This window comes from Streptomyces sp. NPDC048275, from assembly GCF_040652275.1.
Classification (GTDB): domain Bacteria; phylum Actinomycetota; class Actinomycetes; order Streptomycetales; family Streptomycetaceae; genus Streptomyces.
This window is the reverse complement of record NZ_JBEZLR010000061.1, coordinates 1-57,671: the sequence shown is the minus strand read 5'-3', so window position 1 is coordinate 57,671 and position 57,671 is coordinate 1. Positions and strand designations below refer to the sequence as shown.

46 protein-coding genes, 1 tRNA gene and 5 pseudogenes (1 of these 52 running past the window's edge) are annotated in these 57,671 nt (G+C 70.0%); 23 read left to right on the top strand and 29 right to left on the bottom strand.

Annotated features, from left to right (window positions below):
- The 4 genes from hpt to dacB form a co-directional block, all read right to left on the bottom strand.
- Positions 1–505, bottom strand: the 5' portion of a protein-coding gene (hpt, locus tag AB0D57_RS30205; protein ID WP_362079867.1) for a hypoxanthine phosphoribosyltransferase. It extends 56 nt beyond the left edge of the window; the window shows 505 of its 561 coding nt (coding positions 1–505); the start codon lies at positions 503–505; the stop codon falls past the left edge of the window.
- A gap of 77 nt (positions 506–582) precedes the next feature.
- Complete coding sequence (gene tilS / locus AB0D57_RS30200) at positions 583–1,590, bottom strand: tRNA lysidine(34) synthetase TilS (protein ID WP_362079864.1); 1,008 nt, start codon at positions 1,588–1,590, stop codon at positions 583–585.
- Positions 1,591–1,781: 191 nt separating this feature from the next.
- Positions 1,782–2,924 carry a zinc-dependent metalloprotease gene (locus AB0D57_RS30195; protein WP_362079861.1) on the bottom strand — a complete coding sequence of 381 codons (1,143 nt, stop codon included), beginning with the start codon at positions 2,922–2,924 and terminating at the stop codon, positions 1,782–1,784.
- 104 nt (positions 2,925–3,028) lie between these two features.
- Positions 3,029–4,657 carry a D-alanyl-D-alanine carboxypeptidase/D-alanyl-D-alanine-endopeptidase gene (gene dacB / locus AB0D57_RS30190; RefSeq protein ID WP_362079858.1) on the bottom strand — a complete coding sequence of 543 codons (1,629 nt, stop codon included), beginning with the start codon at positions 4,655–4,657 and terminating at the stop codon, positions 3,029–3,031.
- Positions 4,658–4,736: 79 nt separating this feature from the next.
- Between dacB and AB0D57_RS30185 the strand changes: the two genes are divergently transcribed.
- Together AB0D57_RS30185 and AB0D57_RS30180 are read left to right on the top strand one after the other, a co-directional pair.
- A complete protein-coding gene (locus tag AB0D57_RS30185; protein WP_168529311.1) occupies positions 4,737–5,228 on the top strand; it encodes an inorganic diphosphatase in 492 nt (163 codons plus the stop codon).
- Between the two features lie 108 nt (positions 5,229–5,336).
- Entirely contained in the window at positions 5,337–6,977 is a 1,641-nt protein-coding gene (locus AB0D57_RS30180; protein ID WP_362079854.1) for a threonine/serine exporter family protein, read from the top strand.
- Between the two features lie 109 nt (positions 6,978–7,086).
- Here AB0D57_RS30180 and AB0D57_RS30175 read toward each other — a convergent pair whose 3' ends face one another.
- A complete protein-coding gene (locus tag AB0D57_RS30175; RefSeq protein ID WP_362079851.1) occupies positions 7,087–8,109 on the bottom strand; it encodes a VTT domain-containing protein in 1,023 nt (340 codons plus the stop codon).
- 142 nt (positions 8,110–8,251) lie between these two features.
- On the opposite strand from AB0D57_RS30175, the gene AB0D57_RS30170 reads away from it, so the two are divergent.
- Positions 8,252–8,617 carry a YbjQ family protein gene (locus AB0D57_RS30170; protein ID WP_362079848.1) on the top strand — a complete coding sequence of 122 codons (366 nt, stop codon included), beginning with the start codon at positions 8,252–8,254 and terminating at the stop codon, positions 8,615–8,617.
- A gap of 189 nt (positions 8,618–8,806) precedes the next feature.
- On the opposite strand, the gene AB0D57_RS30165 is transcribed toward AB0D57_RS30170, so the two are convergent.
- Positions 8,807–9,586, bottom strand: a complete 780-nt coding sequence (locus AB0D57_RS30165) for a MerR family transcriptional regulator (RefSeq protein ID WP_362079845.1) — start codon at positions 9,584–9,586, stop codon at positions 8,807–8,809.
- A gap of 108 nt (positions 9,587–9,694) precedes the next feature.
- Between AB0D57_RS30165 and AB0D57_RS30160 the strand changes: the two genes are divergently transcribed.
- The 3 genes from AB0D57_RS30160 to AB0D57_RS30150 all read left to right on the top strand — a co-directional run bounded on the left by AB0D57_RS30160 (position 9,695) and on the right by AB0D57_RS30150 (position 13,132).
- Positions 9,695–10,960, top strand: a complete 1,266-nt coding sequence (locus AB0D57_RS30160; protein WP_362079842.1) for an ion channel protein — start codon at positions 9,695–9,697, stop codon at positions 10,958–10,960.
- Between the two features lie 33 nt (positions 10,961–10,993).
- Entirely contained in the window at positions 10,994–12,400 is a 1,407-nt protein-coding gene (locus tag AB0D57_RS30155) for a glutamate decarboxylase (protein WP_362079839.1), read from the top strand.
- 114 nt (positions 12,401–12,514) lie between these two features.
- A complete protein-coding gene (locus AB0D57_RS30150) occupies positions 12,515–13,132 on the top strand; it encodes a Uma2 family endonuclease (protein WP_362079836.1) in 618 nt (205 codons plus the stop codon).
- 6 nt (positions 13,133–13,138) lie between these two features.
- Here the strand turns inward: AB0D57_RS30150 and AB0D57_RS30145 are convergent, their stop codons facing one another.
- The 6 genes from AB0D57_RS30145 to AB0D57_RS30120 form a co-directional block, all read right to left on the bottom strand.
- The gene (locus AB0D57_RS30145) at positions 13,139–13,924 is read right to left on the bottom strand and encodes an ABC transporter permease (protein WP_362079891.1); all 786 of its coding nucleotides are present in this window, start codon (positions 13,922–13,924) and stop codon (positions 13,139–13,141) included.
- A gap of 11 nt (positions 13,925–13,935) precedes the next feature.
- The gene (locus AB0D57_RS30140) at positions 13,936–14,889 is read right to left on the bottom strand and encodes an ATP-binding cassette domain-containing protein (RefSeq protein ID WP_362079833.1); all 954 of its coding nucleotides are present in this window, start codon (positions 14,887–14,889) and stop codon (positions 13,936–13,938) included.
- A 79-nt stretch (positions 14,890–14,968) separates the two neighbouring features.
- Positions 14,969–15,610, bottom strand: coding sequence for a PadR family transcriptional regulator (locus tag AB0D57_RS30135; protein ID WP_362079830.1), 642 nt, complete (start codon positions 15,608–15,610; stop codon positions 14,969–14,971).
- Between the two features lie 24 nt (positions 15,611–15,634).
- Positions 15,635–16,171 (bottom strand): DinB family protein, encoded by a 537-nt coding sequence (locus AB0D57_RS30130; RefSeq protein ID WP_362079827.1) that lies wholly within the window; start codon positions 16,169–16,171, stop codon positions 15,635–15,637.
- A 115-nt stretch (positions 16,172–16,286) separates the two neighbouring features.
- A complete protein-coding gene (locus AB0D57_RS30125; RefSeq protein WP_362079824.1) occupies positions 16,287–17,747 on the bottom strand; it encodes an aldehyde dehydrogenase family protein in 1,461 nt (486 codons plus the stop codon).
- A 174-nt stretch (positions 17,748–17,921) separates the two neighbouring features.
- Positions 17,922–18,746 (bottom strand): helix-turn-helix transcriptional regulator, encoded by an 825-nt coding sequence (locus tag AB0D57_RS30120; RefSeq protein ID WP_362079888.1) that lies wholly within the window; start codon positions 18,744–18,746, stop codon positions 17,922–17,924.
- Between the two features lie 338 nt (positions 18,747–19,084).
- Between AB0D57_RS30120 and AB0D57_RS30115 the strand changes: the two genes are divergently transcribed.
- Complete coding sequence (locus tag AB0D57_RS30115) at positions 19,085–19,615, top strand: ATP-binding protein (RefSeq protein ID WP_362079821.1); 531 nt, start codon at positions 19,085–19,087, stop codon at positions 19,613–19,615.
- A gap of 99 nt (positions 19,616–19,714) precedes the next feature.
- Here the strand turns inward: AB0D57_RS30115 and AB0D57_RS30110 are convergent, their stop codons facing one another.
- Positions 19,715–19,975 carry a DUF397 domain-containing protein gene (locus tag AB0D57_RS30110; protein WP_362079818.1) on the bottom strand — a complete coding sequence of 87 codons (261 nt, stop codon included), beginning with the start codon at positions 19,973–19,975 and terminating at the stop codon, positions 19,715–19,717.
- A gap of 349 nt (positions 19,976–20,324) precedes the next feature.
- Positions 20,325–20,537 (bottom strand): annotated as a pseudogene (locus tag AB0D57_RS30105) (SRPBCC domain-containing protein); the annotation flags it as partial.
- A 181-nt stretch (positions 20,538–20,718) separates the two neighbouring features.
- On the opposite strand from AB0D57_RS30105, the gene AB0D57_RS30100 reads away from it, so the two are divergent.
- On the top strand, positions 20,719–21,267 hold the full coding sequence (locus AB0D57_RS30100; protein ID WP_362079815.1) for a hypothetical protein: 549 nt from the start codon (positions 20,719–20,721) through the stop codon (positions 21,265–21,267).
- Positions 21,268–21,313: 46 nt separating this feature from the next.
- Here the strand turns inward: AB0D57_RS30100 and AB0D57_RS30095 are convergent, their stop codons facing one another.
- Positions 21,314–23,752, bottom strand: a complete 2,439-nt coding sequence (locus AB0D57_RS30095; protein ID WP_362079812.1) for an FUSC family protein — start codon at positions 23,750–23,752, stop codon at positions 21,314–21,316.
- A gap of 179 nt (positions 23,753–23,931) precedes the next feature.
- Here AB0D57_RS30095 and AB0D57_RS30090 point away from each other — a divergent pair, with 179 nt between their 5' ends.
- Positions 23,932–24,477, top strand: coding sequence for a DUF4232 domain-containing protein (locus AB0D57_RS30090; protein ID WP_362079809.1), 546 nt, complete (start codon positions 23,932–23,934; stop codon positions 24,475–24,477).
- Between the two features lie 19 nt (positions 24,478–24,496).
- Here the strand turns inward: AB0D57_RS30090 and AB0D57_RS30085 are convergent, their stop codons facing one another.
- Complete coding sequence (locus tag AB0D57_RS30085; protein WP_362079806.1) at positions 24,497–25,648, bottom strand: DUF2786 domain-containing protein; 1,152 nt, start codon at positions 25,646–25,648, stop codon at positions 24,497–24,499.
- Between the two features lie 95 nt (positions 25,649–25,743).
- Between AB0D57_RS30085 and AB0D57_RS30080 the strand changes: the two genes are divergently transcribed.
- From AB0D57_RS30080 to AB0D57_RS30070, 3 genes are all read left to right on the top strand, one after another.
- On the top strand, positions 25,744–26,277 hold the full coding sequence (locus tag AB0D57_RS30080) for an HAD domain-containing protein (protein ID WP_362079803.1): 534 nt from the start codon (positions 25,744–25,746) through the stop codon (positions 26,275–26,277).
- Between the two features lie 49 nt (positions 26,278–26,326).
- Positions 26,327–27,064 carry a Clp protease N-terminal domain-containing protein gene (locus tag AB0D57_RS30075; protein ID WP_362079800.1) on the top strand — a complete coding sequence of 246 codons (738 nt, stop codon included), beginning with the start codon at positions 26,327–26,329 and terminating at the stop codon, positions 27,062–27,064.
- A 75-nt stretch (positions 27,065–27,139) separates the two neighbouring features.
- Positions 27,140–28,846 carry a bifunctional 3'-5' exonuclease/DNA polymerase gene (locus tag AB0D57_RS30070; protein WP_362079797.1) on the top strand — a complete coding sequence of 569 codons (1,707 nt, stop codon included), beginning with the start codon at positions 27,140–27,142 and terminating at the stop codon, positions 28,844–28,846.
- A gap of 13 nt (positions 28,847–28,859) precedes the next feature.
- On the opposite strand, the gene AB0D57_RS30065 is transcribed toward AB0D57_RS30070, so the two are convergent.
- The 3 genes from AB0D57_RS30065 to AB0D57_RS30055 all read right to left on the bottom strand — a co-directional run bounded on the left by AB0D57_RS30065 (position 28,860) and on the right by AB0D57_RS30055 (position 34,057).
- The gene (locus tag AB0D57_RS30065) at positions 28,860–32,228 is read right to left on the bottom strand and encodes a BTAD domain-containing putative transcriptional regulator (RefSeq protein WP_362079794.1); all 3,369 of its coding nucleotides are present in this window, start codon (positions 32,226–32,228) and stop codon (positions 28,860–28,862) included.
- Positions 32,229–32,518: 290 nt separating this feature from the next.
- Positions 32,519–33,418 (bottom strand): glycosyltransferase, encoded by a 900-nt coding sequence (locus AB0D57_RS30060; protein WP_362079791.1) that lies wholly within the window; start codon positions 33,416–33,418, stop codon positions 32,519–32,521.
- Between the two features lie 213 nt (positions 33,419–33,631).
- The gene (locus AB0D57_RS30055; protein WP_362079885.1) at positions 33,632–34,057 is read right to left on the bottom strand and encodes a MarR family transcriptional regulator; all 426 of its coding nucleotides are present in this window, start codon (positions 34,055–34,057) and stop codon (positions 33,632–33,634) included.
- Positions 34,058–34,393: 336 nt separating this feature from the next.
- Between AB0D57_RS30055 and AB0D57_RS30050 the strand changes: the two genes are divergently transcribed.
- Positions 34,394–35,857 (top strand): MFS transporter, encoded by a 1,464-nt coding sequence (locus tag AB0D57_RS30050; protein ID WP_362079789.1) that lies wholly within the window; start codon positions 34,394–34,396, stop codon positions 35,855–35,857.
- 68 nt (positions 35,858–35,925) lie between these two features.
- Here the strand turns inward: AB0D57_RS30050 and AB0D57_RS30045 are convergent, their stop codons facing one another.
- The 6 genes and pseudogenes from AB0D57_RS30045 to AB0D57_RS30020 all read right to left on the bottom strand — a co-directional run.
- On the bottom strand, positions 35,926–38,934 hold the full coding sequence (locus AB0D57_RS30045) for a DUF3320 domain-containing protein (protein WP_362079786.1): 3,009 nt from the start codon (positions 38,932–38,934) through the stop codon (positions 35,926–35,928).
- Positions 38,934–39,920 (bottom strand): MoxR family ATPase, encoded by a 987-nt coding sequence (locus AB0D57_RS30040; protein WP_362079783.1) that lies wholly within the window; start codon positions 39,918–39,920, stop codon positions 38,934–38,936. The genes AB0D57_RS30045 and AB0D57_RS30040 overlap by 1 nt, the downstream gene beginning before the upstream one ends.
- Positions 39,921–39,982: 62 nt before the next feature.
- The gene (locus AB0D57_RS30035) at positions 39,983–41,890 is read right to left on the bottom strand and encodes a trypsin-like peptidase domain-containing protein (protein ID WP_362079780.1); all 1,908 of its coding nucleotides are present in this window, start codon (positions 41,888–41,890) and stop codon (positions 39,983–39,985) included.
- A 34-nt stretch (positions 41,891–41,924) separates the two neighbouring features.
- A complete protein-coding gene (locus AB0D57_RS30030; protein WP_362079777.1) occupies positions 41,925–42,254 on the bottom strand; it encodes a CU044_2847 family protein in 330 nt (109 codons plus the stop codon).
- A gap of 190 nt (positions 42,255–42,444) precedes the next feature.
- Positions 42,445–43,773, bottom strand: a complete 1,329-nt coding sequence (locus AB0D57_RS30025; RefSeq protein ID WP_362079882.1) for a phosphoribosyltransferase family protein — start codon at positions 43,771–43,773, stop codon at positions 42,445–42,447.
- A 213-nt stretch (positions 43,774–43,986) separates the two neighbouring features.
- Positions 43,987–45,087: pseudogene (locus AB0D57_RS30020) on the bottom strand (CapA family protein); the annotation flags it as partial.
- Positions 45,088–45,419: 332 nt separating this feature from the next.
- Here AB0D57_RS30020 and AB0D57_RS30015 point away from each other — a divergent pair.
- The 3 genes from AB0D57_RS30015 (at position 45,420) to AB0D57_RS30005 (ending at position 47,448) form a co-directional block, all read left to right on the top strand.
- Positions 45,420–45,731: an NIPSNAP family protein gene (locus AB0D57_RS30015; RefSeq protein WP_362079879.1), complete on the top strand. Its 312-nt coding sequence runs from the start codon at positions 45,420–45,422 to the stop codon at positions 45,729–45,731.
- 750 nt (positions 45,732–46,481) lie between these two features.
- A tRNA-OTHER gene (locus AB0D57_RS30010) sits at positions 46,482–46,554 on the top strand.
- 216 nt (positions 46,555–46,770) lie between these two features.
- Positions 46,771–47,448 carry a DUF4232 domain-containing protein gene (locus AB0D57_RS30005; protein WP_362079774.1) on the top strand — a complete coding sequence of 226 codons (678 nt, stop codon included), beginning with the start codon at positions 46,771–46,773 and terminating at the stop codon, positions 47,446–47,448.
- 216 nt (positions 47,449–47,664) lie between these two features.
- Here the strand turns inward: AB0D57_RS30005 and AB0D57_RS30000 are convergent.
- From AB0D57_RS30000 to AB0D57_RS29985, 4 genes and pseudogenes are all read right to left on the bottom strand, one after another.
- A pseudogene (locus tag AB0D57_RS30000) lies at positions 47,665–48,015 on the bottom strand (aldo/keto reductase); the annotation flags it as partial.
- Positions 48,016–48,400: 385 nt separating this feature from the next.
- Positions 48,401–49,825: a metallophosphoesterase gene (locus tag AB0D57_RS29995; protein WP_362079771.1), complete on the bottom strand. Its 1,425-nt coding sequence runs from the start codon at positions 49,823–49,825 to the stop codon at positions 48,401–48,403.
- Between the two features lie 293 nt (positions 49,826–50,118).
- Complete coding sequence (locus AB0D57_RS29990) at positions 50,119–50,964, bottom strand: aldo/keto reductase (RefSeq protein ID WP_362079876.1); 846 nt, start codon at positions 50,962–50,964, stop codon at positions 50,119–50,121.
- Between the two features lie 140 nt (positions 50,965–51,104).
- The gene (locus AB0D57_RS29985) at positions 51,105–51,992 is read right to left on the bottom strand and encodes a helix-turn-helix transcriptional regulator (RefSeq protein ID WP_362079768.1); all 888 of its coding nucleotides are present in this window, start codon (positions 51,990–51,992) and stop codon (positions 51,105–51,107) included.
- 295 nt (positions 51,993–52,287) lie between these two features.
- Between AB0D57_RS29985 and AB0D57_RS29980 the strand changes: the two genes are divergently transcribed.
- The 7 genes and pseudogenes from AB0D57_RS29980 to AB0D57_RS29950 form a co-directional block, all read left to right on the top strand.
- Positions 52,288–52,431 carry a hypothetical protein gene (locus AB0D57_RS29980; RefSeq protein ID WP_362079765.1) on the top strand — a complete coding sequence of 48 codons (144 nt, stop codon included), beginning with the start codon at positions 52,288–52,290 and terminating at the stop codon, positions 52,429–52,431.
- A gap of 3 nt (positions 52,432–52,434) precedes the next feature.
- A complete protein-coding gene (locus AB0D57_RS29975) occupies positions 52,435–53,316 on the top strand; it encodes an aldo/keto reductase (RefSeq protein ID WP_362079873.1) in 882 nt (293 codons plus the stop codon).
- A 230-nt stretch (positions 53,317–53,546) separates the two neighbouring features.
- Positions 53,547–53,639 (top strand): annotated as a pseudogene (locus AB0D57_RS29970) (IS5/IS1182 family transposase); the annotation flags it as partial.
- 30 nt (positions 53,640–53,669) lie between these two features.
- Positions 53,670–53,867, top strand: a pseudogene (locus AB0D57_RS29965) (aldo/keto reductase); the annotation flags it as partial.
- A 1,138-nt stretch (positions 53,868–55,005) separates the two neighbouring features.
- A complete protein-coding gene (locus tag AB0D57_RS29960) occupies positions 55,006–55,359 on the top strand; it encodes a hypothetical protein (protein ID WP_362079762.1) in 354 nt (117 codons plus the stop codon).
- A 285-nt stretch (positions 55,360–55,644) separates the two neighbouring features.
- Positions 55,645–55,863, top strand: coding sequence for a hypothetical protein (locus AB0D57_RS29955; RefSeq protein ID WP_354777646.1), 219 nt, complete (start codon positions 55,645–55,647; stop codon positions 55,861–55,863).
- A gap of 980 nt (positions 55,864–56,843) precedes the next feature.
- The coding region (locus AB0D57_RS29950; protein ID WP_362079757.1) for an IS110 family transposase at positions 56,844–57,671 on the top strand (828 nt) is incomplete at its 3' end.

The window sequence follows — 57,671 nt, the reverse complement described above, 5'->3', positions numbered from 1 at the left end:
TCTCCGCGTAGTCGAGGCCGTACCCGATGACGAACTCGTTCGGGATGTCGAAGCCGACCCACTCCACGTCGATCGCCACCTTCGCCGCATCCGGCTTGCGCAGCAGCGTGCACACCTTGAGGGATGCGGGCTCGCGGGAGCCGAGGTTGGAGATCAGCCAGGAGAGCGTCAGCCCGGAGTCGATGATGTCCTCGACGATGAGGACGTGCTTGCCCTTGATGTCGGTGTCGAGGTCCTTGAGGATCCGCACCACACCGGAGGACTGCGTGCCCGCGCCGTACGAGGACACGGCCATCCAGTCCATGGTGACGGGGGTGGACACCGCACGCGCCAGGTCCGCCATGACCATCACGGCGCCCTTGAGGACACCGACGATCAGCAGGTCCTTGCCCGCGTACTCCGCGTCGATCTTCGCGGCCAGCTCAGCCAGCTTGGCGTCGATCTCTTCCTTGGTGATGAGCACCGACTTGAGGTCGGTGCCCATGTCTTTCGCGTCCACCCGCATCACTTTCGGTAGTCCGTCACACCTGCCGCTCGGACCGCCCGCGCCCCGCGTGAGCGGTCCCGGTGGAGGGTCCGGTTTCAGCCTTGCCGAATCACCAGTCTGCCACCCTGCCGCTGCGCGACGACTTTGCCCGGGAGATTGATGGCCCCCTGGCCGCGCCAGCCGGTGATCAGCCGGTCGACTTCCTCGATGTGGCGGGCGAACAGCGAACCGGCCGGGGCGCCCGCCTCGATGGCGGCGCGGCGCAGGATGCGGCGGCGCACGGCGGGGGGCAGGGCGTAGAGCTTCGCGCACTCCAGGAGGCCCGCAGCGTCGCGTACGGAGGCCTCGGCCTGGCCGGCCCAGGCGTCGAGGGCGTCGGCGTCGTCGCGGGAGAGCTGGGCCGTACGGGCGAGCGCTTCGACGACGCCCTTGCCGAGCGCCTTCTCCAGGGCGGGCAGGCCCTCGTGACGCAGCCGCGAGCGGGTGTAGGCCGGGTCGGCGTTGTGCGGGTCGTCCCAGACGGGCAGTGACTGGACCATGCAGGCCTTGCGGGCGGTCTGCCGGTCCAGGTGCAGGAACGGGCGGCGGTAACGGCCGCCGGCCCCCGAGACCGCGGCCATCCCGGACAGGGAGCGGATGCCGGAGCCGCGGGCGAGGCCGAGCAGAACCGTCTCGGCCTGGTCGTCGCGGGTGTGGCCGAGCAGGATCGCGACGGCGCCGTGGCGCTCGGCGGCGGCGTCCAGGGCGGCGTAGCGGGCGTCGCGCGCGGCCGCCTCCGGTCCGCCGTCGCGGCCGACCGTGACGGCGAGGGACTCTACGGGGGCCATGCCCAGCTCGACGAGGCGTCCCACGACGTCGTCGGCGCGCAGATCGGAGCCGGACTGCAGACCGTGGTCCACGGTGATGCCGCCGGCGCGGATGCCGAGTTTGGGGGCTTCGAAGGCGAGCGCGGAGGCGAGCGCCATGGAGTCGGCGCCGCCGGAGCAGGCTACGAGGACGAGCGGGGAGGACTCGCCTGGAGGGGGTTTGTGGTCGATGAGGATGTCGTGGAGTACGCGGCGAACCGCCAGGCGTATCGCCGCGACCGCAGGATGGGGACCCATGTCCGGTTCCCTTCATGAAGTTTTCGGGGGGTGAGCCAGCTTCGGTCACTCAGAGTGTGTAGATGGTGACAGAAACCGGCCGTTCCCCGAGCATTGCACGCCCACGCATGGCTCACGGTCCCTCGGACGGGTGATTGGAGGGGCGTTCACCTGCCGTCGGCCGGATTCGTTTCACGACTCCCCCGTAGGGTTCACGACTCCGCCTTGCGATGCACCCGCGCGACCCAGTCCGCCGGTTTGGCGATCTCCGTCTTGGTCGGGAGGGTGTTCGGGGAAGTCCACACCCGGTTGAACCCGTCCATACCCACCTGCTCGACGACCGCGCGGACGAACCGCTCACCGTCGCGGTACTGCCTGAGTTTGGCGTCGAGACCCAGCAGTTTGCGCAGGGCGAGGTCCAGACGTGAGGCCCCCCGGGCCCGCCGTTGCTGGAATTTCTCGCGGATCTCGCTCACGGACGGGACCACGGCCGGCCCGACACCGTCCATGACGAAGTCCGCGTGGCCCTCCAGGAGGGACATCACGGCGGTCAGCCGGGCGAGGATCTCCCGCTGGGCCGGAGTCTGCACGATCTCGACCAGCGACCGGCCGCCGTCCTCCTCCTCCTCGCCCTCGGGCCGGCCGCCCGCGAGCGACTGGGCGGCTTCCCTGATCCGCTCCAGAACCGTCATGGGGTCGACCTCGGTCTCTTCCAAGAAAGACTGGATTTCGCCCTCGAGGTGGTCGCGCAGCCAGGGCACGGCCGTGAACTGGGTGCGGTGCGTCTCCTCGTGCAGACACACCCAGAGGCGGAAGTCGTGGGGCTCCACGTCGAGTTCGCGCTCCACATGGACGATGTTCGGCGCGACCAGCAGGAGCCGCCCGGCACCGCTCGCCGCGTCAGGGGGGCCGCCGGCGGGGAGCTCCCTCGTCGCCGGCGCGAAGGTCTCGTACTGCCCAAGGACCCGCGACGACAGGAACGACAGCAGCATGCCCAGCTCCACGCCGGTGACCTTGCCGCCGACGGCACCGAGGACGGCTCCCCCGGGGCTGCTCCCGCGCCGCTCCTGCATCTTGTCCAGCAGGGGCTTGAGGAGCTCACGGAACCCGGCGACGTTCGCCCGCACCCAGCCGGGGCGGTCGACGACGAGGACGGGGGTGTCGTGGGTGTCCTCCGTGCCCATACGAGTGAAGCCGCGGACGTGTTCCTCGGCGGCCTTCGCATGTCGGCGCAGCTCCGCGACGACGTCTCGGGCCTCGTCGCGGCTCACCTCGGGGCCAGGCCGCACGAGTCGTGTCGCGGTCGCCACCGCGAGTTTCCAGTCGACCATCTCGGCACCACCGATGCTCGTCATGCGTCAACCGTACGTGAGCGGGTCCGACTGCGGTTAGGGGTACGGGAGCCCCGGCGCCGCCCGGGGAGGGCCCGACGGGGCCCGCGGCAGCGGCCGTGGCCCGTCTACCTGCAGCCGCACGCCGCCAGCGCCGTCGCCGTGCGGTCCAGGGCCGACTGGGCCGCCGCCGGGTCCGGAGGACTGGTCTCGTCGGACGTGAGGAAGGCGAAGGCCAGGAGGCGGCCGTCGGTGTCCACCACGGTGCCCGCCAAGGTGTTCACGCCCGTCAGCGTGCCGGTCTTGGCGCGTACGACGCCGGTGCCCGAGGAGTAGGCCGTGTAGCGGTCACTGAGGGTCCCGGTGAAGCCCGCGACCGGCAGGCCCGTGAGGACCGTGCGCAGTTCGGGGTGGGCCGGGTCGCCGGCCTTCGCGAGCAGCGCGGTGAGCAGGTCGGCGGTGAGCCGGTCGGCACGGTTCAGGCCGCTGCCGTCCTCGAAGTGCGCGCCGGACAGCGGGAGTCCGAGCTTCTTCAGCTGTGCGCCGATCGCCTTCCCGGCGCCCGCGAAGTCGGCCCGCTCGCCCGTGGCGAGGGCGACCTGGCGGGCCATGGCCTCCGCGATGTCGTTGTCGCTGTTCGTCAGCATCCGCTCGACGAGGGCGGACAGGGGCGGCGAGGAGACCGAGGCGAGGGCCAGCGAGCGGTTCGTGGCCTTCGAAGGCCCGGGGACCGTCGTCCTGATGCCCTCGGCGTGGAGCAGGTCCGCGAACTTCCGGGCCGCTTCCCCCGCCGGGTCCGCGGTGCGGGTGACCGGGCCGCTGGTCGAGTCGTCGGTGCGGCCCTCGTCGACCATCAGAGCGCTGACCGGCGCGAGGTTGGGGTTGACGCCGATGGGGTGCAGTGCGGAAGGGGAACCCGGGTACAGCGAGGTGTCGTACGACAGCGTCACCTGGTCCAGGTGACGGGCCTTCAGGGAACTTGCCGTCTCGTCGGCGAGGGTGCGCAGGCTGGCGAGGCCGTCCGCCTCCTCGCGGGCGGTCAGGGTCGGATCGCCGCCGCCGACGAGCACGATCTCCTTGGTGCCGGGCTCCAGGACCGTACGGGTCTCGATGCGGTGGTCGGCGCCCGCGGTGGACAGCACGGCGACGGCGGTGGCGATCTTCGTGGTGGAGGCCGGGGTCTGCGCCTGGTCGGCGTCCTTGGCGTACAGCCGCTTGCCGGTCGCCACGTCGACGACCACGGCCGTGCGCCGCGCACCCAGGACGGGATCGTCGAGGAGCTTGTCGAGGGCGCTCGCGAGGGCCTGCTCGGTCGGCGGCGGCACCGAGCCCGTGGAACCGCCGAGGCCGGTCAGTACGGACGCGGCGCTGGGTGCGGGCTTCGGGGCCGTGGGGGACGTATCGGAACTACGTCCGTGATCTGCGCCACCCTCCGGGGCCCCCGATGCAGCCCAGTCGCGCTCGGCCGTACGCTGACCGGAGGAGTCCCAGGGACCGGCCACGGCCACCGCTCCGGCCGCGAGCGCCAGGCCCGCGGTGGTGGCGACGGCTGTGAACTGCGAAGTCGTGAACTTCACGGAACGCGGCCGGACGGCTTGAGCAACCCGCAGCACGCGCGGTTGCACGGACTGTGTGATCCGCACGACCTGCGGGCGAACGGACTGTGCGACCCGCACCATGTGCGGCCGAACGGTCCGCGCGACCCGCACCACATGCGGTCTCGCGGCCCGCCAAGCCCTCAGCTCTGGCACGACCACCAGCCCCTTTCGCGATCACACACCTGCGTGAGGGACACTTAACCACCAGAACTATGTGCTGATCATGGAGGAGCCACCGGTGGAGTTCGACGTCACGATCGAGATTCCGAAGGGTTCGCGGAACAAGTACGAGGTGGACCACGAGACCGGTCGGATCCGCTTGGACCGTCGACTCTTCACCTCGACCAGTTACCCGGCCGACTACGGCTTCGTCGAGAACACCCTCGGCGAGGACGGCGACCCGCTGGACGCGCTGGTCATCCTGGACGAGCCGACCTTCCCCGGTTGCCTCATCCAGTGCCGCACGATCGGCATGTTCCGTATGACGGACGAGGCCGGCGGCGACGACAAGCTGCTGTGCGTCCCGGCGCACGACCCGCGTGTGGAGCACCTGCGCGACATCCACCACGTGTCGGAGTTCGACCGCCTGGAGATCCAGCACTTCTTCGAGGTCTACAAGGACCTGGAGCCCGGCAAGTCCGTCGAGGGCGCCAACTGGGTGGGTCGTACGGAGGCCGAGGCCGAGATCGAGCGTTCCTACAAGCGCCTCAAGGAGCAGGGCGGTCACTGATCCTCCTGCGCCGTGCGGGCCGCGTGACCCCTGCCGGGGTGGCGCGGCCCGTTCGCGTATCGGTGCGCATACTGAGGCGTACTGGATGTACGTAGTCGGGAGCAGTTGGTGACCGAGGCGGAGGACCGCAAACCGCAGTCGGACGAGGCGAGGAGTGCCTTCGCCCAGCCGGACGGCGTGGCGCCGGCGGTCGAGGACGAGTCGGGGACCACCTCGGAATTCGCGATCCCGGAAGGGCTGGTGCCGCCGGAGGCGGCGGCCGAGGAGTCCGAGGGGTCGGCGTTCAGCACCCCGCGCACCTACCACGCCAAGCACGCCCCGCCCGCGTTCACACCGCCGGGAGGCATCCCCGCGGTCAACCTGACCAAGGACGCGCCCTGGCAGGACCGGATGCGCACGATGCTGCGCATGCCGGTGGCCGAGCGTCCCGCGCCCGAATCGGTGCACAAGGAGGACGAGACGGGGCCCGCCGTCCCGCGCGTGCTCGACCTGACGCTGCGCATCGGCGAGTTGCTCCTCGCCGGCGGTGAGGGCGCCGAGGACGTGGAGGCGGCCATGTTCGCCGTCTGCCGCTCCTACGGCCTGGACCGCTGCGAGCCGAACGTCACCTTCACCCTGCTGTCGATCTCGCACCAGCCGTCCCTGGTGGACGACCCGGTGACGGCTTCGCGGACCGTACGCCGCCGGGCCACGGACTACACGCGGCTCGCGGCCGTCTACCGGCTCGTCGCCGATCTGAGCGACCCGGAGACCGCGGTCTCCCTGGAGGACGCCTACCGGCGGCTCGCCGAGATGCGGCGCAATCGTCACCCGTATCCCGGCTGGGTGCTGACCGCGTCCGGCGGGCTGCTCGCCGGTGCGGCCTCGGTGCTCGTCGGCGGTGACGCGATCGTGTTCGTCGCCGCGGCGCTCGGCGCGATGCTGGGCGACCGGCTGGCGTGGCTGTGCGCGGGGCGCGGGCTGCCGGAGTTCTACCAGTTCACGGTGGCCGCCATGCCGCCCGCGGCGATCGGGGTCGCCCTCCAGCTCGCACACGTCGACGTGAAGGCGTCCGCGGTGATCACCGGTGGGCTGTTCGCGCTGCTGCCCGGGCGGGCACTGGTCGCGGGAGTGCAGGACGGGCTGACCGGCTTCTACATCACCGCGTCCGCACGCCTGTTGGAGGTCATGTACCTCTTCGTGGGCATCATCGTCGGCGTCCTCCTGGTCCTCTATTTCGGCGTGAAGTTCGGCGCCGAGCTCAATCCGGACCAGGCTCTGAGCATTTCCGAGCGGCCCTTGGTGCAGATTGCCGCGTCCATGCTGCTGTCGCTGACCTTCGCGATCCTGCTCCAGCAGGAACGCTCCACGGTGCTGGCGGTGACCCTCAACGGAGGCGTCGCCTGGTCGGTGTACGGCGCGATGCACTACCCGGGCGGCATCTCACCGGTCGCCTCGACGGCCGTCGCGGCGGGCCTGGTGGGCCTCTTCGGGCAGCTTCTGTCCCGCTACCGCTTCGCCTCCGCGCTGCCGTACACGACCGCGGCGATCGGACCCCTGTTGCCAGGATCGGCCACCTACTTCGGGCTGCTGTCGATCGCCCAGAACGACATCGACCAGGGGCTCGTGTCCCTCAGCAAGGCCGCGGCGCTGGCGATGGCCATCGCGATCGGTGTGAACCTGGGGTCGGAGATCTCGCGGCTGTTCCTACGCGTACCGGTCGGCGCCGCCGGGGGGCGGCGGGCCGCGAAGCGGACGCGAGGGTTCTGAGAACGGGTCAACCGCAGGCGGTCGTTCGACTGCCTACGGTTGTGGGTGGCTCGTCGCGCCCACGCGGCGGAGTCGCGTGATGTCACCGCCCCGCGCCCCTGTGGGGCACTCAGTTGCCGTAGGGGTACTGCTGCTGTTGGTAGTCCTGGTCCTGGTTGCCGTACGGCTGCTGCTGGGGCTGCTGTTGCGGATAACCCTGCGGGTACTGCTGGTCGTAGGTCTGCGGGTAGCCCTGCTGGTAGTAGCCCTGGTCCTGGTTGCCGTACGGCTGCTGGGGCTGCTGGGGCTGCTGGGGCTGCTGGGGCTGCTGGGGCTGCTGCTGCGGGTAGGCCTGGCCCTGCGCGTACTGGTCCTGGTGGTACTGGTCCTGGTGGTACTGATCGTGCTGGTACTGGTCCCGCTGAGCCGAGTGCATGCGCAACGGGCGGGTGGCGTCGTCCATGACGGGGGCCGGGGCCGACTGCTGGTACTGAGCCGGGCCCTCGGGGGTCTGCGGCTCCGGCGGGTTCTTCTTGGCCTGGGAGCGCGCCCGCAGGAACTCGATGATGATCGGGACCACCGAGATGAGGACGATCAGGATCAGGATCGCCTCGATGTTCTTGTGCACGAACTCGATGTTGCCGAGCCAGGAGCCGAGCAGCGTGACGCCCGCGCCCCACAGGACACCACCGATGATGTTGTACGTGAGGAAGGAGCGGTACTTCATGCCGCTGACGCCCGCGATGATCGGCGTGAACGTGCGCACGATGGGCACGAAGCGCGCCAGGACCAGGGACTTGGGCCCGTACTTCTCGAAGAACTCGTGGGCCTTGACCACGTTCTCCTGCTTGAAGAGGCGGGAGTTCGGGCGGGTGAAGAGCGCGGGTCCGACCTTCTTGCCGAAGATGTAGCCCGCCTGGTCACCGAGGATCGCGGCGACGCAGATCAGCGCGACCGCCGCCCACAACGGGAAGTCCAGCGTGCCCGCGGTGATCAGCAGACCGCAGGTGAACAGCAGCGAGTCGCCCGGCAGGAAGAAGCCGATGAGCAGGCCGGACTCGGCGAACACGATGAGGAGCAGGCCCCAGATGCCGAAGTTGTCCAGGAGCGTGTTCGGATCCAGCCAGCTTGGTCCAAGGGCAAGCGTCGTCACGGTTCCGGGCTCCTGAGGGGTGAAGGAAAAGTACGGCGGTCCTGGTACTCGCGACCAAAGCTATCAACGCAATGTGTCCGCCCCAGGTTCCACCAGTGCTTCCAGGATGCACTGTGTGCCGACTGGGACGAAGCTGTGAGCCATGAGCATCGAAGATTACGGCGGAGGTCAGGGCCCCCAGTCGGACGTCCTGGTCGTCACGACGAACGACGTACCCGGCTACCGCGTCGCTCAGGTCGTCGGCGAGGTCTTCGGCCTCACCGTCCGGTCCCGGCACCTCGGCAGCCAGATCGGCGCCGGTCTGAAGTCGATGATCGGCGGTGAGCTCAAGGGGCTCACCAAGACGCTCGTGGAGACCCGCAACCAGGCCATGGAGCGGCTCGTCGCACAGGCACGCGCGCGGGGTGCCAACGGCGTGCTGATGTTCCGCTTCGATGTGACGGAGGCGGCGGACGTGGGCACGGAGGTGTGCGCGTACGGGACCGCGGTGGTCCTGGTGAAGGAGTAATGCCGGGCGGTAAGGGGCACCCACCATTGCGGGTGCCCCTTACCGCCAGGCTCCTGGCGGTACGTCAGGGTCATGCGCAGTGCGCGTGCGTGTCACTGCGAGGCCGGTGGGAGCAGCAATCACGGTTCCGGTCTCCTTGAAAATCCGCCTTCCCGCGATCCAGGAAAACCCAGAATCGCCGAGGAGACCTCAGCTCATCCGCGACGCTCCTCGCGCGTGCCGCTCGGCGTTCGCCGTGATCGCGTCCCTCAGGTGCTCGGCGAGCCCGGGGCGCGTGGAGTCGTAGAACTCCTTGAACCGCTCGTCGGACACGTACATCTCGCCGAGGCCTTGGTGAATCTCGTACGAGCAGTCGTAGAACCACTTGGTGACGTGCTGCCGGTGTTCCTCGGCCATGTCCATGGCGCGCTCGCCGGTCGGCTGCTCACCGGCCTCCATGAGAGCGTCGTACCGCTCGCTCCAGGAGGAGACCTCGTCCTGCATGCGCTGCCAGTCGGCCTTGGTGTAGCCGGCGGCGCGGCGTTGCGACTCGGCGTACGCCTCCGTGCCGCCCCAGCGCTGCTCGGCCTCCTCGGCGTGCGCCTCCGGATCCTTGCCCCCGAAGACGTCGAACTTCTCCTCGGGTGTGAGGTTGATGCCCATCGTGCGTGCCTCCATGGCGTGCTCCACGGCCGCGGCCATCTTCTGCAGCTTCTCGATCCGGGCGGTCAGCAGCTCGTGCTGGCGGCGCAGATGCGCACGCGGGTCCGCCTCCGGATCGTCGAGCAGGGCGGCGACCTCGTCGAGCGGAAAGCCGAGCTCCCGGTAGAACAGGATCTGCTGCAGCCGGTCGAGGTCGGCGTCGCTGTAGCGCCGGTGCCCCGCTCGGCTGCGCTCGCTGGGTACGAGCAACCCGATCTCGTCGTAGTGATGCAGGGTGCGCACCGTGACCCCGGCGAAACCGGCGACCTGGCCCACTGAGTAGCTCACTTCCGCTCCTTCCTCGGTACGCGTCTCACCATGAACCCTCACGCAACGTGAGGTGCAAGCCGTAGATTCTCGGGTGTTATGCGGCGTATGCCCGCTTAGGGTGTGCCCGTGAGCACCCAAGCGCCCACCGTGACCCCTCTCCGGCGCCTGTTGCCGTTACTCGTGCCCGCCATGCTGGTCGGCGCGGCAGCGGCACTGGTCCTGCTGGTGGTCACCCTGCTGGCCGAGCAGCTCAAGGACGTCCTGTGGGAGATCCTTCCGGACGCACTGGGCGTGGGCCGCTACTCCGTGTTCTGGATGATCGTGATGCTCACCGCGACCGGCATCGCGGTGGGCCTGGTGGTGTGGAAGGTGCCCGGGCACGCCGGTGCGGACCCGGCGACCACGGGCCTGGTCGACCCGCCCCTGCCGACCCGCGTGCTGCCCGGGCTGCTCCTCGTCACCGTCCTGGCCCTGGCGGGCGGGGTGAGCCTGGGCCCCGAGAACCCGATCACGGCCACCAACATCGCCCTCGCGTACTGGGTGGGCTCCCGGGCATTACCGGGCTCCTCCGCGGCGCTGTGGACGACGCTGGCGGCCGCGGGCACGATCGGCGCGCTGTTCGGGACGCCGGTGGCCGCCGCCCTGATCTTCTCCGAGGTACTGGCCGAGCAGCCGGGCCCCGGCGCCCTCTGGGACCGGCTGCTGCCCCCGCTGCTCGCGGGCGGCACGGGCGCGCTGACCATGACGCTGCTCGAGCACCCGAGCTTCAACCTCCTGCTGCCCGCGTACACGGGCCCGCACTGGGGTGATCTCGTGGGCGCGCTGGTGGTCGCCTCGGTCGGCGCGGTGGTGGGGCTGGCCGCGGTGTACGCCCTCCCGCACGTCCACAGGGCCTTCTCGCGGCTCGGGCACCCCATGGTCGCGATTCCCCTGGGCGGGCTCGTCCTCGGCCTGCTGGGCGCCCTGGGTGGGCCTCTGACGCTCTTCAAGGGCCTGGAAGAGGTGAAGACACTGGCCGCGGACCCGGACGGCTGGACTGCGGGCCAGTTCGCGCTGATGTTCGTCGTCAAGCTGGCCGCACTCGTGGTCGCCGTCTCGTGCGGCTTCCGGGGCGGCCGGATCTTTCCCTCCGTCTTCGTCGGGGTGGCTCTGGGGCTGTGCGCGCACGCGCTGGTACCCGAGGTGAATCCCACACTCGCCGTGGTGTGCGGCGTCCTCGGCGTCCTCATGGCCGTCAGCCGGCAGGGCTGGATCAGCCTGTTCACGGCGTCCGCGCTGGGGGGCGACCCGGCCGTGCTGCCGCTGCTGGTGCTGGCCGCGGTGCCGGCCTGGCTGCTGGTGACCGGCAAACCCCAGATGCAGCTCCACGACAACGGAACCCCTATCCGCTAGGCAACAGAACCCCTATCCGCCGGGAGAGTTGAGATGCCGCTCCACCAAGGCCACGACACGCCCGACGAGCGCCCGATGTCCGTCAACCCCTTCATCGGGGAGGCGAATCCGGTCGGCGGTATGACCGAGGCCCCGCCCAAGCACCGGCTCCCGGCCGGGCCGCTGCCGCCCGCGACCGCGTACCAGCTCGTCCACGACGAGCTCATGCTGGACGGGAACTCACGCCTCAACCTCGCCACCTTCGTCACCACCTGGATGGAACCGGAGGCCGGGTTGCTGATGGCGGAGTGCCAGGACAAGAACATGATCGACAAGGACGAGTACCCGCGCACCGCGGAGCTGGAGCGGCGCTGCGTGGCGATGCTCGCGGATCTGTGGAACGCGCCCGATCCGGCGGCCGTCGTGGGCTGTTCGACGACCGGGTCGAGCGAGGCGTGCATGCTCGCCGGGATGGCCCTGAAGCGGCGCTGGGCGCAGCGGAACGCCGACCGCTACCCCGGCGCACGCCCCAACCTCGTCATGGGGGTGAACGTCCAGGTCTGCTGGGACAAGTTCTGCACGTTCTGGGAAGTCGAGGCGCGCCAAGTGCCCATGGAGGGCGACCGGTTCCACCTCGACCCACAGGCGGCGGCCGAGCTGTGCGACGAGAACACCATCGGGGTCGTCGGCGTCCTCGGCTCCACCTTCGACGGTTCGTACGAGCCGATCGCCGAGCTGTGCGCGGCCCTCGACCAGCTCCAGGAACGTACCGGCCTGGACATCCCCGTGCATGTCGACGGCGCGTCCGGCGCGATGATCGCGCCCTTCCTCGACGAGGACCTGGTCTGGGACTTCCGGCTGCCGAGGGTGTCGTCGATCAACACCTCGGGGCACAAGTACGGGCTCGTCTACCCGGGCGTCGGCTGGGCGCTGTGGCGGTCGCCTGCCGAGCTGCCGGAGGAACTCGTCTTCCGGGTCAACTACTTGGGCGGCGACATGCCGACCTTCGCCCTCAACTTCTCCCGGCCCGGCGCACAGGTCGTGGCGCAGTACTACTCCTTCCTGCGGCTGGGCCGCGACGGCTACCGGGCCGTGCAGCGGACGACCCGGGACGTGGCCCGATCGCTCGCCGACCGGATCGAGGAGCTGGGCGACTTCCGGCTCCTGACCCGGGGCGATCAGTTGCCCGTCTTCGCCTTCACCACGGCGCCCGACGTGAGCGCGTACGACGTCTTCGACTTGTCCCGGCGCATGCGCGAGAGCGGCTGGCTGGTGCCCGCGTACACCTTCCCGGCCAACCGGGAGGACCTGTCCGTCCTGCGGGTGGTGTGCCGCAACGGGTTCTCGGTGGACCTCGCCGAGCTCTTCGTGGAGGACCTGAGCCGGCTGCTGCCCCACCTGCGCCGGCAGCCGCATCCACTGACCCACGACAAGGACGCGGCAACCAGCTTCCACCACTGAGCTGCCCGGCACGGCCGCCGGAACGTTGCCCCCTCACTCGGGCGAGTGACGCTACCGTCGTACGGGGAACAGCTGGGAGCACCAGCACTCACGATCTACTCCATGGGAGCAGTCATGGCCGCAGAGGCACACCCCGGCGAGCAGGCGATGCAGGCCACTTCCGAGAACTGGATGTACCCGCCCGAGGAGGGCTGGACATGGGACCAGGTCAAGGAGCTGGACGTCCCGTTCGACTGGGAACTCGTGGATGGGAAGATCGTGGTACGTGGGGCGACGACGTGGTGGCACGACCGGGTGCGCAACCGCCTGGCATTCCAGCTGATGAAAGCCGAGCGACCGCCGTACAGCACCGAAGTCGAGCGCCCGACCGAGTTCGACGACCACAACATCCCCAGGCCGGACATCGTCGTGTTCGACAAGACGGGGATCGACATCCGCACGATGAGCTGCACGCCGGTCGGGTGCGTCGTCCTCGCCATTGAGGTGGTGTCCCCTGGCTCTCGCAAAATGGACCGCTTCCTCAAGCCCGCCATGTACGCCGAGGCCGGAATCGCCCACTACTGGCGGGTCGAGCGCGGCGAGAACGACATTCCGGTCGTGCACCAGCTCTGGATCGAGACAGACAGTGGAGTCATGGTCCCCCGACCGGACCGGCCCATCCACACCGGAAAGCTCACCACCGTGGTTCCCTTCCCGGTCGACATCGACCTGCCCAGCCTGATCGAGATGTAGCCCCGACTACGCGCTCAGCCGCCCGAACCGCCGCACAGCCAGCGGAAAGAACACCGCCAGCAGGGCCAAGGGCCAGATCACAGCCGCCCACACGTGCCCCGGCTCCCCGCCCGGACCGCCGAACAGGTCCCGTACCGCCGTCGCCGTCTGGGACATCGGGTTCCACTCGACCGCCGTGCCCAGCCAGCCCGGCATGGAGTCCGGGGTCGCGAAGGCGTTGGACAGGAAGCCGACCGGCCAGACCAGGATCTGGACGGCCTGCACCATCTCGGGTTTGCCGGCCACCATCGCCAGCTGGATGCCGATCCACAGCATGGCGAAACGGAAGAGGAGGAGCAGGCCGACGGCCCCCAGGAAGGCGCCGGGTGTGGCGTGGACGCGCCAGCCGATGGCGTATCCGACGCCGATCAGCACGGCCAGGCCCAGCGTCGATTGCAGCATGTCGGCGGCGGAACGGCCGACCAGGACCGCGCCGTTGGCCATCGGCATCGAGCGGAAGCGGTCGATGACACCCTTGTTGAGGTCCTGGGTGACGGCGAGCATCGTGCCCTCCAGTCCGAAGGCCATGGTCAGCGCGAGCATGCCGGGCACCAGGAAGTCCACGTAGTCGCCCTCGACGTCCCGGCCGCCGCCGACCAGATAGCCGAACATCAGCAGCAGCATCACCGGGAAGACCAGGCCGACGAGCACCTGGACGGGCTGCCGGGCCCAGTGGGCGAGTTCGCGGCGGGTCATGGTCCAGCAGTCGGTGAGGACGTACGTCCCCGGGCGAGTCGTCTCGGACGTACTCATCTCGTACGTACTCACACGGCCTCCTTCGTACGTTCCTCACGTCCGGTCAGGTGCAGGAACACCTCGTCCAGCGTCGGCCTCCGCAGGGCGACGTCCTCGGCCTCGATCCCAGCCGCCTCGAGAGCGTGTACGGCTCCGGCGAGCGCCGTCATGCGGTCGGCGACCGGGACGCTGAGGAGCCGGCGGTCCGTGTCGACTGAGGCCCGCGACGCGTCGAAGGGCAACAGGGCGACCGCGGCGCCCAGCTGGCCGGCGTCGCGCAGGACGATGTCGATGCGGTCGCCACCTGTGCGGGCTTTCAGCTCGTCGGCCGTGCCGTCCGCGACGACCCGCCCCCGGTCGACGACCGAGATGCGGTCGGCGAGCTGGTCCGCCTCCTCCAGGTACTGCGTGGTGAGCAGGACCGTGGTACCGCCGCCTACCAGGGAGCGGACGGCCGCCCAGACCTCGGCCCGGCCGCGCGGGTCGAGCCCGGTCGTCGGCTCGTCCAGGAACAGCACCTCCGGCTCGGTGATGAGGGACGCGGCGAGGTCGAGGCGGCGCCGCATACCGCCGCTGTAGCGTTTGACGGCCTTGCGGCCGGTGTCCACGAGGCCGAAGCGCTCCAGGAGCTCGTCGGCCCGCACGCGCGCGTGCCGTGCGCCCAGGTGGTGGAGCCGTCCGAACATCTCCAGGTTCTGCCGTCCGCCGAGTTCCTCGTCGAGCGCGGCGTGCTGGCCGAGCAGGCCGATGCGGTGCCGCACCCGGCGGGCCTCGCGCACCACGTCGTGCCCGGCGACCCGCACCCGGCCCTCGTCGGGCCGCAGCAGGGTGGTCAGCACGCGCACCATGGTGGTCTTGCCGGCGCCGTTCGGACCGAGCAGACCGTGGACGGTGCCGCGCCGCACCGCCAGATCCAGCCCGTCCAGGGCCGCCTTGTCCCCGTACCGCTTGCGTACGCCCTCGGCGGCGATCGCGTCGGTCATTCGACTCCCCTCATGACCTACTAATCAAACTTGACTACTCAGAGAAAGTAACTCATGGGGGGTCACTCGTCAAACTTGATTAGTCGCGATCCCCGGGGTGCGACATCCCCGTCGCGTACGGGTTCTCGTCGCCCTCCGCCAGGACGCCGACGAACGGTTCGCCCTCGCCCGCGAAGGTGTAGGCCCCGCGTTCGATCCGCCCGATCAGACCGCGGGTCCACTCGGCGTCGGAATCGGCCGTGTGGACCCAGAGGTTCATGATCTCGCCGATGTGGCCGAGTTGTTCGGGGCCGTCCTCGGGCACGTAGTGCTCGGTGACGGCGGACCGCCACTCCTCGATCTTCCGGATCCGCTCCTTCAGAAGGGCCACCGCCTCGCCCCTCGGCAGGTCGACGATGAAGCCGACGCCCGCCGACTGGACGTCCATCTTCTGGTCGTACGACGTCAGCGACTCGCGCAGGAGTGCCAGGAACTCCTCGGTGCCCTGGTCCGTGATCTCGTACTCGGTGCGCGGCGGACCGCCCGCCGTGGACGGCGCGGTCTCGTGGGCGTGCAGCAGTCCCTGCTTCGCCATCTGCTTGAGCGCGTGATAGATCGAGCCGGGCTTGGCATTGGACCACTCGTGCGCGCCCCAGTACTCGAGGTCGTTGCGCACCTGGTAGCCGTGGGCCCGCCCGTGCTGGCGGACCGCGCCGAGCACGAGGAGACGGATCGCTGACATGGGGTCCAGGTTATTGCCCCGGTCTCAGCCCGCCTGCGCCCGGGCCACCAGCTCGAACGCGGTCGCGCCGTCGAGGGACTCCCGGATGATGTCGGCGTGGCCGGCGTGCCGGGCGATCTCCTCGATGAGGTGGAGCAGCAGCCAGCGCATGGAGACGCCCCCCTTGGGGAACCAGGGCGCTTCGGGCAGCGGGAAGGTGTCGTCGAGCGATCCGACGGAGCGGATGAACTCGTCGGTCTCGTGCGCCACGCCGTCCCAGAAGGCGAGGATGCCCGCCACGGACTCGTTCTCGGTCAGCCGGAAGCCATCGGCCCAGTCCTTCTCGGTGCGGGCCCGCTCGTTGGGCTTCTGCTGGGCCAGCCGCAGCCAGTTCAGCTCGCACTCGGCGACGTGCTTGAGGAGCCCGGACACGGACAGCTCGCTGGCGCTGGGTGTGCGCGCCGCCTCCTCGTCGCTCAGCCCGAGCACCGCCCGCCGCAGGCCGCCACGCTGGGCCTCTACGAAGGCCAGGAGGGCCCCGCGCTCGTCGCCGTGCGCCTCTGCGGGAACGTGAGTGACCATGACGGTCCGCCTTTCATCGGTCTTCCTGCCCGGCACCTGCTGCCCGACACCGATGAAGCTACGAGCCCTTGCGGTCAGCTTCTGTCCGCAAGGGCCCGGTCGAGGCGGAGAATCCTCAGAACGGGAAGAAGCTGCGCCCGTGCTGTACCGAGATCCACTTCTGGCTGGTGAACGCCTCGATCGTCGCCTCGCCGTTCAGGCGGCCGATGCCCGAGTGCTTCTCGCCGCCGAAGGCGACCAGCGGCTCGTCGTGGACGGTGCCGTCGTTGACGTGGAACATGCCGGTGTCGATCTGCTTGGCGAAGGCGACACCACGCTCGACGTCGGCCGTGTGCACGGCGCCGCTGAGCCCGTACGGGGTGTCGTTGACGAGACGTACGGCCTCCTCCTCGCCGTCGAAGGTGACGAGGAGCGCGACGGGGCCGAAGATCTCCTGCTGGAGGATGGTGGAGCCGGCGGGCAGGTCCGTCAGGACGCTCGGCTCGACGAGGTTGTCGGTGGCACCACCGCGAAGGAGGGCGGTGGCACCCTCGGCGATCGCCTGGTCGACGACGCCCGTGAGCACCTCCGCCTGCGAGGAGTTGATGACCGGGCCGATGATCGTCTGGGGGTCGCTCGGGTCGCCGACCTTCAGGGTCTTGACCTTGGCGACGAACTTCTCGGTGAACACGTCCGCGATCGAGCGGTCCACCAGCACGCGGTTGGCGGCCATGCAGACCTGGCCCTGGTGGACGTACCGGCTAAAGACCGCCGCGTCGACCGCGTAGTCGATGTCCGCGTCGTCCAGGACCACCAGGGCGCTGTTGCCGCCGAGTTCGAGGACCGCGCTCTTGAAGTGCGAGGCGCAGACCGTGGCGACGTGGCGGCCGACCTTGTCGGAGCCGGTGAAGGAGATGACCTTCGGGATGGGGTGCTCGATGAAGGCGTCGCCGATCTCGGCGATGTCGGTGATGACGACGTTGAGCAGACCGCCGGGCAGGCCCGCGTCCTCGAAGATCTTGGCGACCAGGGAGCCACCGACGATCGGGGTGTTCTGGTGCGGCTTGAGCACCACGCCGTTGCCGAGCGCCAGCGCCGGGGCGACCGACTTCAGCGAGAGCAGGAAGGGGAAGTTGAAGGGGCTGATGACGCCGACGACGCCCACCGGGACGCGGTAGACGCGGTTCTCCTTGCCGTCGATCGGCGAAGGGAGGATCTTGCCCTCGGGGCGCAGCGCCAACTGGATCGACTCGCGCAGGAACTCCTTGGCGAGGTGCAGTTCGAAGCCGGCCTTGATGTGCGTGCCGCCGAGTTCGGCGATGATCGCCTCGGCGATCTCGGCCTCACGGTCCTCGATGATCCGCAGGACCTTCTCGAACACCGCACGGCGCGCGTACGGGTTGGTCGCGGCCCATGCCTTCTGGGCACGTTCGGCGGCGCGGTAGGCCTCATCGACCTCGTCCACCGTGGCTATGGTGATCGACGCCAGCTTCTCGCCGTCGTACGGGTTGAAGTCGATGATGTCCCAGGAGCCGGTGCCCGGGCGCCAGGAACCGTCGATGTACTGCTGGGCCAGGTCGGTGAAGTAGGACGACATGTGCTCCCTCAATCCCCTTGCTGCCGAGGCAGACATCCGAGCCTGAGTCAGCAGACACATCCGATCAACGTCTGATCAGACGTCATCGTACTTGCGTTCAAAGGGAGTTGGAGAACGTCTCAGGAGAGTTCGTGAAGACTCACAGGAGAACACCGGGTGAGCACCTGGCGCGCGTCAGGACAGCTGGAGCAGTCCCCTGAGCAGGTCGCGGCTCTCGGACGGGCCGGGGCTGTCCTGCTGCAGCTGCTTCAGCGCACTCTCGTACTGCGTGACGTCCTCGCGTTTGTCCAGGTAGAGCGCGCTGGTGAGCTGCTCCAGATAGACGACGTCCGACAGATCGGACTCGGGGAAGCTCAGGATGGTGAAGGAGCCGCTCTCGCCCGAGTGGCCGCCAAAGCTGAACGGCATGACCTGGAGCCGTACGTTGGGCCGCTCCGACACCTCGATCAGATGCTGGAACTGTCCACGCATCACCTCGCGGTCGCCGTACGGGCGGCGCAGCGCGGCCTCGTCGAGGACGATGTGGAACTCGGGGGCCTTCTCGGAGACGAGGTACTTCTGCCGCTCCAGTCGCAGCGCCACCCGGCGGTCGATGTCGGCCGCGCTCGCGCCCTTCATCCCACGCGTGACGACCGCGTGCGCGTACGCCTCGGTCTGCAACAGGCCGTGCACGAACTGGACTTCGTAACTGCGGATCAGGTGGGCCGCGCCCTCGAGGCCGACATAGGTCGGGAACCAGCTGGGCAGAACGTCCGAGTAACTGTGCCACCAGCCCGCGACGTTCGCCTCCTTGGCGAGGGAGACCAGGGAGGTGCGCTCGGCATCGTCATTGATGCCGTACAGCGTCAGCAGGTCCTCGACGTCACGTGTCTTGAAGCTCACCCGTCCCAACTCCATGCGGCTGATCTTCGATTCGGAGGCACGGATCGAGTAGCCGGCCGCTTCCCTGGTGATGCCACGCGCCTCCCGCAGGCGCCGGAGATGAGATCCCAGCAGCATGCGCCGCACCACCGAGCCGCTCGACTCACCAGCGCTCACGTTCGTCCGCCTCCCCAACCGTCTTCCAGACGCCGAAGTCTGCCACTAAAACACTCCAACCAGTACTCGTTCGATTACAGAAACAGAAAGCTTCCAAAGGAGCCACGCAGGAAAAGGCGAGCAGTGCGCCAACAAGAGTGAAGAACGTGACAGAAGAAATGAGCAAGAAGCGGTAGAGGAAGGTCCAATTCGGGCGCGTGCACGTGCATCTGCCCTTGCATCTGCCGTACGCATTCGGAACCATGGTCCTCGCGCCACCGCTGCATCGCAACGACCGCGAACACCCGGGAGTGCCTCGCATGGGGACGAATGGATCGACCATGCTCGAACCCTTACGGCAGGGACTTCCGCCACTCGATCCCGCGGCCGTGTCCAACGCCGCCTCCTGCGCCCTGCCCGCACGCTACGAAGCGGTGCGCGAGGCACGGCAGTTCACCCGCAGAACGCTGGACCAGTGGGACATCGGCGACCGCTTCGACGATGTCTGTCTGGTGGTCTCCGAGCTCGTGACCAACGCGCTGCGGCACGCGCTGCCCTCGGACACGCCTCGCCGGGACGACCAAGGGCCGCCCGTGCGGCTGCACTTGATGCGGTGGACCTCACGTCTGGTGTGCGCGGTGCGCGACCCCAGTCACGACAGCCCGGTCGCGGGTGACTCGGACGACTTCTCCGCGGAGTCGGGCCGTGGCCTGTTCCTGGTCGACTCGTTCGCCGACAGCTGGGGCTGGCACCCGCTCGCGGGCACGCTCAGCGGCAAGGTCGTGTGGGCGCTGTTCCGGCTTCCGCAGCCGGACGCGACGGCCGTTCCCGCCGTTTCGACCGAACAGTGAACCGCGGCGCCTTTTGGCGCCGCGGTTCTACGCGCGTTACAGACCGCTAGAAAGCGGTTGCTCTCGGTTGCGTACTCAGGCGTCCGGCATCCACTCGCGTCAGCCGGCGATCAGGTGATCGAACTCGCCGTCCTTGATACCCAGGAGCATCGCCTCGATCTCGGCGCGGGTATAGACGAGCGCGGGCCCCTCGGGGAACCGCGAGTTGCGCACCGCCACGTCCCCGCCGGGCAGCCTCGCGAACTCCACGCAGGAGCCCTGGGAGTTGCTGTGCCTGCTCTTCTGCCAGGCCACCCCGGCCAGCTCCGTCGCAGCCATGCCGTTGTACACGTCATCCACGTCGTACACGTCGTGGTCCACAGGTCGCTCCCCGGTCGTGCAGTGGCTGATGTGGCCATTGATGCAGTGGTCAACTGTCCCGGATCATAGCTCTGTTCATGTGCAGATGCATGGGCAGATGCACGTGCACGGGGGGTGGTCCTGCGGTTACAGCTTTTACCGCCGCTTGACTACAACGCGTTGTCCGCTTGACTACCGACTGGTGCTCGTCGCGCTACAACCGGTCCAGCGCCTGCCCCGGAGATCGCATCACATGCGATCTCCGGCCCCCGTCCATGATCTTCCGCGCCATCATCCGTGCAGGGTCGTCCGGGTCGAATCCCTCATCTACTAAGAACAGACGCATACCGCGCCCTTCGAGTTTCAACGTTCAGGTAATGGTCCAGTCCGCAGGATTCGCCGGACCGGCGTCGGCCCACCGGACGCGCAGCGTCCGCTCCGGCTCGTACGCGAGAATCCGCACCTCAACCGTGCCGGAGGGGCGGGAGTTGGGGCGCGGCACGGAGGTCAGCACGTACGTGTGTCCGACTTCGAGCCGGAAGTTCGCCGACCCCGGCATCCGCCATCGGGCGAGCGGTTCGGGCTCGGTGAGGGCTCACTGCGGCTTGTTGTGGCGCGCTGTCGCCGGGTGTGCCTCGCCGTGGTTCGCTCAGGAGATTCGTACGTTCTCCCGATGGCACGCTCAGGGTGCGGGCGAATCCTCCTGGTAACTTGCTGCGGTCGTTCCGGCGACCCCAGCGACACCACCACCCTTGGGGGCTTCAGTGACATCGGCGATTTCGGCGACCCTCCCGCGTCGGCGGGCGCGTATCGCGGGCACGGTCGCGGCCGCGGGTCTGGCGGGCGCGCTTGTGCTGACCGGCTGCAGCGGCGGCGGTGACGACGGCTCCGACTCCGGATCCGGCTCCAACTCCGGGGGCGGGTCGGCGAGCCCCGGTTCCTCCGCCACCGGGAGCGCCGACACCGGCGGCGGCTCGGGCGCGACCTCCACGGCCAACAGGGAGCTCGAAGGCAGTTGGCTGGCCACGACCGACGGCAAGGCCGTGGCGCTGGTGATCAACGGTACGCAGGCCGGGATCTTCGCGACAGGCGGCACCGTGTGCAGCGGCACCGCCGGCGACGAGGCGGGCATGCAGATGATCCACCTCAAGTGCACGGACGGGAACAAGGACCGCGCCACGGGCATGGTCGACTCCGTGAACGGCACCACGCTCAAGGTCACCTGGTCGGGCAGTCTCGGCAAGGAGTCGTATACGAAGGCCGAGGGCGGACAGCTGCCGTCGGGGCTGCCGACGGCGAGCCTGGGCTCGTAAAAGCTCGGCCACTCGATCACTCGATCACTCGACCACACTCGGCCGTTCACTGACGGGCCGCGGAATCCTTCGGGTTCCGCGGCCCGTTCGTGTGTCCGTCCACGGTCATGGGCGGTACGGCGGTGTCGAGAGCCTCGGAGAGTTCGACCAGGGACTGCAGGATCAGGGCCGCGCCCCGGCGCAGGAGCGCGTCGCGAGGGCTCGCGGCGTCCCAGGCTTCCAGGGCCTCGCGAACGGGGTCCCAGCGTGGCACCCGGCGCTCGCGCACCGACTTGGCGCCCTGTTCGGTGGCCTTCCGCAGTGCCTCGGCGAAGCGGGCGGCGGCCGGGACGGGGGCCGCGTCCCGTTCCGGGAGGTGGGCCTCCATGAGCATGGTGACCCGGCCCATCTGGGCGAGGGCGTCCTCCGCGTCGTCGGCGGCGGTCCGGGACAGGCCGCGATGGCGTACCGGCTCGTTCGTCGCCCGCTCCACAGCCGCGTGCCACGCCGCGCGAGCGGTCCGGGAAGCGAGAAGCGCCGTGCGGACGGGGTCGGGGGCGGCGGGGGCGGGGGCGTGGTCAGATGCGTGGTCGGGGGCGAGGGATCGATCCCCGCCGACACGCTCGCCGTCGGCAGCGACTCGGTCAGCTGGGGCGTCGTCGGGGATTGCGGGCCCGTGGTCTGCAGCGAGGGCAGGCACTCCGCCGGAGGCACCGGCGTCGGCGGGGGCGTGCCCGCGGCCGTCGTCCTCGGGGTTCGGGGTGGCGGGGGCTCGAAGTCCGGGTGTCATGGCGCGGTCGGCGGTGGGCCGGGGGTCGGCGCCGGCTGGATGGGCGTAGCGGCTGAGGACGGCTGACGCGTAGCGGCCCTGCGCGGCCAGCCAGTCGGCGAGGCGGCCGCGCAGACGGGGCGTCTCCCAGGCCGGGTAGAGCGCGTACGCGAGCATCGCGAGGAGTCCGCCGAGCAGGGTGAGCAGCACGCGCTCCGGCACGGTCTGCGTCCACTGTTCGCCGCCCATGCCGAGCAGGAAGACGACGTACGCGGCGATGAAGGCCTGCGCGGCCATCTGGCTGGTGCGCATCAGCAGGTACATCAGCGCCGCGCTGATCACGGCGAGGGCGCCCGAGAGAACCGTCCCCGGGTGCGCGACCTGCACGATCCCGGTGGCCAGCGCCACCCCGACGAGGGTGCCGCCGAAGCGGGCGATCGCCCGGCTGTACGTCTGCGAGAAGTCCGGGCGCATGATCATGACCGAGGCCAGCGGCGCCCAGTAGCCGTGGCCGAGCGGGAGCCAGGTGCCGAGGAGGTAGCCGGCGGCGGCCACGGCGGAGACGCGGATCGCGTGGCGGTAGATCGGGGAGTCCCGGTGCAGTTCTTCGCGCATGGCACGCAGGGAGACGGGGATCAGGGCGATGAAGGTGGGACGCAGCAACGGGGCGGCGCCGGTCTCCCCCGGACGGCCGACGGCCGCGCCTGTGCCGCCCATGACCGCACCTGCGCTGTCCACGGCCACGTCGTACCGCCGTCCCCCCGCCGTCTCCACCACGTCCTGCAACAGGGTCCCCAGCCGCGTCGCCGCCCGGTACGGCGGCCCCGTCAGGATCGCCTCCGTGTCCGGGGTCCTGAAGACGGCGACCGCGCCGGGCGGCAAGTTCACCGGCGTCCCGTGACGGATGGCGCGGGCCGCCCCGTCCAGGATGGCGGCCGCGGCGGCGAGCAGTTCGTTGACCTTGTCGCGTTGGGGGCATTCGGACGGTACGCCCATCGCCGGGTCGGCCAGGGAGGCGAGGACGGGGCGGATACGTTCGGCCAGGCCCCGGGTGCCGTGCAGTTCGGCGGGGCGTCTGCGGGCCTGGCGTGGGGTGACGGCGGCCGCGTCGCGTGCCTCCATGAGCGGAAGCGGGTCGAAGGGCGCCACCGGATCGTGGCGCAGCCGGCGCGCGTAGTCGGCCTCGGCGGCCAGGGCGTCGGCCAGCGCGTCACGGTGGGCACCCCAGCGCCGTACCGGAAAGAGCACCACCAGGGACGCCTGTACGAGCCCGCCGACGATCATCATCGCGCTGTGGCCCGCCGCCTGGGCGACCGAGGTCGGCAGGGTGACCGTCACCAGCATGATCGCTACGTTCGAGGAGGCGATCAGGCCGGCCGTGGGGCCGACCGCCCAGCTCATCCCGGACAGGAACGTCCACACCACCAGCAGGGTCAGGAACAGGGCCAGGTGGGAGATCGTCACGTAGCCGACGAACGTCGAGACGGCGAGGCTCGCGCCGGAGGCGAGCGCCAGCTCCGGACGAGGGCGCCAGCTGCGCTGGAACGTGGCGATCGCCGCCTGGAACGCCCCGAAGGCCGAACTGGCCGCGGCCCCGGGCCCGAACGCCCACAGACTCAGCCCCATCACCAGTGCGAGCCCCGCCGCACCCCGCACCGCGATCAGCGGTTCGAGACGCTTCCGCTCGATCCGCAGACCCGAGCGCGCGGTCGCGTTCAGCGCCCGGAGCCAGCTCATTCCGCCAGCGTACGGGAGTTTTATCTCTCTATTTGGGTATCTCTGTGCATGTTTCTTGACATTCAGTGGCGGCGACGGAACGGGGGGCGCGTGACGCAGGCCCACCCGCCTGCGTGATGATCCAGATGATCCGGATGATCCATGAGCACCGTCACGAACACGAAAACCAGGGGAACCCCATGCGCGTCCTTCCGATCGCCGTCGCCGTCGCCGCGGCGGCTCTCACCCTGACCGCCTGCGACAGCGGCGGCGACAGCAGCGGTGAGTCCAAGGCCTCGCCGGACTCGGCGGCCAAGACGACCTCGGCGAACTGCAAGATCGACCAGGTCGGCATCCAGGTGGGCCCCGCCAACGCCGCCCCGGCCGCCGGGGACACCGGCAACGTGCCCGTCACGCTCACCAACAACGGTGCCGAGTGCACCCTCGAGGGCTTCCCCGGCATCGCGGTGCAGGGCGGCAGCACGACCACGGATGTCCCCGAGCAGGAGGCCGCGACGCCGCCGAAGCTGACCCTGGCGAAGGACGGCACCGCCACCTTCACGATCACCTACGTACGGGGCGAGGCGGGCGACGGCAAGAGCCTCGACGCGACGACACTGAAGATCAGCCTGCCCGGCGCCACCGACACGCAGAGCTTCAAGTGGTCGTACGGCCCCCTCGCGGGGAAGAGCGACTCGGGTGACCTGGATGCTTCGGTGAGCCCGTTCCAGACCGCCGGCGACTGAGCGGCCACCGGACTGTCCGTCACCGCAGCGGCGGCCGTGCCCTGACCTGTGCGCGGTCGGCCGCCGCGGCGCCCTGTTCCCACCCGGCCGCGTCGCTGACCCCGCGCAGCCGGGTGGTGACGGTGTCCGGGAACATCCGCTCCATGTGGTCCGTGACCGCGACGTCACGGGCCACCAGGACCGGCAGCAACTCCCCCTCCCCCGCCCCTTCCGCCGACGCCACCTGCCCCTCGGCGGCAGTCGCCAGCCGGTCGCCGATGCGATGCGCGTACGCGGCGAGGAACGACTGCCGGAAGGTCTTCGTGCGCTTCCTCCCGCCGGCCCGCTGGGCCGCCTCCGCCTTCGTCATCGCGGCCGTGGCCTGCACAAGCAGAGAGGTGTAGAGGAGTTCGACCGCCTCCAGGTCGGGTTCGAAGCCGACGACCGTCGAGAAGCCCAGGGACTCGTTCCACACGGCGCGGCAGCGGTTCGCGCCGGCCACCGCGTCCAGCAGCACCGCCTTGGCCGTCTCGTACGGCGGCTCGACGCCGATGCGGCAGGCGCCGGGCGCGTCCTTCGCGTGGGTACGGGCCGCGAGCAGCGCCTCGTCGATGCTGTGCCGCGCCATCAGCTCCTGTGCCTTGGCGCTCAGCGCCTCCGCCTCCTCCGGAAACCCGGTCGCCTCGGCCTTGGCGAGCAGGGCGCGGATACGCGTGAGCATGCGGGAGTCGTGTGCGGAGCTTGCGGCGCCTGGGGTGCTTGCCGGTATCTCCAGCGGCTCGATGGACGGCAGACGCAGCAGCAGCCGGTACAGCTCCAGGACGGTGGTGGCGTGGGTGAAGCGGTCCGGGCGGGGTGGCTGCGCCCCGACGTCGGCCGCGGCTGCGAGCTCTTCCAGCTGGGTCGCCCAGCGCGGGCCCCGAGGCGTCCGGTTCTCGCTGAGGATCAGCGCCGACACCAGGCGTACGTGTACGTCGTCCAGCTCGCGCCGCACGATCCGTACGACATCGGCGGGCTGCCAGCCGCGACGCCAGGCCGCGGCGACGAACTCCTCGCCGCGCCGGGTGAGTTCGGCGTCGGACGCGGGGGCGGCGGCCAGCAGCGAGGCGCCCGTGTCGAGGGAGGTGTCGGTGTCGGCGTAGAGCGCGGCCTCGAAGGCGCGCGCCACGGTGCTGGGCGTACTGCTGCTCATGCCTCGATCGTGTCACGCGCGAGGGTGGGGCCGGACCTGCTCCCGGGGCGTCGTCCAGCCTCGGACATTCCGGGAATTGCGGCTATCGTGCGGTCGTGACCGGTTCGGAGCAGCGTCCGCTTCTCTTCCTGGATGTCGACGGCCCCCTCATTCCGTTCGGGGCGACGCCGCGGCAGTATCCCGAGGGATATCCGTCGTATCACTCGGGCCACTCGGGCCGCGGGCCGCAGGCGGCCGCCGCCAATCCGTTGCTGGCCAGGATCAATCCCGCGCACGGACCGCGACTGGCGGCGCTGGCCTGCGAGTTGGTGTGGGCGACGACGTGGATGGCCGACGCGAACGAATGCGTCGCGCCATGGCTCGGGCTGCCGGATCTGCCCGTGGCGATCTGGCCGGAGGACTCCGGCGAGGACGAGCGGGGCGGACTCCATTGGAAGACCCGGCCTCTCGTCGACCGGGCGGCCGGCCGTTCTTTCGTCTGGGTGGACGACGAGATCACCGATACCGACCGGGCCTGGGTGGCGGCACATCACCGAGGACGGGCCCTTCTCCATCGGGTCGATCCCTGCCACGGCCTCACGGACGCGGACTTCGCGGCGCTCACGGAGTGGCTGACAGGCGAGAGATGAGTGTCAACTTCAGGTTGACGTCCCTTGCGCGTCAACCTACGGTTGACACATGACGACTAACCCGCTCGGCACGGCATCCGTACGTCTCGACGACCTCATCGATGCCATCAAGAAGGTCCACACCAACACCCTCGACCAGCTCCAGGACGCGGTGATCGCCGCGGACCATCTGGGCGACGTGGCCGACCACTTGATCGGCCACTTCGTGGACCAGGCCCGGCGTTCGGGCGCGTCCTGGACGGACATCGGCAAGAGCATGGGCGTCACCCGGCAGGCCGCCCAGAAGCGCTTCGTCCCGAAGGCCGAATCCGACCTCGACCCCAGCCAGGGCTTCAGCCGCTACACCCCGCGAGCCCGGAACGTGGTCGTGGCCGCACACAACGAGGCGAAGGCGGCGGGCAACGCCGAGAGCCTCCTCCCCGCGCACCTCGTCCTCGGCCTGCTCGCCGAGCCCGAGGGTCTCGCCGCCGAGGCGATCACCGCGCAGGGCGTGACCCTGGACGCTGTCCGCGAGGCGGCGACCGCGGCACTCCCGCCGGCCGTCGCCGAGGTCCCCGAACTCGTCCCGTACGGCGCCGACGCCAAGAAGGTCCTGGAACTCACCTTCCGCGAGGCCCTCCGCCTCGGCCACAACTACATCGGCACCGAGCACATCCTGCTGGCCCTCCTGGAGTACGAGAACGGCGAGGGCGTCCTCAGTGGCCTCGGCGTCGAGAAGGCGGCGGCCGAGGCCCACATCGCCCACGTCGTCGGAGAGATCCTGAAGGCGAGTCGGCAGACCGGCTGACCAGGCCCCGGGCAAAGCGGCACGCCTGGTCCTGGTTCGGGGCTGTTGTCAGACCCTCCTGCGAGACTCGGAATCATGACCGAGCGCTGGGCTCTCGCGCCGGCCGAGGACGGTGGCGTGGAGGTCGCCGTCCTCGGCCCCGCCGGGCTGCCCGCCGGGCCGGTCCGCAGGGAGCCGGATCTCGCGGAAGCCGTGCGCTCCCGGCCCGAGGTGACCCGCTGGGTCTGGCGGTCGACGGCCGACGCATATCCGCTCCTGCTCGCCACGGGGGTGCGAGTGGAGCGGTGTTACGACATCGAGGCCGCCGAGACCCTGCTGCTCGGGCACGAGGGCCGGCTCGGCGAGCCCCGGTCGGCCGCCGCCGCGCTGGCGAGACTGCGCGGCGGCCCCGTACCGCCGGATCCACCGCAGCGCTCCGCCGAGCCCGGCTCCCAGTCCTCCCTCTTCGAACCCCGCCCGGTCCACGTGCCCCTGACCGATCTCCTCGAGGTGTACGCGGATCAGCGGCGCCGCCACGAAGCGACCGCGCACCCGGAGCGGATGCACCTGCTGACGACAGCCGAGTCGGCGGGGATGCTGGTGGCGGCGGAGATGAACGGCGCGGGGCTGCCGTGGCGCGCGGACGTCCACCGCGAGGTCCTGCACGAGCTGCTCGGCGAGCGGTACGCGGGCGGCGGCGAGCCCAGACGCCTGGCCGAGCTCACGGACGAGGTCTCGGCGGCCTTCGGGAGAAGGGTCAGACCCGACCTGCCCGCCGACGTCATCAAGGCGTTCGCGCAGGCCGGGATCAAGATCAGGTCCACCCGGCGGTGGGAGATCGAGTCCCTCGACCATCCGGCCGTGAAGCCGCTGATCGAGTACAAGAAGCTGTATCGGATCTGGGTCGCCCACGGCTGGTCCTGGCTCCAGGACTGGGTGCGGGACGGGCGGTTCAGGCCCGAGTATCTGCCGGGCGGGACGGTCACCGGGCGGTGGGTGACGAACGGCGGGGGTGCGCTGCAGATCCCCAAGGTCATCCGCCGCGCGGTCGTCGCCGACCCCGGCTGGCGGCTCGTGGTGGCCGACGCCGACCAGATGGAGCCGCGCGTGCTGGCCGCGATCTCGCGCGACCCCGGCCTGATGGAGGTCGCGGGCCGGGAGAGCGACCTGTACCAGTCGGTGTCGGACCGGGCGTTCGCGGGCGACCGGGCCCAGGCCAAGCTCGCCGTGCTCGGCGCGGTGTACGGACAGACGTCCGGGGACGGCCTGAAGAATCTGGCCGCGCTGCGCAGACGGTTCCCCAAGGCCGTCGCGTACGTGGACGACGCGGCGCGGGCCGGTGAGGAAGGGCGCCTCGTACGGACATGGCTCGGGCGTACGTGTCCCCCGGCGGCCGGGGCCGGCGACGACGGCGCCTCGGAGGAGGCGGGCATCCCGCAGGACGAGCCCACCGAGGCCGCCGGGGCCGCCCTCGGCGACCAGGGCTGGGTGCCGGGGTACGCCTCCTCGAACTCCCGGGCCCGTGGCCGCTTCGCGCGCAACTTCGTCGTCCAGGGCAGCGCCGCCGACTGGGCGCTCCTGCTGCTCGCCGCCCTCCGGCGCGGCTGCGCGGACCTCGCCGCCGAGCTGGTCTTCTTCCAGCACGACGAGGTGATCGTGCACTGCCCGGCCGAGGAGGCGGACACGGTCGTGACGGTGATCCGGGAGGCCGCGGAGCTGGCGGGACGGCTGACGTTCGGCGAGACACCGGTCCGTTTCCCGTTCACGACGGCGGTGGTGGAGTGTTACGCCGACGCGAAGTGAGCGACCCGGCGCCCTAGGGCCTGTCGATGCCTCGCAGGAGTTCCGTCAGCTCCCCCACCACCGGGGTGTCCGTCCCGTCCAGCGCCTCCAGAGCCCGCTTCCACTGCTCGTACGCCCCTTCGACATCCCCCCGCGTCCGCAGCAGCAGCCCCCGCTGGTGCCGGGCGAGTCCTCCCGTGTACCGGTCGGCGCGGCGGTCGGCACGGCACACCAGCAGATCGCACTCGCGCGCGGCCCGCTCGCAGTGCCCCACCCCGCGCAGGGCACGCACCAGCCCGAGCCGCGTCTGCGACTCCCCGTGCCAGTCGCCGTGGCCGCCGAGGATGCGCAGACTCTCCTCGAAGTGCGGCAGGGCGGCGGCCGGTTCGCCGAGGGTGAGGTGGGCGTAGCCGATGTTGCAGTGCGCGGAGTGCCGGATGATCACGTCGTCCATCGCGTCGCCGATCGCGAGGCTGCGCTTGTGGTGGTCGATGGCGGCCCGGGGGTCCGTGTGCTCGTACAGATTGCCGAGGTTGCTGTAGGTGATGGCCTCCGTGTGCAGGTCCCCCAGCTCCCGGGAGAGTTCGAGGCTCTGCAGCAGCGCTTCGCTCGACTCGGCGTGGCGCCCGAGCCCCTCGAGGAGCATGCCGCGGTTGTTCAGGCCGCGCCGCACCCACGACAGCACACCGAGCCGCCGCCAGATCGCCAGCGCCTCGTCGTTCAGCGGGAGCGCCTCGCTCGCACGCCCCGTCATGTAGTGCAGGCCCGCGAGGTCCCCGAGCGCGTACGCCGCGGCGGCCTCGTCCCCCAGCCGCCGCGCCGCGCCCAGCGCCAGCCGCTGGAGCACCTCCGACTCGGCGACCCGGCCGCTGCGTTGGAGGTACGGGTTGAGCAGCCGCACCAGCACGGGAACGTACGCGGACACCTTCGCGTACCGCTCCACCAGCGCCACCACGTTCTCCAGCTCCAGCTCGCCCCAGGCGAAGGCCTCCTTGGCGGAGCCGAACGACGGCGTGGCCGCGAGGTCCACCGCGTGTGCCGGCGGCTGCGAGGCGGTGGGCCTGCTGCGGTCCTCGCGGTCGAGGCCCGGCTCGACGATCGCTTCGAGGGAGCGGGCGGCGACGGCGGTGTACCAGCGCAGGGCGCGTTCGGACGCGCGGGTGTCCGGGGCGGCGCCAGACGCTCCGTTCGGCTGTTCGCCTGGCTGTCCTTCCTGCTGTCCGCCCGGCTGCCCTTCCGGCTGTCCGCCCGGTTCTTGGGCCGTCGCTCCCGCGATCTCCCGGGCGAAGTCGCGGACGAGGTCGTGGGGTGCGTAGCGGCCGTATGCCGTCTCCTCCAGGAGGGCGACATCGACGAGGCGGTCCAGGGCGGCCTCGGCGCGGCGTTCGTCGGTGCCGGACAGGCGGGCGAGGAGGGGCGCCCCGTACACGGGGAGATCGAGCGCACCGATGCGGCGCAGGGCGAGTGCGGCGTCCCGGTCGGCCTCCCGCTCCGAGGCGTGCAGCGCGTCGTGGGCCACGGCGAGTGATCTGCGCACGCTCAGGTCATCGTATTCGAGGTGATGCAACCGCCCCTCGGTGGCAGCCAGTTGACCGGCCAACGCGTCCGGGGTGAGCGCGCGGCGGGCGGCGAGGCGGGCCGCGACCACACGGAGGGCGAGCGGGAGCCGACCGGTGAGTTCGACGAGGGGGTGCCCGCCGTCGAGGCCGTCCTCGCGCCCGGAGACGGCGCGCAGCAGGGTCGCGCTGTCCTCGTCCGACAGCGGAGCGAGCGGAAAGCGGTGCGCGCCGTCCAGGGCGGTGAGCGGCGAACGGCTCGTCACGATCACCGCGCACCCCGCGCCCGCGGGGAGCAGCGGCCGCACCTGGGCTGCGTGCGCGGCGTCGTCGAGCACCATCAGGATGCGGGCCGGCGCGAGCATCGACCTGAGCAACGCGGCTGCTGCGTCCGGGTGTTCGGGGATCCGGCGCGGCTCCGTACCGAGGTCACGCAGCAACGCGGCGAGCGCCTGGCCCGGCGTGAGGGGGGTCATTCCAGGCGTGGCACCGTGCAGGTTGACGTACAACTGGCCGTCGGGAAAACGTTCCCGCAGGCCATGCGCGACGTGGAGCGCCAGCGCGCTCTTGCCGACGCCGGCCATGCCGCTGATGACGGCCACCACCGGAGCGGGGGGCGTCGGTCGCCGGTCCACGTCCAGGGCCAGGCCGAGTTCCTCGCGTACGTCGCTTCGGCCGGTGAAGTGAGCGGGTGGGGGCGGTAGTTGGGCGGGCCGGGGTGGAGCCGTGGCCGATTCCGGCTCGGCCGGGGCGGTGGACCGCTCCGTCCGGTCGGTGTCCGCGTCGCGCTCGGACCTGTGGGGTTCGTCCGCGTCGGGTTCGTCCGCGTCAGGTTCGTCCGTGTCTCGGCCGGTCCTGCCTCGGTCCGTCCCGTTGCGGCCCGTCCCGTTGTGGTCCGTTCCATTGCGGCCCGTTCCCTTGCGGTCCGTCCTGTCGCGGTCGGCCGTGTCGGGTTCCCGTTCCCTCAGGATCTCCAGGTGTGCCTCGCGCACCGCGGGTCCCGGCTCGACGCCGAGTTCCTCGATCAGGCGGGCCCGCAGGTCGCGGTGGACGGCCAGGGCCTCGGCCTGACGTCCGGTGCGGTGCAGCACGAGCATCAGCAGCCGGTGGAACGCCTCTCGCAGGGGGTGCTCGGCGACGAGGGCCGCCAACTCGAGTGCGAGGGCGGCGAGTCGCGCGGCGCCGATGTCGTGGGCGGCCACGGCGGGCGTACGGGCATCACCGCCGACGGCTCCCGGGGCTCCCCTGTCACCGGCACGCCGGGAGGTGTGAGCGTCTGCTCCAGACACCTCCCGTACTCCAGGCACCCCGGTGACCGAACCCGCAAGCCGCAGTTCGGCCTCGTATCGCCACTCCAGGACGAGCAGCCGGGCCTCCTCGAGGCGCTGGACGAGCGCGTGCCCGCCGAACTCGGGCGAGACCCCGCCGAGCGGCGTACCGCGCCACAGCGCGAGCGCCGCCAAGGCCTCGCGCAGCGCCCGTGCCCCGTCGCGTCCGGCATGCGCGGCGCGCGCGGCCGTGACGTGGGATTCGAAGACGCGGACGTCCAACTCGCCCTCGCCGACCCGCAGGAGGTATCCCGGCGGCACGGCCCGCAGCCGCTCCGGATCGTCGAGGAGCCGCCGCAGCCGGGTGACGTGGTTCTGCAACGAGGCTTGCGCGGACGCGGGCGGTGTCCCGCCCCACAGCGCTTCCTTGAGCGCGTCGACCGAGACGACCCGGCCCGGCTCCAGGAGCAGCGCCACCAGCAGCGCTCGCATCTTGCCGCTGCCGATCGATCGGGCCTCGCCCTCGGCGTCGTACAAGACCGGCGGACCCAGCAGCCCGAACCGCAGCCCGTACCGCATAGCGCCGCCCCACTGCCTTTCCGCGCGACCGCCCCGGCCGCACCCCGTGGCGACGTCGCGCCTTCCTGCGACGACTTCGCGCCGTCCGACTCCCGGTTTCCTGTTGAACCGTTGGTCACATGTTAGCGATCCGTTGGCGCGGCCTGATGGGATCGCTTCATCGGATCTGGCCCGACGGCGCGCGCGTATGACGCGTAACTCGGGGGAGTGTCGCCGCCGTGGCCGGATCCGGGGTCATAGGGGCCCCGGTCGTCGGAGGTGAACGACCGGGGCCTTTGTCCGTCCCCGTGTCAGAGCACCGGTGGCCTTCCGAGCCGGGTGAGCCGCCACACCGTCCGCCATCGCATCGGCCGCCGCTCCCCGCCCGACTCCCGCAGCCCTTCCGCGAAGCCGCCGAACCAGGCCCGCAGCCCGCCGAACGACCGCGTCCGTACGAGCGTGAGCAGCATCCAGATCCCCAGGTGCACGGGTATGAGCGGGAGGGGCAGTCGACGGCGGGTGAGCCAGACCCGGTTGCGGGCGGTCACGCGGTGGTAGATGGCATGCCGGGCCGGTGAGGTCTTGGGGTGCTGGAGGAGCAGTTCGGGCGCGTAGAGCACAGTCCACCCGGCGTCTATGGCCCGCCAGGCCATGTCGGTCTCCTCGTGCGCGAAGAAGAACTCGGCGGGCCAGTCGCCGATCTGCGCGAGCATCGCCGTCGAGAAGGCGTGCCCGCCCCCGAGGAACCCGGTCACGGGCCCTCCGCGCATCGGATCCTTCGCCCCGACGCGAGGCACGTGCCGGCGCTGTGTCTCCCCGCTCTCGTCGGCGATGCGGAACCCGACGATGCCGAGGCGCGGATCGGCGGCGAACAGGTCCCGGACCCTCCGCAGCACATCCGCGTCGACGAGCAGCCCGTCGTCGTCGAGTTCGACGACGACGTCCACGTCCCCGAACTCCTCGAGTCTGGCCAGGCCCACGTTCCGCCCGCCCGGACAGCCAAGGTTCTCCTCGACCTCGATGGTGGTCACCTCACCGGGCAGCCCCAGCCGCTCGGCGAACTCGGGCAGGGGGCAGCCGTTCCCCACGATCACTATCCGCGCGGGAGCGACGTCCTGCTCGGCCACGGAGGCGAGCAGCGCGTCGACTTCGGCGGGACGGTTCCCCATGGTCACGACGGCTACGGCGATCCGAGGCCCCTCCGACGACACGCTCACCACTCCATCCCAGGCAGACAACTCTGGCCAGGATGCTAGCCGTTCACCAGGAGTTCTCCTCAAGTGCGCCGGAAACCCCCCTCTCGAGGACGAGAAGAGCGGGCCCGCCAGAAGTCCGTCGCCGGTCGCGGCCTCAAGGGCGCGGGCGAGCACGGCGACACCGGTGTCGCCGACCGCTTCGTATCCGACCGACCCGTCCCGGGTTCGTCAACCGCGCGGCCAGGGGCGCCCGTCAAGGCGCTCGATGTCACGGTTGAAGCGGCTGAGATAGCCGGCGAACTCGGCCACATCGTCGGGCTTCCAGTTGGCCATGATCATCTCCAGGCCCTGCAGGTTCTCGGCGCGATGGGCGGCCAGGCGACGCTCGCCCTCGGCGGTGATGGCGAACTTGCGGGCGATACCTCCCTCGGGGTCGGGCATGCGCTCGACGACACCGGTGCGCAGCATGGCGGCGGTCTGCCGGTTGAGGGTGGAGGTGTCGAGCCCGAAAGCATCACTGAGCTGACCGATGGACATCAGCCCTTCCACCTGGATGCGACTGAGCAGGACATACGCACTGCGGTCCAGCCGTTGCTCACCGGCGGCCCCGCGCGAGCGGGGATTGAGCATGTGCATGTGGCGCCCGAGCAGCATGGTCTCGAATTCGAGCAGCTCGACCGGCCTGACCGCCGACTCGGCCGCCGACGCACCCGCCGACCCGGCCGCCGTCACACCCGTCGGCTCGTCGGTCGGCTCGTCCATCGGCCCGCCTGCTGGCCCATCCACTGGCCCATCCACTGGCCTATCCACTGGCCTATCCACTGACTTGTTCACGCGAGGCATCCTTCGGCTCCTGGCTCGCTCTCATCCCGGAAAGCTACCTCCCGCTAGGTATATCGCCGCGATGTGTATGATGCACAAGGCATGCACCGTACATATGGCATGCAGGATGCATATCTCCATGATCCGGAAGAGCAACAGGGAGTATCCGTGGACAGTTCCCAGCCCGCAGCCCGCTCCGGCGGCGTTGTCGGCATCCTCGCCTTCGCCGGCATCGTGGCCGCGATCACGCAGACCCTCGTGGTGCCACTGATCGGGGAACTGCCGACCCTGTTCGACACCAGTGCCTCGAACGCCTCGTGGGTCGTCACCGCCACACTCCTGGCGGCGGCCGTGATCACCCCCGTCGCCGGCCGCCTCGGTGACATGTACGGCAAGAAGCGCATGCTTCTGGTCTCCCTGGTCCCGCTCGTCCTGGGCTCCGTGGTCTGCGCCCTGTCCTCCTCGGTGCTCCCGATGATCGCCGGACGAGGTCTGCAGGGCCTCGGCATGGGCGTGGTGCCCCTGGGCATCAGCCTTCTGCGTGACGTCGTACCGGCGGAGAAGCTGGGCACGTCCATCGCGATGATGAGCGCGTCCATGGGTGTGGGCGGCGCGCTCGGCCTGCCGTTCTCCGCCGCGATCGCCGAGAACGCCAGCTGGCGCGTGCTGTTCTGGGTCGTCGCCGCGCTGACCCTCGCGGTCGCCACGCTGATCTGGTTCTTCGTGCCCGCGGGCAGCGAGAACACCTCCAAGGGCAGCTTCGACCTGCTCGGCGCGATCGGCCTGGGCATCGCCCTGGTCTGCCTGCTCCTCGGCGTCTCCAAGGGTGCCGACTGGGGCTGGGGCAGCGGCACCACGCTCGGGCTGCTCGGCGCCGCGATCGTCCTCCTGCTGGCCTGGGGCTGGTGGGAACTGCGTACCCCCGAGCCGCTGGTCGATCTGCGTGTGACCGCCGCTCCGCAGGTGCTGATGACGAACGCGGCCTCGATCCTGGTCGGCTTCGCGATGTACGCGCAGTCCCTGGTGATCCCCCAGCTGCTCCAGCTGCCCGAGGCCACCGGCTACGGCCTGGGCCAGTCGATGCTGGCCATGGGCCTGTGGATGGCCCCTGCGGGTCTGATGATGATGGTGATGTCCCCGATCGGCGCCAAGCTCTCCGCCGCCAAGGGCCCCCGGGTCACCCTGGCCGTCGGCGCCCTCATCATCTCCATCGGGTACGGCATCTCGCTGCCGATCATCGGGACCAGCTCCCCGTGGGGCCTGCTCGCCGTGACGATCGTCTGCAACACCGGAGTCGGCTTCGCCTACGGTGCGATGCCCGCCCTCATCATGAGCGCGGTGCCCCAGTCGGCGACCGCCTCGGCCAACAGCTTCAACACGCTGATGCGCTCGATCGGCAGCTCCGTGTCGGCCGCCGTGATGGCCGTGGTCCTGGCCCAGATGACGACGCAGTTCGGCCCCGTGTCCCTGCCGTCCGAGAGCGGTTTCCGCGTCGCCCTGCTGATCGGCTCCGGCGTGGGCCTCGCGGCGGCGGTCGTCGCCTTCTTCATCCCGGTACGCCCGGTGGCGGCCAAGCCGGAGCCCGGCAGCACGCCGGACACCGTTCCGGAGGCGGTCGAGGCGAAGGCCTGACCTGGAGGTCCGCCCAGGAGGAGAGGGCGGCCGGGGTATCCCCGGCCGCCCCCTCGTTCGCCCCCTTCTCACCGCACCGCGGTGATCCGGCCCTCCGTCAACCTGAGTCGGCCCCGGTCGTACAGCTCGGCGAGGTCGGAGTCCAGGAGTCCGCGGATGGTCCAGCCCGTTCTCCGCCAGCCGAAGAACTCACCGACGTACCGGATCAGTTCGTCGCGCGACATCCCCGGGTGCTCCGCCGCGAGCCTGTACAGCGCCACCTGCCGCTCCACCGACGCGATGTGCGCGGCCTTGCGCGGCGTGTCGTCGCCCTCCGGGGCGCGGGCCATCAGCACGTCCCGGCCCGCTACGTCGAAGAATTCGCCTTCGACGGTGACCTCGCCCACGCGGGCAAGGCCTCGCACCACCTCGCGGACGTTGTCGCGGACCCGGTTGCCCGTCCGGGCCAGACCCCACGCCTCACCGGCACGCTGCACCAGCAAGTCCTCGTGGACGGGCCCCTCGACCGCGATGACCCTCGTCAGCAGGTCGCGCAGCGTGTGACGGGCCTCTGGACTGTGCAGTGCGTACGGCGACGCGACCAGCATCGTGCACCTTCTGTACAGGGCCCTCCAGGGGCGGTGCTCCGTGCTCGCGCTCCTGCTCCTGCTCGTGCTGGTGCTCGTGCTCATGCCGGCGCTCGTGGCGGGCCACGGGGTGCCGGCCCGAAGCGAGTCCACCTCGAGGACGAAAGCGCGCGCGGTGGGGCGTTCAGCGGGATCCGTGGCCAGGCAGCGTGCGATCAGCGCTCCGAGGTCCCCCAGGCGGGGTGGCACCTGCCAGGACTCGGGACGCCGCCCCGGCCATTCCCCGTAACGGTCGCGCGTCGCCTCGTGGAGAAGGATCGCCCCCAGCCCGTAGACGTCGAAGGAGGGGTCCAGCGGCGCGTCCTGCGCATATCCCTCGGGCGGGAAGTAGCCGGTGGCGAGTTCGCGGTACTGCGGATAGGGGTGGGGGCGTCCGTCATGCTGGGCATAGACCCAGCTGATGAGGACCGGCCGGTCGGGGACAAGGACGACGGCGTGCGGGGAGAGGTTGCCGTGCACGATGCCCAGGGAGTGCGCCCGTTCAAGGGCCCCGCCGAGTTTGCGGGCCAGGTCGGACAGGGAGTGGAAGTTGTCCGCGGGGCCGTTGCTCCACCAGGCGACGTGGTTGAGGTTCCGTGCCGGGGCGCCCGAGACCGAGGTGATGCACCCCATGGCCAACCAGGGCGGCGTCGCGTTCGGATCGATGCCGAGAAGCGGCGGCGCGTCCTGGCCTGCCATGCGCCGTAGGGACTCCGCCTCGGTGTACAGGAGCGCCCGGAACACCTCCGGGGACGGCCGGCGGCCCTGCGGCAGCACCTTCACGACGGCCTGCCTTCCCTCGGCGTCGACTCCGATGAAAACGTCGGAGAAGTCCGCGGCGGTGAGGTACATCTGCCGCGTATACGGGCTGGACTCGGCGTAATCGGTGCCGCCGGGCAGGGTCGATGAGGCAGGGGTGGTCAGCCCGGCGCGGATAAGGGCCTCCTCGCGCAACCGGGCCCATGGAATGTCGTCCGCGGGCAGCCCCGCGGTGCCGGAAGGATCGGGGAGCATTCCGGAGACGCGTCCGGCCGGACCGTCGGCGCTGCGTTCGAGGAAGCGGGAGACTTCGAGCAGGATGCGGTCCACTTCGTGGGCGCGCAGCGTTTCGATGAGGGCCGCGCGCACTCCGGGCAGGAAGTCGTGCGGAAGGTCGGACAACTCGGTGGGAGCCGCTGTCCCGCACGGGGCGATGAGCCCGCTGAACAGGACCTCGGCCAGCACCGAGGGCGGGCTGCCCGGCAGCATGGACGCCTGCACCACCCGCATGATGGAGACGGTGAGCGGTACGGCCGAGAGGCAGGCCGCCAACCGGAAGGCATCCGGCGTGGCCATCGCGTGAAAGTCCTTCAGGCGCCGGGCCGGCGACCTGGAATCGGCAGGGACCGACAGCGGCGTACGGCGCGCGTCGACAAGCGTGACCGCGGCTTCGGTGTCCCGGTGGCCGGATCCGGCCACCAACTCCGCCCACGGTCCGAGCCACCCGGCGTTCAGCTCCAGCACGGGGACGGGGACGCTGCCGGCCGGCAGGTCCCGGGTGCGGCGCCGGAGCCCGGTGTACGCCATCTCGGTGTTGGCGGCGGAGGGCACCGCGCGGCGCAGCCGAGCGGGAACGACGGGAAGAGCCGTGCGGTGCCACAGATGTTCGGGGAGGGCCTGGAGAACGGCGAGGGGACCGGCGGCGGCCCACCGCCGCACGGCCTCCCGGGCCGACGGGTCGTGCCAGCCGGGAGCCACCCCGTCCGTGAGGACGAGCACCAGCCTGCGGCCCGACGGGTCGCATATCTCGGAGATGTCACGCATCCGGTCCGGCTCGGGCACGGGGTGCGCACTCAGTCCCGGTGGGCTGTCGGGACCTGCATGCAGATAGCGGATCCGTACATCACGGAAGGCCCCCAGCTGGATCAGCAGCCGGTGCACCTCACGGGCCAGGGACGACCACAGCAACAGACTCGCCGGGTGACCGTCCACCACGAGGACGGCATCGAGCCAGCGTTCCGCCGCCGGCCGCAGGACGGGCAGGTGAGTACCGCCGCGATGTGCGGCAGCCCGCTGGGCGATCCGCTCGATGGTGGCTTCCTCGTCGAGCTCGCGCGCGTGCCGTGACGGTACCCGGCGTTTCAGCGGCCGCAGCGCACGCAGCAACTCCAGCCGCCGGGGCAGCGACGAGTCGGCGGCCAGCCGCACCGGTCTGGCGGGCAGACGGTACGCGTCGACGGGCGACACCGCCGTGGCCGCGGCATGGACGGGGACGCCGGCGACGTCCGGTCCCCGTTCCTCGAGCGGGAGCGGAGTTCCGGCATCGCCCGCCGTCTCCTCCTGCTCCTGTGGAGTGTCGGCGGTGTGCGTGTCGACGGGGGGAGCGTCCGCGGCGGGCAGTTGTGTCGCGAGCCAGAGGATCTCGGCGAGTTCCCTCGGGGTGAGATCCTGCCCGAGCGCGGCCAGTACGGAGCGGAACTGCCCGACGCTCATCAGCGGGCCTGGTTGAGGTACTGCAGGACGAGATCCGCGACGTGCCCCGGATCGGTGCCGGTCTCGCCCGCCGCGTGCCGGGCCAGGTACACGGCCTGCAGGAGCTGGTCGGTGGCTAGTTCTCCCGTGTTCCGCCGGTCAAGGAAGAGCGAGATGAGGTTCTCGGCGTGGGGGGCCGCCGCCCCGAGGTGGGCGTGCACGATGGCGCGCAACCGGTCCGGTCCGGGCGCGGACAGGTGAAGGCGTACGCAGCGACGTAAGAAGGCGGGAGCGAAGTCACGCTCGCCGTTGCTGGTGAGCACGACGAACGGGAAGGCCCTGCACCGCACTTGGCCCGCGGTGACCGCTACCCGTACACCGTCGTCGGCCGGGCGCACCTCGGCGTCGGCCAGCGTGTCGGCGACCCGGGAGAGCTCGGGGATCTCGAAGGTGCCCTCCTCGAACACATCCAGCAGGTCGTTGGGGAGGTCGATGTCACTCTTGTCGATCTCGTCCACGAGCAGCACGCGTGGAAGCACGTAGGGCGCCAGGGCGGTGCCGAGGGGCCCCAGCCGGAAGTACCGACCGACATCGACGGCAGTCGTCGGTGAGGCCGCGTTGGCCTCTTCCAGACGGCCGATCGCGTCGTAGCGGTAGAGCCCGTCCCTGAGCGTGCTGCGGCTGGTGATCGGCCATCGCAGAACCGGGCCGAGCCGCAGCTCATGGGCCACGGCATAGGCCAGGCTGGATTTACCGACTCCCGGGTCGCCCGTGACAAGCAGTGGGCGGCGCAGGTAGAGGGCGGTGTTGACCATCTCCACGGTCTGCGGGTCGGTCTGGTACGCGGCGGCTCGCAGCGGCCACCGGTCGGCCAGACCATAGTCGTGGTCCCGGTCGAACGGCGTGGGCTCATCCGCGTAGAAGGCACGCCAGGGCGGCGGTTCGGGCAGATCGGCGATGCCGTCGTGGGGCTCGCCGCTGCCGCGGTAGATCAGCCAGTCGCTCATCGATCCAGGCCTCTCATCTCTTTCTCCGCCTGCCTTGTCCGCATGCCTTGTCCGCATGCCTGCTACGCATACCGCAGCGAGGCATCGGGAAGCCGCCGCTCAGGGTCGTCCCACAACAACACGAGATCCTGGGCATGGTGCCCGACCGACCGGTGCTTCACAGCCTCTCCCCGAAGCTGCCGCACCCGCTCGGGCCACTGCGCCGGTGGAGCGGCTCCCATGTCACCGCGCAAGCTCCTGAAGAACTCCTCTGCGGGGCAGGACTCGCTTTCCCCGTCACGTCGGCACGCACGCCCGATCCGGGACGGACATGCGGAGCGCCGGGAGCCGGAGCAGCCCTCAAGGCCGGACCGCCGCCAAAGGACCACCGGAACCCCCGAAGCCAGTGCGACCTCCAGCGCGGCCTCGGAAGCGGAGACACGCAGGGAACCCGCGAGTACCAGCACGGCCAGGGCGGGTTCGGATTCGATCCAGCCCTCGAGCATTTCGTGATCCGCCTCGTCGTCGTCGCAGGCGAGCGCCATCGACGGTCCGCCGACCGCCGCCTCCGCGGTGAATCGGTTCCAGCGAATACGCCAGTACTGGCGCAGTTCCTCGTCGTCGAACCGCTCCAGGTCCCGTAGCACCACTGGGTGCTTACGGCCCAGCCCCATCCAGGCGTGGCGGGCCCAGGGCTTCCACTCGTCGAAGGCCTCCTCCATGAGTTCCTGAGGAACGATCAGCTCCACCATCACGGTGTCGCCAAGGGATCGGCCCAGGATGGCGAGCTGTTCCGGAAGCAGCCGCCGGGCCAGTGCCAGCGCCTCGGCAAGCGGCAGCGCGGCCGACTCGGCCGCGGCCGGAGAAATGGCGTCCTGGCCCTCGTAGCGCCACATCGCCACGTGGTAGCGGCTGTGGTCGACCGGGGACGGTCTGAAGCGGACCATGACCGATCTCTGGACCGTGGGGCGCGGGGAGGAGGACTGGAGAAGCTGAGCCAGGTCTCGCCGGTCCAGTTGCCGCACATCGCCCTGCGACTCGATCCAGGAGCGAAGCCTCGTTCCAAGATCTCCGGGCAGCTTGCACGCGACAGCGGCAACATGGCGGAACACGCGAGGCATCCCATGGTCCGCGGTGCCCAGAGCATCCAACTCGCCGATCACATCGCGGTGTTCGTGCAGGGGCAGTTCCGGGTGGGCCGCGTAACGCCCCGCTGCGTCGCGGAACGCCGCGGGCAGGCTCTCGGACTCGGGCACGGGGGCGGTGGCCAGCAGACCGAACAACTTGCGCTGCGCCCGTACCTGGATGGACGCGCTCCACAGCGACGTGGCGTCGCCTTCCGTGGCATCGGGCCACCTCAGGTCTTGTGCGTGGAAGGCGTCGTGCGCGCGGACGAGTGCCCGATAGACCGCCGGGTCGAGCCTTCGCAGCGCCCCGATCGGCGTCGCCAGACCTCCCATGTCCGTACTGTCCATCCGGGTGGCCTTCACCACCGCGCACACCCCTCCGGTGCTGAGGTTGAGGACCGGGCCCCCCGACATGCCGGGGGTGACCTCGTCCTGTTTCAGCCGGAGCATCAGTCCGCCGTCGAGGAACTGATCGCCCTGATAGACGAAGGTCGAGGTGAGCGGCTCAGGTTCGGATCGGTATTTGTCGGAATGGCCGACAGTGGCCAACTGCTGCCCTCCCATGGGGATCCGGTCGTGCCACCAGGCACAGGGGTGGCCTTCGGGCGGGTCCACCAGCCGGACGATCGCCAGATCGGGATACGGCCACAAGCCGCCGTACGCCGGAGCGGGCGAGGCGGCCGACACCGTACCGTCGAGCTCCGCCCCTTGCCAGGACAACTTGACGGGGCTTCCCACCGCACCGGCGACGTGCGCACAGGTGACCACGTAGCCCGGGGCGGCCAGGAATCCGCTCCCGGCAATCCTCCCCTGGACCTGGACAAGACACTGTTTGGCCGACTGAGTCAGCTGCGCCGTCTGCATGGCCTGATCCCCGATCGAGCCGGCTCGGACGCGGTCACTGCTGCGCCTCGTCCTGTGGCCGCCGACCACTCCACGACAGGGTCACCTTGACCGCGGCACTGCCACTCGTCCCCGCGAGCGCCGCGACCAGGCCGTCCTTGCCGAGCGCCAGCTCTACGCCCAGTTCCACGCTCACCTCGTCGGGCCCTGCCTGCGCGACCGCCTCGCGCACATTGTCGGCCACCGACCGCAGGACCGTGTCGAACCCCCGCAGAGCGCGGACACCGCCGTCGAAGAAACCCGAATCCTGCGGCCCCGGCGGTGCCTCGACCCGAGCCCAGATCACCTGTCCGTCCGAAAGCTGTACTTCTACCAGCTGCTGCATGTCCCCCGCCTGAACGGTACCGAGCTGATCCCACGCCCACGATAGTGCCGCCAAATGAGGGCACGCAGGGCATTCACACGTTTCCGAGGCTGCACTCCCGCGTTCGCCGCGGCCGGCTCATGACAAGCGCTGTCGCCGCCGTGTGCGCCGATCCCGCTGCGGAAACGAGGCACTGGCCGTTGCTTCCGGATCAGGCCAGGTGCCTGCTGAACCAGTCCGTGGCCAGCTCGGTGACCGATTCCAGGGTGCCGGGTTCCTCGAAGAGATGAGTGGCACCCGGGACGACGGACAGCTGATGCTCGCAGCTCAGGCGCGCCGCCGCCTGCCGGTTGAGGTCCAGCACCACGTGGTCGCGGCCCCCGACGATGAGCAGCGTCGGAGCCTTCACCTCCGGCAGCCTGGGACCGGCCAGGTCGGGCCTGCCTCCGCGGGAGACGACCGCCGCGACGTCCGCGGCGGGCTCCGCCGCGGCCCACAGTGCGGCGGCGGCGCCTGTGCTGGCACCGAAGTAACCGAACTTCATGCTCTGGGTGTCAGGCTGCTCACGCAGCCATTCGGTCGCCTGGGTCAGGCGGCGGGCGAGCAGCGCCGTGTCGAACACGTTGTCCCGGTTCTCCGCCTCGGCCTCGGTGAGCAGATCGAACAGTAGGGTGCCCAGACCGGCGCGGTTCAGCCCGGTGGCGACGAAGCGGTTGCGCGGGCTCTTCCTGCTGCTGCCGCTGCCGTGGGCGAAGAGGACGACCCCGGGGACGCCTCGGGGTACCGTCAGCCGCCCGTCGAGCGCGGCACCTCCGGCCGGCATCCGGATCTCCCTGTCATAGAGCAGAGAATCGTGCTCCGGGGAGGCGCTGCCCGCGGCCGGCGGCGCATCGGACGTGGCGTGCGCGGCGCGGTTGTGCTCCAGGCAGGCGGTGACCTCCTCGTCGCTCGTCTGCCCGAAGTCCTCGTAGAACTGACCGATCGCGTAGAACTGCCGGGGGGTGTGCAGACAGACCCCTTCGTCCGCCTCTCCTCCGAGGCGGGCCGCCCAGTCGTGCGGTGCCACGGGAACCGCCAGCACGATCCGCGATGCGCCGCGGGCTCGCGCGATCCGGCAGGCCGCCAGTGCCGTGGAGCCGGTCGCGACACCGTCGTCCACCACCAGGACCGTCCGTCCCTCGTACCGGGCCGGCTGCCGCTCACCCCGGTAGCGGCGGGCGCGCTGCTCCAGGACACCGCGCTCGTGTTCCTCCACCGCCGTCAGATCACGGTCCGTCACACCCGTCGCCCGCATCACCTCTTCATTGATGACGCGCACGCCTTCCTCGCCGATGGCGCCCATGGCCAGCTCCGGCTGGAAGGGCACCCCCAGCTTGCGTACGAGGCAGACGTCGAGCGGAGCGCCGAGGGCCTCGGCGATCTGCGCGGCGACCGGGACTCCGCCGCGGGGAAGTCCCACGACCACCAGGTCCTGGCCCTTGAGGTGGTGCAGTTGGGCGGCGAGCCGCCGGCCCGCGTCGGTTCGATCTGTGAAGTACATGGTCGCCTCCCGGGTGAGGTGAGGCCCTCGGGTCCCGAGTGAAGTGCGTTGTGCGCGCCGGGTGGCCGTTGCGCAGACGGTCCGGAGGCCGGAGCCCGGCGAGTCCACTGCCTGCGTCAACGGCGCGCCGGGCGTACGCGTCGCCGAGCGGTCCGTGCTCCCCGTCGCGTGCTTGGTCCCGCTCACGCCTGCGGCCGGCCCCTGGGACGGTCGGACGGTGAGGGTGTCGTCCGGGTTCCGTTCGACGCGTGAGCCGTAGGCCCCGCTGATCCGGCTCAGAACGTCCTGCACCCACCGCGAGTCCTCGACCGTCGCGCGCTCCAGCCGCATCCGCCGGGACCGCATCGCAGCGATGCGCACGTCGTGGAACCTGCCGTCGTCCGGGTCCACGGTGACGAAGTACAGCAGCCGGAGGTCGTCCCGGTACTCCTCGTAGCCGCCGATGCCCTCGTAGTCGTTGATCAGGTCGCCGCAGCCGTGGGTGATGAGCTTTCCTCGGTAGGACTCCAACGGCCGCGGATGGTGCGAGGAGTGCCCGTGCACGACGTCCGCGCCGCCGTCGATGAGCGCATGGCCGAAGCGGATCTGGTCACGCGGGACGAGGTAGCCCCAGTTGGAGCCCCAGTGGACCGAGACGACCACGATGTCACCCGGCCGCTTGGCCGGACGCAGCCGGGCGGAGATCCCGGCCGCGGCGGCGTCCGACGGCTCGGCGACGAAGTCGACCCCACCGCGCTGCGCCGTGGCGGCCCAGCTGCCGGGTACGCCGCTGGAGGCCATTCCCACGGAGAAGACCAGCACGCGCCGACCGCCTACAACAGGGACGATCGCGGGGCGCCGGGCCTCGTTGGCATCCCGCCCCGCCCCTGCCGAGCGAAGACCCGCGTCCGCCAGGGCGTCGAGGGTCTCCTCCAGCCCGCGGCGGCCGTAGTCCAGCACATGGTTGTTGGCCAGGGCGCAGACGTGCGGATGGGCGGCGGCCAGGGCGGGCAGGTTGGCCGGGTGCATCCGGTAGTGGACCTCTTTGCCGAGCGCGATCTCGTCGCTCTGCGTGACGGCGGTCTCCAGATTGAGGATCCGGGCGTCGGGCGCCGCCGCGGCGAGCACCTCCAGCGCGTCTCCCCAGGGCCAGGAGAAGTCGACCGGAAAGGGAATCACGCCGTTCGCCGCCTCGGCCAGCTCCACATAGGCGCGGGCGTCCTTGATGTACGACTCCGACAACTTCGGATCGCCGGGGTGCGGAAGGATCTGGTCGACTCCGCGACCGAGCATCACATCGCCGGCCAGGAACAGCGTGACGAGGTCACCGCCCATTCCTCCAGGCTAGGCCGCTCCGGCGGGTACTGCTCCCGGGCGGCGAACCGGAGCCCGCCCGCTGCCTCTGCCGTTGTGCTCCCGTGGGTGGGAGGCGCTCGGCACTCCGGTCCGGCGGCGGTGCAGGACCTGCGCCCCGGACTCAGCGCACGTCTCATGTGGTGACACGCAGGAGAGCAAGCCTCTCAGCAGCCAGCGGGATCACCATCTGGACCATGCGCTGGAAGGCGAAAGGCGCCCCTGACTTCCACCTCGACCTCGGGCAGACGTGGATGCTGCGCAATCACCTGGCTGACTTCGAACCCGAACAGTCACGCGCCATCATGTGGCGCATGATCACCATTCATCTGAAGTACGAGATTGACGCCGACAAGCTTGAGGACTTCGAGGAATACGGTCGCCGCTGGGTCGGGCTCGTCAACCGTTTCGGCGGAACGCACCACGGCTACTTCCTGCCGAGTGAGGGCGACAGCGACATTGCCTACGCCCTCTTCTCCTTTCCCAGCCTCGCCAGGTACGAGCAGTACCGCGCGGACAGCATGTCCGACCCGGAGTGTCAGGATGCGTTCGAACTGGCGCGTAGCACCCGCTGTATCAAGCGGTATGAGCGCCGCTTCCTCCGGCCACTCGATGGCCTGTCCTAGGTCGTGTTCCGGCGGCTCGTTCCGGCTGGTCGGCGCGTAATGTCCGATCGCCCATCGGGCTCCCGTGAGCGGCCTCGGCCACCCCGTCGCCGGCCGGTTGCAGCACCTCACGCACGCGTGGCGCCATGCCTGGCAGCCGAGCGCGTACGGAGCTGTACAGCGATAGTCGGCCGCGCTGTCCTGTGCCACGTTGCCGTCCCCCGCGGTCAGGCCGGTTCAGCGGTCCGGGCGCGTGAAGGTCTGCACCTGCCTGAACCAACCTCGAGGTGCTCAGCCCTGGCCGGACTCGGCCTCGGCGGACACTCGGCCCACTCCTCCCACGTCTTGAGCCGCTCGGCGTAGACCTGCGGGACGAGCTGGTGAGGGAGGGCGCCGAAGAAGACCCGCAGCGGGGGGCGTCGACGACCTTCAGTAGTGCCGGGCCGACGCCGTCCGGGTCAGGCAGCGCCATGGTGGCGATGCCGGAGTTGAGTGCGTCACGTACGCCGTCGTGGGCGGCCAGCGGTTCGGACCAGCGGGCGGACGTGCCGACGTCGGTACCGAAGGGGCCGGGCTCGACGACGTTGAGCACGGGGCACAGATCCGGACGAGCGACACGTAGGTCTTCCCGCTGATCGGCGGCTCGTGTGCCTCAAGGTCAGCACGCTGCTCCAGCCGTAGATCGTTACCGCCGTGGGCGTCGAGCCAACCGAGTCGTACGGTCAGGCGCGTCCATCCGTGGGCGACGGTCCCGTCCAGCCCACGGCCTCAGTCCTGGCTCTGTTGGCCAGAGCGATCAGGCGGTAAGCGGTAGATCGCCGGTTCGAACCCGGCAGGGGCTCCAACGACGTGGAAATCCCAGGCCTGCCGCTGACCACTGTGGTCAGCGGCAGGCCTGGGTTGTTCACTTCGTGATCATGTCACCGGTCCGCCACAGCGTTGTCCTGGGACGAAGACGCCGGGATCCCTTCGGCTCACAGTCCCCTCATGATGATCAAGCGAGCACCGAGAAGCCGAAACCGCTTCGGCCTCGACCACTACCGATTACCAAGGGGATTTCATGTCCGGCAACCGTCGCAAGGCCTTACTCGTCTCCGCAGCCCTCGTGGGCGGCACCATGCTGATGACGGCGTGCCAGGACACGGACAAGGCCACGGACACCGGCGCCGCGCAGGGTTCTTCGTCCGCCACTCCGGCCGGCAATGCGACCACTCCGTCCGGCTCATCGACCACGGGCAGCGGCCAGGGCACGGACAAGGGCTCCGACGCGACGGGCAAGGGAACCGAGGACGGGGCCGGTTCCGGCGCCGACACCGGCAACGGCGAGCGGGAGCCGGTCGAGCAGGGCTGCGGCGCCAACGACATCTCCTGGAGCACCAGGTCCGAGACCCAGGCCGGCGGATACATCCTGATCATCGCGAAGGCGAAGTCGGGGATAACCTGCTACCTGCCCGCCGCGCTTCCGACCGTGGCGTTCGGATCCGACGGCACCCAGGCGGGTCCCGCGGAGCAGGCCGTCGGCCAGCAGATCAAGCTGAGTGGGAGCACCACCGCCTACGCCGGGGTGAACCCGAAGAGCACCAACGGGGACGGTGGCAAGGAACTGGACAGCATCATCGTCGGCGTCGGTGACGACGACCCCAACCCGGTTTCCCTGCCGGTCGACACCATCACCGTCGAGGAACCGATCGTCACCAACTGGCACACCAACCCGGCGGACGCCGTTCCCTTCAGCTGAACGGACCCGCAGCTCATGATCCACGCCTGAACGGCTCGGCGCCGACAGCGGCCGGGCCCGGGATCGGGCCTGGTGGCGTCGCCGCCAGCCGGACCGACCGCGCCGATGGGCGGCGCCCAACCCTCGTGATCGGTGTCGGGATCGCGGTGAACGCCTCTCAGGGGCAGAACACCGGCCTGCCGGAGCCCCCGTGTCCGGGTTGATGTCCCAGCCGAACTTGGTCGCGATCACCACCTTGTCGCGGACGGGCCGGAGGGCCTCGCCGACGATCCGCTCCGACTCGAACGGCCCGTACGCCTCGGCCGTGTCGAAGAACGTCACCCCCTGGTCAACCGCTGTCCGGATGAGGGTGACGATGTCCTTGCGGCTGGTGACGGGGCCGTAGAGGTTGCCCGGCATGGTCTGGGTGCCGAGGCCGATGCTGGAGACCTTCAAGGAGCCGAGCCTGCGGCGACCGGTCTGCGTGATCGCCGCGGTCACCTGGTTACGACCGCGGACGGGGGCCCTGGTGCCCTTGGCGGGCGGTGCCGCGTGTGCCTGGGCCGGTGCGGCCGCCGTCACGGCCATCAGCGAGGTCGCCGCGAGTGCGGCTGCGCCCAGGAAGCCGCGACGGCCGCGGTCTGTCGGACTGCTGTTCGGCGTACTGTCCTGTTCGTGCATGGGTTACACCCTTCGTGGTCGTCTGTTGAGAGCACCCTCGGTGCATCACCGTGGGTGGCGAAGAAGCGGGCCTTGCTGCCCTGGTCCGGTTGCGGCCCGGCCCGAACGCAACCGCGACGTGGCGTCTCGGCGAGCGGCCGAGGCAGACCGATCCTGAGATGAACGCCTGGCGCTTTACCCAGCGGAGTCGGTCAAGGTCCGTGAGCTTCGGATGATGTCCACGCTCGTCTTGCGATGGGCGTTCTGTGGTTTCGATAGTCCGGGCGGTCAGGTTGATTGAATTGGCCGGGGACTATGCCTGCCTTGAGGCGAGTTCGACGATGGTGATGTCGGACGGTGCGCCCACGCGGACGGGCGGGCCCCAGACGCCGGCGCCGCGGCTGACGTAGAGCTGGGTGTCGCCGTAGCGTTCGAGTCCGGCGACGGTGGGGTTGGCCAGTTCGGCAAGGAAGTTGCCGGGCCAGAGCTGGCCGCCGTGGGTGTGGCCGGAGAGCTGGAGGTCGACACCGTGGCGGACGGCGTCGTCGATGACGACGGGCTGGTGGGCAAGGAGGACGGCGGCGCGGGAACGGTCGCGGTCGCCGAGAGCCTTGTCGAAGTCGGGGCCCTGGCCCTCTGCTTCGCCGCGGACGTCGTTGACGCCGGCCAGGTCGAAGCCGGGCAGTTGCGTGCGGGCGTTCTCCAGCGGGCGCAGCCCCAGTTCCCGTACCTTCTCGATCCATGGCTCGGCGCCGGAGATGTACTCGTGGTTGCCGGTGACGAAGTAGGTGCCGTGCCGTGCCCGGAGTTGGGCGAGTGGTTCGACGGCGGGGGCAAGGTGCTCGACGCTGCCGTCCGCCAGGTCACCGACGACCGCGATCAGGTCGGGCTGGGTCGAATTGATGGTGTCGACGACCCGTTGGGAGAAGCCGCGGCCCAGGATGGGACCGACGTGGATGTCGCTGACCACGGCGATCCGGAACCCGTGCGCGCCGCGCGGCAGTTTGGCCAGCGGAACCGTGACGCGCTTCACCTTCGGCCCGCGCAGCACACCGTACGTGCCATAACCGACGGTACCGACGGCGACGGCCGCGGCGGCGCCGCCCACGACGCGGGAGACGAAGAGACGCCGTGACGGGCCGGCGGGGGCGGTGCCGACTGCCGGCGCGGACTGCGGTGCGTGCGGGGGGTCCAGAACGGTGATGGACCCGGCGGCGCCTCCTGCCGCATCAAAATCGCCGCGATGCGCTGGTGTCGGCAGTGGCACGTCGGCCGAAACGAGTTCCTCCGCGCCGCCGTCACCCGCTTGCGCTTCCGCGGGCTGAGCCGCCGCCAGAACCCGCTGCCGTAGACCTGCGCCCTCGCCACGACGCGCGAGCCACCGCCGTAGCACAGGCCGCACCGCCTCACCGACCAGCAGCGCGAGCAGCAGGTACAGGAACAGGGCCATCCACAGGTACCCGGGCCAGGCCAGGATCCGCTGCACAAGGAAGGGGACGCTTTCGCCCTCTGCCGTCATGGCACCCACCGACAGCAGGGGCCCGGCCACGAAGGCGACGCTCCCAGCTCGCCGGAGGCGCGAACCCTTGGGCGTGGTGTCCCGTATGAGACGGCGCCACACGTACCAGTGGAGTGCGCCGAACAGTGCCAGCAGGACGGCACTGACGAGCGCGAATATGACGACCACGACCTTGCGCAGCCCTTCCTTTGAGATGCATGCCGGCTCATGAGCCGGCATGCGCTGAGACACCGCCGGGCCGGATGAGTCCTTAAGTGCCGGGTACTGCTGTCCCACGGGCCGTACCCGGCAGGGAGGCGGACGAAGGCGTGCTTACGGACACCGCGGAGCCGGTCGGCGAAACGGATCCAGAACGCCCAGGTCACAGACCAACACGAGCATCACGAACAGCCCAACTGCGGTCGAATGAGGCGCGGCGGAGAAGGGCGCCCTGCGCCAGCAGCTGACCGGCTGGCTCCCCCACATGGCTGTGTCGTTTGCGCGCCGATGTCCGCGAGAAGGAAAGGGCGTTCTCAGCCGAGGCGGTACCCGCCGACGGCGCTGACCGTCTGCGGGTCGCGGTGGTCGAAGACAATGCTGGCGCCGGTGTCCATCGCGGCGATGCGGTCCATTTCGTCGCCGGTCAGCTCGAAGTCGAAGACCGCGATGTTCTCGGCCATCCGGTCCGGTCGCGAGGACTTGGGGATCACCACGACACCGCGCTGGGTCAGCCAGCGCAGCACCACCTGGGCCACGGACTTGCCGTGCGCTTCGCCGATGGCGCTCAGCGTCGGGTCGCTGAAGATGTTGTTGCGGCCTTCGGCCAGCGGACCCCACGACTCGATCTGCACGCCGCGCTCAGCCATGAGGGCCTGGTCGTCGGCGCGCTGGAAGTACGGGTGGGTCTCGATCTGGTTGACCGCCGGGACGATCTCGTTGTGGTCGATCAGGTCGACCAGGCGGTCGGGGTAGAAGTTCGACACTCCGATCGCCTTGATCAGGCCCTGACGGTGGAGGTCCTGCATGGCGCGCCAGGAGCTGTAGTAGTCACCGAAGGGCTGGTGGATCAGGTACAGGTCCAGGTAGTCCAGTCCGAGCAGGCGCAGGGACGTGTCCAAGGCCGCCTTGGCGCCCTCTTCGCCCTTTTCGTTGACCCACATCTTGGTGGTGATGAACAGCTCGTCACGGGCGATGCCGCTGGCCTTGACGGCCTTGCCTACGGCCTCTTCGTTGCCGTAGGCGGCGGCGGTGTCGAGGTGGCGGTAGCCGGCGGCGAGGGCGTCGGTGACGACCCGCTCGGTCTCCTCAGCAGGGACCTGGAAGACGCCGAAGCCGAGGATCGGCATCTGGACGCCGTTGTTCAGCGTGACATGGGGGATCTTGGACATGGTGAACCTTTCGGGGTGGTGCTGAAGGGTGCGAGGGTGCGCACCGGCACGTGGGGGAACGGCGGTTCGTCGCCCGTGCTCAGCCGGTGGCCGGCGGCGGGCTGGATGGTTCGGGGAATGTGGGCCAGGTGCTACTGGCCGCGGTCGCTCGGTTCTTCCTGAGCGGGCTCGACGGGGTCCGGCCCGGCAGCCCAGCTGGCGAGCAGATCGAGAGCTTGGCGGCTGGGTGATCCGGGTTCCGCGGTGCAGATGAGCAGCACGAGACCGGCATCAGCAGGCAGTTCCAGGGCTTCGTAGGAGAGCTCGAGGTCACCGACGACCGGGTGGTGCAACCGCTTGACTCCCGTGCGGTGCAGACGGACGTCTTGCGAGGCCCACCGGGTGCGGAACTCTTCGCTGCGGGTGCACAGCTCCCCGATCAGATCGGTCAGCGCCTTGTCGTAGGGGTTCTTGCCGGCCATGAGGCGCAGCCCGGCGACGCCGTCGCGGCCGGTGGCCTCCCAGTCGAGGTAGTAACCGGCCGCGCGGGGGTTCAGGAAGCGGAACCGTGCGGCGTTGACCGGGCGGGCGGGGTCCTCGTACAGCGGAGACAGGAGGGCCTTGCCCAGCGCATTGGTGGCCAGGACGTCCCCGAGGCCGTTGGTGACATAGGCCGGGGACAGCTGGCTGTCCAAGATCGCCTGGATGGCCGGACGTACCCGCTGCACCGCCGGGCGGCGGCGTACCGCCGCACCGCTGTTGGCCGCACGCGCCAAGTCGAACAGGTGTGCCCGTTCGGCCTCGTCCAGCCGCAGCGCCCGGGCCACGGCGTCCAAAACGGTCTCGGAGGCGCCGCGCACGTTGCCGCGTTCGAGCTGGGTGTAGTACTCCACCGACACCCCTGCCAGGTCGGCCACCTCGCTGCGTCGCAGACCGGGCACACGGCGGGTGCCGCCGTGATCGACGAGGCCCACCTGCTCGGGGGTGACCTTCCCGCGGCGTGAGATCAGAAAGTCCCGTACCTCGCTGCGGTTGTTCATGCCCTTCACGCTACGAGCCCCACCCCGGACGTGGGAGATGCTGCCAGCACCCCCCTCAGCGGCATCCAGCACGGCGGCGTCCGCTGCACCGCCGCACGATCATGCCGGGCTACAGGTCGTCGCACGCACCTGACCGCGGGCCCGGCCGACCTGGTCCGGGGGTGATCTGTGCCCGTCGGGTGGCCAGGAAGCACCGCACGCCAGGCGGCCCATACCTCGGCAGCAGGCGTGTCGCTTGCCCGGTTGGGGGGTGCTGGCAGCATCTCCCACCGCGACCGTCGGCTGCCTAGCCTCGATGATGAAGCAGTCGGTGTCGGCCGGCTGCACCGACGACGAGGAGCGCGTCATGCAGTACACCCGTCTGGGCACCTCCGGACTGAAGATCAGCCGCATCGCACTCGGATGCATGAGCTTCGGCGACACCTCGCAAATGCCGTGAGCCCTGGACGACGACGGCGCCGAACCGATCTTCCGCCAGGCCGTCGAGTCCGGCATCACCTTCTGGGACACCGCCAACATCTACGGCAACGGCACCTCCGAGGAGATCGTGGGCCGCGCGATCAAGAAGTACACGAAGCGCGACGACGTCGTCCTGGCCACCAAACTGTTCTCCCCCATGCACGACGGACCGGGCGGGTCGGGCCTGTCGCGCAAGGCCGTGATGGAACAGATCGACGCCTCCCTGACCCGGCTGGGCACCGACTACGTCGACCTCTACCAGATCCACCGCTTCGACCCGCAGACCCCGGTCGAGGAGACCATGGAAGCTCTGCACGACGTCGTCAAGGCCGGCAAGGTCCGCTACCTCGGCGCCTCCTCGATGTGGGCCTGGCAGTTCGCCACCATGCAGCACGCGGCCCACAGCCACGGCTGGACGCCCTTCGTGTCCATGCAAGACCAGTACAACCTGCTGGCGCGCGAGGAGGAACGCGAGATGTTCGGCCTGCTCGCCCACTCCGGCGTCGGCTCCATCCCCTGGAGCCCCCTGGCCGGCGGCCGTGTCGCCCGCCCCTGGGGCCAGGACAGCACCGCACGGGCCAAGACCACCCCCGACACCGACTTCGCCGGCCGCCCCATGTTCGTCGACACCGACGAAGCCATCGTCGACGCCGTCCAGAAGATCGCCGACGCGCACGGTGTCCCGATGGCCCAGGTCGCGCTGGCGTGGGTACTGAAAAACCCTGTCGTGTCCGCGCCCATCGTCGGCGCCACCAAGACCCGCCACCTCACCGACGCCGTCGCCGCGCTCGACCTCACGCTCACCGAGGACGAGATCGCCGCACTGGAAGACCCCTACACTCCGCGCCTGCCCACCTTCTTCTGATCGGCTGGAGGGCGTCTGAAAAGCCTGTCAGCGGGCTGGTCTTGCGAGGCTGCGCAGGAGGAGCCAGGAGGAGCATGGCCATGGAGAGGTGGATGGCATTCTCCGAGCAGACGCGCAAGTATTCGTAGTCCTTTGACAGGCGTCGGCACCGTCCCAGCCAGGCGGTTGGGACGGCCATGCGGTGAGGTGCTCCCGTGGGACGAGTCCTGTTCCGCGCGGCCGACCCAACTGCGCGGCTGCACGGCTTCCGCCGTCTGCGCATCCGATGGGAACGACGAGCCGACATCCACGAAGCCTTGCTCAAACTCGCCTGCTGCCTCGTCAACCCCGCCAACCATCACCGTCACCCATCCGCCCTCGCCTGGTTGCTGGCCCAGGGCGACGACGTTGCCCCTATCCCCGGCACCCGCAGCGCGCCCCACGTCGAGGAGAACGTCGGCGCCGCCAACGTGGAACTCACGCCGGCCGATCTCCAGCGCATCGTCGAGGTCCTGCCCTACGGCTCCGCAGGCGGTCGCTACCCCGCCACGTACATGCCCACCGGCTGGTAACACCAGGTTCCGGGCACTCCCAGCATGCGGGTGGGAGCCACGCGCGTCTTTACGGGGCGACGGTTTCGGGGGAGGTCTGGGTGAGGGCCCCGCTGTCGTCCCACAACTTGCGGCTCACGGCTACCGGGGGGCGCTCATCCGGCGGCTCCGGCTTGTACTTCTCTACGAAGTGCAGGAAACCACGCGACTGGGTCGACCAGGACCACCCGCTTCCACACCTGGCCGCACCGCGCCGAAGACCAACGGGCCCGCTGGATCGACCACCAGCACCCCGCACACCTGCTCCACGGGACCGACCTGGCCGAAGGCCTGGACTGGTCACAGCAGCGCGGGCCACCCAAGAGCGCCGCCGCGCTCGTCACCGCCAGCCACCACAATCAGCAAGCCACCCTTCGGCGCACCCGAGGCGCCGACAACATCAAGCCCTCGGATGACGCCACAACACCACGCATGCGCACCCACGTTCACGGCTGGCCACACCCAGCGTCGAAGGCGCAGTCGACACCAGGTTCACCCCGAAAAGTATTCCAGTATGGAAAATATAGACATAGGAGATTTATTGGCGCCTCAATGTTCCCAGGATGTTCCCATCCGGGCACAGAAAGAGCCCCCCACGATCTCCGTGAGGGGCTTCCGGGTCCCTGACCTGCACTCTTAAGAGCCGCCTTCGGGATTCGAACCCGAGACCTACGCATTACGAGTTGTCGGATCGCGTTCCGGGGGCATCCACTGGCATCTGCCGGGTGACTCGCAGGACTGGTCAGGAGGCCTGCATGACTCCGATGGATGTCAGTGGACCGCCTCGGATTGAGCGGCGATTGAGACCACCATTGAGACCGCAAGTCCTTGGTCCTGGCGCAACTCGGGTGGGGCTGTTCCTTGGAGTGGACGTCGATCGCGTGCACGCTTTCCAAGTCTCCTCGCCGTGATCAGTGCCCCCGGCAGGATTCGAACCTGCGACACCCGCTTTAGGAGTTCGATCCGATCCTGCTCCCGCTGCTATCGGTGACTGGCACGACGTCCGGACAGGGATGCTGATTTACGCCGCCGTCCGGTGCCGTTGATGTCAGGCGTGGATGTCAGAGGCCTCGTCGACAGGGCAGGAGACGTGTCAGACCTGCGGTGAATGATCCCGGGTATGGGATACGAACTGCACATGACGCGCGCCTCGGACTGGTTGGACAGCGAGGAACGCCCCATCTCGCTGCGCGACTGGCTTGAGTTTGCACACAACAGCGCGGCACTTCGGCAAGAAGGCCACCTCGACCTGCACAGCGTAGGCCGGCAACCGGTGTTCACATGGGGCAGCCTGGACAGCGGCGCGGTCGGGCTCCATTGGTGCGAGGGACGAGTGATTCTGTCCGGGGCCCACGCACCTGGTGTGGACCTGGTCGGCTTGGCTGACCTCGCAGCCGAACTGCCCGCGAAGCTGATCGGCGACGAGGGGGAGCAGTACCCGGGATCTGTCCGCCGCGGCAACGAAGAGCCCTGAGCTTGGGAATCACCGGGCCGTCACGGAGGGGGTTGACGCTGACCAGCGCAAACGGCCTCTGGTGATTAATCGCGAGGCGTCGCGCTTGACTGCTCTTGACCGCTGGGATCCGCTCTTTCTGGCACGGATGTGGCACGGGCTTCCATCCGCTCTGACGGGTCGCGTCACCGACCCCGCACCCGACAGCAATGTCAACCGAACGGCCCAACATGACGTGTCGCCCACATGGATGAACAATTGGCTGAGTAGTGTCCCAACCGAGGCAATCTGTGAAAGGCGAACCAAATGCGCATTCGACGAATCCTCGCCGCAGTCTTCGCCACGGCAGCCCTCGCCGGACTCGGCCTCACAGGCGCCGCCACGGCCACCGCCACCGCCGGCAGCGTCACCCCAGCCAGCGTCACCCCGGGTGAGTGCACGGACGGCGGCGGAACGATCGATCGGTCGACGCCCGTGCTCCCGACCTGCAGAGGCGGTATGTACGACGGGCAGACGGTCGACTAAACCCCACTAGGGCCCGTTGTGAAAGTGGATCGGCGCCCCGCAGCCACGCGTTGCGGGGCGCTCCCTCGCGAGCGTTCCCCCTCGGCTGACGGCTCAACGTACCTGGGAGGCGTGACGATCGCACACGGGCCCGATGAGGTCGGCGGGAGCGGCTTTGGGCTGGAGCTGCCATGGGGCGAGAGATCGGGGCCCGTACGCTGGTCGCGAATCGGGCAGTCTCTGGACCTGCCCGCAATAGCCCGATGTGGGCCCCGATCTTCGAGGCTCGCCCCATGGTGGCTGCCTAACTGGCTGTTCTCTATCCGTTCGCGTGGCCGGTCCGATTCGAACGGGGTGCTGGATCGGGTGAGTTGGACGGTGCGGAGGCATGACGGAAGGGCCTCTTGGTAGCTCGCGGTTGTCGAGTCCAGCGAGAAGCAAGAGGCCCTAATTCCTTGTTAACAGCTCCAGCAGCGGGGACCGCCCGCGCCGGACTGTTCGAGTGCGGGACCGCGACGCCTTTCTGGACCCTGGCCGATGAGGCCTCCACTGAGAGCGGCGCGCGACCGTACTCGTGAGCATCTGGAGCACGACGCCTTACGTCTTCCTGGCTGCGAGCCCTCGCGGGAGAGCGGTGCGGGCCCCAATGCCCATGGTGGTGGTCGCGTGGGCGCCGGACGGACGCCTCAGGAGGCCCTGGCGTCGACGTCTCACAACAGAGCGGCGGCGTTCGGCGTCCTCGCGGCCTCCACCATCGTCAACACTGCTTGCTTGATCACTCGTTGGTGCTGGTGGTGCGAGCCCACTACACGGAGACCTCTCGATACGCCCGAGCCGCCCGAGCTCCCGCATAGACCGAGGCCCGCGTGGTGCGCTGGTGCCACGAACGGCTAGTGAGGTGGCGGACCGGCCCAGTGGGCCGAGTCCTGGAATTAGGTCGCTGCGTGGCCCGCATGCGCTCGTGACCAGCACAGATACCCGTGCCATGGGGAGGGAACATCTTGATCTACTGCGGAATTGACTGGGCCGAGAAGACGCACGACGTCGCCTTGGTCGACGACAGCGGCAAGTTACTGGCCAAGCGCCACATCACCGACGACGCGGCCGGATACAAGCTCCTGCTGGACCTGCTCGCCGAGCATGGCGACACGGAAGAGATTCCGATCCCGGTCGCCATCGAGACCTCCCGCGGTCTGCTGGTCGCGGTGCTGCGGCAGGGCAAGCGGCAGGTGTTCGCGATCAACCCCCTGGCCGCGGCCCGCTACCGCGACCGGCACAGCGTCTCGCGCAAGAAGTCAGACCCCGGCGACGCCCTGGTCCTGGCGAACATCCTGCGCACCGACATGCACGCCCACCGGCCGCTGTCGAACGACACTGACCTCGCCCGCGCGATCGCCGTCCTGGCCCGCGCCCAACAGGACGCCACCTGGAACCGCCAGCAGATGGCCAACCAGCTCCGCTCCCTGCTGCGCGAGTACTACCCCGCCGCCCTGGACGCCTTCGCGGCCTGGCAGAACGGCCTGTGCCGGCCCGAAGCCCGCGAACTCCTCAAGGCCGCACCGACCCCGGTCAAGGCCGCGAAACTGACCCGTACGCAGATCACCGGCGCACTCAGGCGGGCCGGACGCAAACGCGGCATCGAGGCCGAGGCCGAGCGGATCCGTGAAGTCTTCCGCGGCGACTTCGCCCACCAGCCGCCCCTGCTGGAGGACGCGCTCGGCCAGCAGATGCTCTCCCTCCTGGGCCAACTGGAGGCCGCCTGCACCGCCACCGACGACCTCGCCAAGGCGGTGGCGGAGACTTTCCCCCAGCACCCGGACGCTGACGTG

Coding starts and splice junctions, on each gene's coding strand:
- AB0D57_RS30120 (WP_362079888.1), bottom strand. CDS start 18,746: ATGCTGCTGGGATCTCATCTCCGGCGCCTGCGGGAGGCGCGTGGCATC.
- AB0D57_RS29980 (WP_362079765.1), top strand. CDS start 52,288: ATGATGAAGCAGTCGGTGTCGGCCGGCTGCACCGACGACGAGGAGCGC.
- AB0D57_RS29995 (WP_362079771.1), bottom strand. CDS start 49,825: ATGCCGGCTCATGAGCCGGCATGCATCTCAAAGGAAGGGCTGCGCAAG.
- AB0D57_RS30145 (WP_362079891.1), bottom strand. CDS start 13,924: ATGAGTACGTCCGAGACGACTCGCCCGGGGACGTACGTCCTCACCGAC.
- AB0D57_RS30015 (WP_362079879.1), top strand. CDS start 45,420: ATGATCACCATTCATCTGAAGTACGAGATTGACGCCGACAAGCTTGAG.
- AB0D57_RS30090 (WP_362079809.1), top strand. CDS start 23,932: ATGCGCGTCCTTCCGATCGCCGTCGCCGTCGCCGCGGCGGCTCTCACC.
- AB0D57_RS30025 (WP_362079882.1), bottom strand. CDS start 43,773: ATGTACTTCACAGATCGAACCGACGCGGGCCGGCGGCTCGCCGCCCAA.
- AB0D57_RS30035 (WP_362079780.1), bottom strand. CDS start 41,890: ATGCAGACGGCGCAGCTGACTCAGTCGGCCAAACAGTGTCTTGTCCAG.
- AB0D57_RS30055 (WP_362079885.1), bottom strand. CDS start 34,057: ATGCTGCTCGGGCGCCACATGCACATGCTCAATCCCCGCTCGCGCGGG.
- AB0D57_RS30170 (WP_362079848.1), top strand. CDS start 8,252: ATGAGCATCGAAGATTACGGCGGAGGTCAGGGCCCCCAGTCGGACGTC.
- AB0D57_RS30150 (WP_362079836.1), top strand. CDS start 12,515: ATGGCCGCAGAGGCACACCCCGGCGAGCAGGCGATGCAGGCCACTTCC.
- AB0D57_RS30065 (WP_362079794.1), bottom strand. CDS start 32,228: ATGCGGTACGGGCTGCGGTTCGGGCTGCTGGGTCCGCCGGTCTTGTAC.
- AB0D57_RS30005 (WP_362079774.1), top strand. CDS start 46,771: ATGTCCGGCAACCGTCGCAAGGCCTTACTCGTCTCCGCAGCCCTCGTG.
- AB0D57_RS30045 (WP_362079786.1), bottom strand. CDS start 38,934: ATGAGCGTCGGGCAGTTCCGCTCCGTACTGGCCGCGCTCGGGCAGGAT.
- AB0D57_RS30195 (WP_362079861.1), bottom strand. CDS start 2,924: ATGACGAGCATCGGTGGTGCCGAGATGGTCGACTGGAAACTCGCGGTG.
- AB0D57_RS29955 (WP_354777646.1), top strand. CDS start 55,645: ATGCGCATTCGACGAATCCTCGCCGCAGTCTTCGCCACGGCAGCCCTC.
- AB0D57_RS30095 (WP_362079812.1), bottom strand. CDS start 23,752: ATGAGCTGGCTCCGGGCGCTGAACGCGACCGCGCGCTCGGGTCTGCGG.
- AB0D57_RS30070 (WP_362079797.1), top strand. CDS start 27,140: ATGACCGAGCGCTGGGCTCTCGCGCCGGCCGAGGACGGTGGCGTGGAG.
- AB0D57_RS30155 (WP_362079839.1), top strand. CDS start 10,994: ATGCCGCTCCACCAAGGCCACGACACGCCCGACGAGCGCCCGATGTCC.
- AB0D57_RS29960 (WP_362079762.1), top strand. CDS start 55,006: ATGGGATACGAACTGCACATGACGCGCGCCTCGGACTGGTTGGACAGC.
- AB0D57_RS29985 (WP_362079768.1), bottom strand. CDS start 51,992: ATGAACAACCGCAGCGAGGTACGGGACTTTCTGATCTCACGCCGCGGG.
- AB0D57_RS30075 (WP_362079800.1), top strand. CDS start 26,327: ATGACGACTAACCCGCTCGGCACGGCATCCGTACGTCTCGACGACCTC.
- AB0D57_RS30030 (WP_362079777.1), bottom strand. CDS start 42,254: ATGCAGCAGCTGGTAGAAGTACAGCTTTCGGACGGACAGGTGATCTGG.
- AB0D57_RS30115 (WP_362079821.1), top strand. CDS start 19,085: ATGGGGACGAATGGATCGACCATGCTCGAACCCTTACGGCAGGGACTT.
- tilS (WP_362079864.1), bottom strand. CDS start 1,590: ATGGGTCCCCATCCTGCGGTCGCGGCGATACGCCTGGCGGTTCGCCGC.
- AB0D57_RS30140 (WP_362079833.1), bottom strand. CDS start 14,889: ATGACCGACGCGATCGCCGCCGAGGGCGTACGCAAGCGGTACGGGGAC.
- AB0D57_RS30040 (WP_362079783.1), bottom strand. CDS start 39,920: ATGAGCGACTGGCTGATCTACCGCGGCAGCGGCGAGCCCCACGACGGC.
- AB0D57_RS30085 (WP_362079806.1), bottom strand. CDS start 25,648: ATGAGCAGCAGTACGCCCAGCACCGTGGCGCGCGCCTTCGAGGCCGCG.
- AB0D57_RS30130 (WP_362079827.1), bottom strand. CDS start 16,171: ATGGTCACTCACGTTCCCGCAGAGGCGCACGGCGACGAGCGCGGGGCC.
- AB0D57_RS30125 (WP_362079824.1), bottom strand. CDS start 17,747: ATGTCGTCCTACTTCACCGACCTGGCCCAGCAGTACATCGACGGTTCC.
- AB0D57_RS30135 (WP_362079830.1), bottom strand. CDS start 15,610: ATGTCAGCGATCCGTCTCCTCGTGCTCGGCGCGGTCCGCCAGCACGGG.